Source organism: Bradyrhizobium sp. CSS354 (assembly GCF_029051725.1).
Lineage (GTDB): Bacteria > Pseudomonadota > Alphaproteobacteria > Rhizobiales > Xanthobacteraceae > Bradyrhizobium.
The window spans coordinates 112342-166830 of record NZ_JAACFU010000002.1 but is presented as its reverse complement, the minus strand read 5'-3'; the positions used below and the strand labels follow the sequence as shown (position 1 = coordinate 166830).

Sequence of the window (54489 nt, the reverse complement as noted above, 5' to 3'; positions counted from 1 at the left end):
GCCGATCGTGCCCCAATCGGAACGGGTTTTGCATCGAAAAGTACCGCAGCTGTGCAGCCGCCTGAGTCGCGGAACCGGTCTTTCGCCGCGATCTTGTATAACTATATGTGACAAAGGTTGTTGTTGCCTGACCGGGCGATGACGATCATGATGGTGGGGGCCATAGAGGACGCGAATGCCGACTTTTTCCCAAAGCCTTGAACAATCCCTGCATCGTGCACTGGCGATCGCAAACGAGCGTCATCACCAATACGCGACGCTCGAGCATCTTTTGCTCTCCCTGATCGACGACTCCGATGCAGCCGCCGTCATGCGCGCCTGTAGCGTCGACCTCGACAAGCTCCGTACGAGCCTCGTCAATTATCTTGAGACCGAATTCGAGAACCTGGTGACGGACGGCGCCGACGACGCCAAGCCGACCGCAGGTTTCCAGCGCGTGATCCAGCGCGCGGTGATCCACGTGCAGTCGTCCGGTCGCGAAGAGGTGACCGGCGCCAACGTGCTGATCGCGATCTTTGCCGAGCGCGAGAGCCATGCCGCGTATTTCCTGCAGGAGCAGGACATGACGCGCTACGACGCCGTCAACTATATCAGCCACGGTATCGCCAAGCGGCCGGGTGTCTCCGAGGCGCGGCCGGTCCGCGGTGTCGACGAGGAGACGGAGACCAAGGGCAGCGAGGACGCCAAGAAGAAGGGCGAGGCGCTCGAGACCTATTGCGTCAATCTCAACAAGAAGGCGCGCGACGGCAAGATCGATCCGGTGATCGGACGCAATTCCGAGATCAACCGTGCGATCCAGGTGCTGTGCCGCCGGCAGAAGAACAATCCGCTGTTCGTGGGCGAAGCGGGGGTCGGCAAGACCGCGATTGCGGAGGGCCTGGCCAAGCGCATCGTCGACAGTGAGGTGCCGGAGGTCCTGGCGGCTGCGACCGTGTTCTCGCTCGACATGGGCACGCTGCTCGCCGGCACGCGCTATCGCGGCGACTTCGAGGAACGTTTGAAGCAGGTGCTGAAGGAGCTCGAGGCGCATCCCAACGCCATCCTGTTCATCGATGAGATCCACACCGTGATCGGTGCGGGCGCGACGTCGGGCGGGGCGATGGATGCCTCGAACTTGCTCAAGCCCGCGCTCGCTTCCGGCACCATCCGCTGCATGGGCTCGACCACCTACAAGGAATACCGCCAGCACTTCGAGAAGGACCGCGCGCTGGTGCGGCGCTTCCAGAAGATCGACGTCAACGAGCCGACGGTCGAGGACGCGATCGCAATCCTCAAGGGCCTCAAGCCGTATTTCGAAGACTACCACCGGCTGAAATACACCAATGAGGCGATCGAGGCTGCAGTGCAGCTCTCTTCGCGCTACATCCACGACCGCAAGCTGCCGGATAAGGCGATCGACGTGATCGACGAATCCGGCGCAGCGCAGATGCTGGTCGCCGAGAACAAGCGCAAGAAGACCATCGGCATCAAGGAGATCGAGACCACGATCGCCTCGATGGCGCGGATCCCGCCGAAGAGCGTGTCGAAGGACGATGCCGAGGTGCTCAAGCATCTCGAGCAGACCCTGAAGCGTACCGTGTTCGGTCAGGACAAGGCGATCGAGTCGCTCGCCGCTTCGATCAAGCTGGCGCGAGCCGGCCTGCGCGAGCCGGAGAAGCCGATCGGCTGCTATCTGTTCTCGGGTCCGACCGGCGTTGGCAAGACCGAGGTCGCAAAGCAGCTTGCGGCGTCGCTCGGCGTCGAGCTGTTGCGCTTCGACATGTCCGAATACATGGAGCGGCACACCGTGTCGCGTCTGATCGGCGCGCCTCCCGGCTATGTCGGCTTCGATCAGGGCGGCCTGCTCACTGACGGCGTCGATCAGCATCCGCATTGCGTGGTGCTGCTCGACGAGATCGAGAAGGCGCATCCCGATCTCTACAACGTTCTGCTCCAGATCATGGATCACGGCCGGCTCACCGACCACAACGGCAAGCAGGTCAACTTCCGCAACGTGATCCTGATCATGACCACGAATGCGGGCGCGTCCGATCTCGCCAAGCAGGCGTTCGGCTTCACGCGTTCGAAGCGGGAAGGCGACGACCACGAGGCGATCAACCGGCAGTTCGCGCCGGAATTCCGCAACCGTCTCGATGCCGTCGTGTCGTTCGGCCATCTCAGCGTCGAGGTGATCGGTACGGTGGTCGAGAAGTTCGTGCTTCAGCTCGAAGCGCAACTCGGCGATCGCGACGTCACTATCGAGCTGTCGGAACCCGCCAAGACCTGGCTGGTGAAGCATGGTTACGACGAGCAGATGGGCGCACGTCCCATGGCTCGTGTGATCCAGGAGCACATCAAGAAGCCGCTGGCCGACGAGGTGCTGTTCGGCAAGCTCAAGGGTGGCGGCCATGTCCGCGTCGTTCTGGTCAAGGACGAGGCCGACGAGACCAAGGACAAGATCGGCTTCGAGTTCGTCGAGGGTCCGGTCACGCCGAAGCAGGAGAAGCTCCCGGGTGCCCGCAAGCGCCCGCCGGGCAAGTCTAAGCCCGGTGGCCCCGGCGGCTCGAAGGGGCCGACCAAGAGCCCGCTGGTCAAGGTTTGATCTGCACGCGAAGAATTGAGAAGGCCGGCTGAGAAGCCGGCCTTTCTTATGGGCAGTCAAATATAAGCAAGAAGATCCGGTATGACCAACACGCCTTCTGCAGACTCGTCGTCAGCTTCCTCGATCCCCGCCGACGATCCCGGCCGCGCCCTGACGGTCGCCGATCCCGACGGCGCTGACGTGCCGCATATCTCTGTGGCCGGCGGCACCTACACGGTCCTGGTGTCGGGCGCGCAGACCGCAGGACGCTATTGCCTGGTCGACATGCTGGTGCCCGCCGGCGGCGGGCCCCCGCCGCATCGCCACGACTTCGAGGAAATGTTCACGCTGCTCGAAGGCGAACTTGAATTCACCTTTCGCGGTAAGTCCCATACCGTAAGTGCGGGGGCGACGGTCAACGTTCCGGCCAACGCGCCGCACGCGTTCAAGAATGTGTCCGGCAAGACGGCCCGTATGCTCTGCATGTGCACGCCAGCGGGACAGGACGAATTCTTCCTGGCGGTTGGCTTTCCCGTCGAAAGCCGCACATCGCCACCGCCGAAGCCGACCCCGGAAGAAATGGCTGAGAAGGGTAGGCTGATCGCAGCACTGCTGCCGAAATATCGCACCGAGATGGTGAAGATGTGAGGCGCGGCGGACGCAGCCGAAATCGGCCTTCCCAAATGGTCACGCGCTATTCGCCGCGCAGGCGCTGGTCGTCTTGCACGCGAACATGCTCGGCGCCGCGCGCGCCCGCGGGCGACAGCCGCAACATGCTCAGCGCCGCGCCGCAGAGCGCGAAGCCGACGCCGGTCAGCAACGCGATCCTGGTTCCCTCGATCGGATAGCGGCCGAGGAACAGCGCGACCAGCGCTGCGCCGGTGGTCTGCCCAAGCAGCCGCGCCGTCCCGAGCATGCCGCTGGCACCGCCGGCACGCTCGCGCGGGGCGGCCGCGATCATGGTGCGGTTGTTCGGGGTCTGGAACAGGCCGAAGCCGGCGCCGGCCAGCGCCATCCGCCAGATCACGTCGAGCGGCGTCGGCGCCGCCGGCAGCAAGGCGAGCGCAGCGAGGCCGCAGGCGAACAGCGTGAGCCCGATGCCGCCGAGCAGGCCGGCCGGATAATGCTCGACCAGGCGACCGGCGAGGGGTGCTGCGAACGCCACCGCGATCGGCCACGGCGTGATCAAGAGACCCATATGCACCGCCGAATAGCCGAAGCGGCTCTGGAGGTAGAAGGGGATCGCAACGAAGGCCAGCATCTGCCCGCAGAACGAGGCGATCGAGGTCGCAATCGACAGGGCGAACACCGGAATGCGCAACAGGTCGATCGGCAGCAGCGGCGAGGCCATGTGGGTCTCGCGGTAGATCAGCAGCGCGCCGGCGACGAGCGCTACGGCGAACTGCACGAGGCAGGTGATCGCCGCTTCGCCATGACCGACGCTATCGACGGCCGCGATGCCGACGCCGAAAGTGATCGCGGACAGTCCCGCGCTCTGCCAGTCGAAGGAATGGCTCGCAGGCCTGGTGTGCGGCAGGCTGCGCAGGCCCAGTACCAATGTCACCGCGCCGAGCGGGACGTTGATGGCGAACAGCCAGGGCCAGCTGCCGAATGCCAGGATGCCGGCGGCGAGCGTCGGGCCGACCGCGGCCGAGAAGGCGACGACGAGAGCGTTGAGTCCGATGCCGCGGGCGAGCTGGCTGCGGGGGTAGGTGAAGCGCACCAGCGCTGCGTTGACGCTCATAATGCCGGCCGCGCCGAACCCCTGCACGATGCGGGCAATCGTGAGGAGCGGCAGCGTATGCGCCAGCGCGCAGAATGCGGAGGCAAGCGTGAACAGCACCAGGCCGACCAGATAGACGCGGCGATAGCCGACGATCTCGCCGAGCGAAGCCAGCGGCAGCAGCGAGATCGTGATCGCGAGCTGGTAGCCGTTGACGATCCAGATCGAGAACGCCGGGCTGGCGTTGAGGTCGGCCGCGATCGTCGGCAGCGCGACATTGGCGATGGCACTGTCGACCACTGCCATGATGATGCCGAGCGCAATGGTCAGGACCGCCTGGCTGCGCTGCGGCTGCGGCAGGCCGTCGGCGTGCTCCATTTGGGCTGGCGACATGATGGCGGCGTGCTTGATTCGAGCCGTGGTTCGTCTCCGGACTAGAAAATTGCGAGATGCATCGCAACCCGGCAGGATACGGGCGGTTCCTGCGCCGGGCGCGGGTCTCCCGGCACCGCGGGCATGGGTCGGCGCGGCCCTCGCGGCTCACCAGCGCGAGGTCGACTTCCCGAACACATAGAGCGCGACGAGCCCAACCGTCACCGCGGTCGAGACGATCAGGATGGTCCGATCCCGATCGATCCCGCTTCGCTCGGCGCGCTTGAGATTGAGAGCGGTGAACAGGGCCTTCATGGCAAATCGGCGCATCGGGCTGCCTCGCGGGTGCGCACGATGCCACCGTCGGCGCGGACCGGCTTGATGCAGCTCAAGCCGGCCCTGCGCCGCGCGCCCGGTCGCTAAACCGGCGGCGGATTGCGGTCACTAAAGGCCGTGCGCTGGTGCCAGTAAGGATAGGGCAGCGTCACCTTGCTCGCCGCATCGAGCTTTGCGATCTGGTCCTGGGTCAATGACCAGCCGACTGCGCCGAGATTTTCGCGCAGCTGCGTCTCGTTGCGCGCGCCGATGATCAGCGTCGAGACGGTCGGACGCTGCAGCAGCCAGTTCAGCGCGATCTGCGAGACGCTCTTGCCGGTTTCCTTGGCGACCTCGTCGATCGCATCGACGACGCGATAGACGTGCTCGTCCGGCACGGGCGGGCCGAACTCGGCCGTCTTGGGCAAGCGGCTTACGTCAGGCTTTGGCTGGCCGCGGCGGATCTTTCCGGTGAGGCGTCCCCATCCGAGCGGCGACCAGACCACTGCGCCGAGGCCCTGGTCGAGGCCGAGCGGCATCAGCTCCCATTCGTAGTCGCGTCCGATCAGTGAGTAATAGGTCTGGTTGGCGACGTAGCGCGGGAAGCCATGTTTGTCGGCAACGCCGAGCGATTTCATCAGGTGCCAGCCCGAAAAGTTCGACACGCCGACATAGCGGATCTTGCCGGCGCGCACGAGCACGTCGAGAGTCGCGAGCACCTCTTCAGGCGGGGTGAAGGCGTCGAAGCCGTGGAGCTGGAACAGGTCGATATAATCGGTACCGAGTCGGCTCAGCGAAGCATCGATGGCCGCGAGCAGATGCTGCCGCGACGACCCGATGTCGTTGGGGCCGTCGCCGAAGCGGAACGTCGCCTTGGTCGAGACCAAAACCTTGTCGCGGCGGCCCTTGATGGCCTCGCCGAGAACGCGCTCGGACTCGCCGAGCGAATAGACGTTCGCGGTGTCGAACATCGACACGCCGGCATCGAGGCAGATGTCCAGAAGGCGCCGCGCTTCGGTCGCGTCAGTGGTGCCCCATGCAGCGAGACGGCCAACGCCGCCGAAGGTACCGCTCCCAAGACTCAAGGCGGGCACCATGAGGCCCGAGCGGCCCAAGCGTCGGTATTCCATCGATATGTTCCTCGGCTGGCCGCTGATTGATCCCCGCGGTCTCTGTGCCGGATGGTAGAGCAAGCACGCGCCGTGTCCTATTGCGTGCTCACATAGCGGCTCTGCTGGGGCCGCACGCGTTACGCCACGATTGTCCCCTTCAAATTCGCAGCCGTGATCTTCGCGCGCAGCCAGGCTTCGAACGCGTCGACATGGCCGCGGCCTTTGGCCTCGGCGGACCGCACGAGATAATAAGACACGGTCTCGACCTCGAATTGGGGCTGACGGAACGGCGCGACTAGGGTGCCCTTTTCCAGCTCGTCGGCGGCGAGGATCTCGCTCTCCAGGACGACGCCGAGACCTTCGACAGCGGCGTCGATGGCCATGGTGGATCGATCGAACCACAATTCGTGGTGTGCCTTGATCGTCGTGCCGACGACCTTTCGCAGATAGTCGGTCCAGGTCAGCGCGTTCGACGAATGAATCAACGTGGCGCGGGCAAGATCGCCGGGCTCGTGAAGTCCGAGTTGCTCGATCAGAAGCGGGCTACAGAGCGGACGCAGACGCTCAGCCAGGAGCGGCTCGATCTGCCGGTCGTTGAGGACGGGCGGGCGTCCATAGGCGATGGCGAGATCGAAGCGAATGGTATCGAGGTCACGCAAGTCGGCGATAGTTGACAGCCTGATCCCGATCTCCGGATGCTCGCCGATGAAATTCCCGATCCGCGGTTGAAGCCATTTTGCGGCAAAGCTCGGGCCGCTCGCGATGAACAGATGATTGCGCTGCGACTGCGGCGCGACCAGCCGCGTCGCGCCCATGATCATTCCGAATGCGCGCTCGATCTCGGCGGCATAGACGCGGCCGGAATTGGTGAGCACCGCGCGGCCGGCGTGCCGCGAAAAAACACGGACGCCGAGGAAATCCTCCAACTTCTGGATGTGGTGGCTGATCGCGGAGGGCGTAACCCCGAGCTCCTCTGCGGCGCGGCTGAAGCTGCCGTGGCGCGAAGCGGCTTCGAATGCCGATAGCGCCTTGAGCGGCGGCATTCGAAGCCGCGGTGTTGACTCCGCCTCATCGGCTGCTGAGTTTTTTGAACTGGCGCCCATCATGTCTGCCCGGTACGAATTCATCCGTTGCTCAGGCAATTCTTGTACCGCAAACGCCCTGAAGCAACAGCTTCGTGCCCCAAAAGATTGACCCGACAACGGCGAGTGCATCGCCACACCGCACGGCTGTGCGGCGGATGCCGCTTGCCCGAGGAGAACCCATGACTTCAGCGCTGAAACAGGCCGCCGACGAATTCCTCGTCCGCTATGGCGGAGACGTGTTTCCGAACCTCTTCACCTCCGCGAAGGGGACGGTCGTGACCGACAGCGATGGGCGCGATTATCTCGATTTCACCTCGGGCCAGATGTGCGCCACCATCGGCCACAACCATCCGGCTATCGTCGCGGCGGTGGAGAGTGCAGGGAAGAAGGCCTTCCATCTCTTCAGCGGGATGATCCCCGAAGTGGTCGCCGAGCTCGCCCAAGTGCTGGCGAGGGATTGGCTGCCCGGGGATCTCAAACGCTCGATCTTCATCAATACCGGTTCGGAAGCAACGGAAGTCGCGCTCCGGATGGCCAAGATGTACACCGGCGGCTACGAGGTGCTCGTTCTCGGCGGCTCGTGGCACGGCATCACCGGCGGTGCCGCATCGGTCTCGATGGCAAGCGACCGCAAGGGATATGGCGTGCCGCCGCCCGGCGTGTTCGTCATCCCGGAGCCGAACGCCTTCCGGCCCTACATCGCAAAGGGCAGCGAGGACGAGTCTGCGCTCGCCAATCTCGAACTCGCCCTGAAGATGTTCGACATGCAGTCGAGCGGGAGGGGTGCTGCGATCATCGCGGAGCCCGTGATCAGCGCCGGCGGCGTGCTGGTGCCGCCGAAGGCGTTCATGGAGGCCCTGCGAAAGGCGGCTGATGAACGCGGCATGCTGCTGATCTTCGACGAGGCCCAGACTGCTTTCGGGCGTATCGGCAAGAAGACGGGATCCGAATATTTCGGGGTCGTTCCGGATATCATGACCATGTCGAAGACGCTCGGCGGTGGGCTTCCGCTTGCGGCGGTGTCGACCACCGAGGCGATCGAGAGCAAGCTCCACGAGGATCACTTTACTTATTACACCAGCCACGTCTCCGATCCCTTGCTTGCCGAGGTCGGGCTCGCGGTGCTGCGCGTGATCACTGAGGAGAAACTTGTCGCACGCGCCAACGAGATGGGTGCCTACCTGCGAGGCCGGTTCGAAGGGCTCCAGCAGAAATACGAGCAGATCGGCGACATCAGGGGCATGGGCCTTCTGCTTGGCGTCGAGCTGGTCAGTGATCGCAACAGCCGACGCCCAGCCCACCAGCTTGGCGGCCTCACCACGAAGAAGTGCTTCGAGTACGGACTGAGCATGAACATCCGCCGCCGCCCCGAGCGCGGATCGGTGTGGCGTATCGCGCCGCCGTTGACCGTCTCGACCGAGGAGATCGATCGCGCCGTTGAGATCCTTGATCGGGCTTTGAGAGAAAGTCTCGACGAGCTGTCGCGAAATCCCACTGCTTAGCAACTGGTTGGAGGCTGACATGATCCGCGTACACGCGCCGAAGCTCGCCATTGCCGTCGCATCACTCGCGCTGCTCGAAATGGGGGCCGCACAAGCGGCGAGTCCGACTTTGGAAAAGATCAGGGAGGTCGGCAAGATCAGCTTCGGCTACCGCGAGGCGTCGATTCCGTTCGCCTTTCTCGGAGCAGATCAGAAACCGACCGGGCTCTCGCTCGACCTCTGTGCCGCAGTGGCCGACAAGGTCAAGGTCATGTTGCAGCGGCTCGAGCTGGAGATCGAATACGTTCCGGTGAATGCGTCCAATCGCATCCCGCTGCTCCAGAACAGTACCATTGACGTCGAGTGCGGCAGCACGACCAATACGGCCGAACGGCAAAAGCAGGTGGCGTTCTCCGTTGCGACCTATGTGGCATCGCCGCGCTGGCTGGTGTCGGCCTCGTCGCAGCTGATGGAGCCGAAAGGACTTGACGGGCAGACGGTCGTCATCACGCAGGGCTCGCTGAATTTCGGGGTCGCCAAGAAGCTCCTCGATGACCAGAAGCTGAATGTGACGATCGTCCAGGCCAAGGACCACGCCGAGTCGCTCCTCATGCTGGGAACGGGTCGCGCCACGGCGTGGTTCGAGGACGATATCCTGGTTGCCGGTCTCGTCGCGAACGCCTCCGATCCCAGGGTTTTCCGGATGTTGGCGGCCACCTATGCGCCTTCTTACTATGGGCTAGTGACCCGCAGGGAAGATCCCGAGTTCAAGGCCGTCGTCGATGCCGCGATCAAGGAGAAGATGGTGTCCGGTGAATTCGGGAGGCTCTACGCGAAGTGGTTCGAGTCGCCGATTCCGCCGAAAGGGCAGAACCTCCAGCTTCCCATGAGCGAAGCGATGAAGGCCCGCGTCGCGTCCCCCAGCGATGCGCTTGTGCCGTAGGCGATGCTCTCGGCAAACCTTGCGTCAATGCCGCGACTCGCTCTGCCGGAAGTCGCGCGGTGACATCCCGAAATGCTCGCGGAAGACGCGGCCGAAATGCGAGACGTCGTTGAAGCCCCAGGCAAAGGCGATTTCGCTGATGTGGCGGTGGGCGAGTACGGGGGAGGCGAGGTCGCGCCGACATTGAGTGAGGCGCTCACCGAGGACGTAGCGCTGGAACGAGGTGTCGGCGTCGGCGAGGAGATCGTTGACATAGCGGGAGGATATGCCGAGCGCCGCGGCGGTCTCGGACAGCGAGAGGTCGGGATCGGCAAGATGCGCCCGGATATGCGCCTTCAGCCGGTAGAGCAGGGCGGAGCGATGGGTCGAGGACGGCAGCGGCGTCTTGCCCAGCCGCTCGCCCAGTGCCATCGCCAGGACATCGACGGCCTGTTCCGACAGAGCGGCGGCGTGGTGCGGATCGATCTGATCCGCGCTCTGGCAGAGCCGATAGATGAAATCGTAGGCGATCCTCTGCAGCGGCGAGTCCGGCCCGAAAGAGGTGGCGGTCAGGGTTTCGGTGGCGCCGAGCCGGCGCTGCAGCATCTCGCGCGGCACCTTGAAGATGGTCTGCGTGAAGGTGCCGTCGAACTTCAGCTCGTAGGGACGGGTGGTGTCATAGAGCGCAAACTCTCCCGGATGCACCACGGCCTCGCGGCCGTCCTGCACCACGCCGCCGGTGCCGCGATTGCCGAGCGCGATCAGGATGAAATCCTGATCTGAGCGCGCGATGCGCGAGGGCGTGCGCAACACGTGCTGACGGTCGGAGCAGACCTCGGAGCATTCCGCCTTGCCCAGTGGTGCCCGGGTGACCGAGCCACGAAAGGCGCTGCCAAGATCGGACTTGCAGTCGAGCCCGACGAAGACGTCGCAGACGATATCCTGCCAGAACGCAAGCCGGCGGTGGCCTGGGCTGTCGTCCGTGGTGAACTGGATTGGCATCTGCAGAGCCTCCCTTTCACATCCCGCAGTATCACGTGTATCGCACCTAACCGGAGGCAAATCCCGTACCGCCGTTCCAGTCGAGTTTTCGTGCCCGGGCGGTCGAGCCGGCCTTGTCCGGCTCTGGCTCAATAGACTGCATCGGACCTGGCTTCCGATCAACCGGCAAGGGAGGCGGCAATGGGCATCGAACATCCGAAATACAAGGTTGCCGTGGTGCAGGCGGCGCCCGCCTGGCTCGATCTCGACGCCTCGATCGAGAAGTCGATCGCCCTGATCAGGGACGCCGCCGAGAAGGGCGCCAAGCTGATCGCCTTTCCGGAAGCCTTCATCCCCGGTTACCCCTGGCACATCTGGATGGATTCGCCGGCCTGGGCCATCGGCCGCGGCTTCGTGCAGCGCTATTTCGACAATTCGCTGTCCTATGACAGTCCGCAGGCCGAGCGGCTGCGCGATGCCGTGCGTAAGGCCAAGCTCACTGCCGTGCTCGGCCTGTCCGAGCGCGACGGCGGCAGTCTTTATCTCGCGCAATGGCTGATCGGCCCGGATGGCGAGACCATCGCAAAGCGCCGCAAGCTGCGGCCGACCCATGCCGAGCGCACGGTCTATGGCGAGGGCGACGGCAGCGATCTCGCCGTGCACGCGCGGCCCGACATCGGCCGCATCGGCGCACTGTGCTGCTGGGAGCATCTCCAGCCGCTGTCGAAATACGCGATGTACGCCCAGAACGAGCAGGTGCATGTCGCGGCCTGGCCGAGCTTTTCGCTCTACGATCCCTTCGCACCGGCGCTCGGCGCCGAGGTGAATAACGCCGCCTCGCGGGTCTATGCGGTCGAGGGCTCCTGCTTCGTGCTCGCCCCTTGCGCAACGGTCTCGCAAGCCATGATCGACGAACTCTGTGATCGGCCGGACAAGCATGCGCTGCTGCATGCCGGCGGTGGCTTCGCTGCGATCTACGGCCCCGATGGCAGCCAGATCGGCGACAAGCTCGCGCCGGACCAGGAAGGCCTCTTGATCGCCGAGATCGATCTTGGCGCCATCGGTGTCGCCAAGAACGCCGCTGATCCGGCCGGGCACTATTCGCGCCCCGACGTGACCCGGCTCCTGCTCAATAAGAAGCGATACCAGCGCGTCGAGCAGTTTGCGCTGCCGGTCGACACCGTCGAGCCCGCGGACATTGCCGCGGCGGCGAGCTGATCGCCGCAATCGAGGGAGGCACGCTCATGGAATCCGCAATTCCTCTGCATCTCGAGATCCCGCGCACGCGCCACAAGCGCGTGCCGGACGATTACCAGCCGCCATACCCGTCCTTCGTGGCGCGCTATAAGCCTGCCGTGAACCGCGTCGTGATGGCCTATTTCGGCCTGCAGTCTCGCGGCACGGCGCCGGCGGCTGCGACGGACGCGCTCTCTGACATCGCGGTGCGGTTTGCCGCTGAAGGCGGTCCTTCACATTGGGATCGCGCGCAATATGTTGATCAGGCTGGCTATGAGAACGTCGTCTCGGTGGCCTATTGGGACGACATTGCGCGGTTCGACAAATGGTTTGCGCCGGCGCGCGAGGCCTGGACCGGAACGCGGCCCGAGGGCATCGGGACTTTCATCGAGGTGCTGCGCCCCACGGTGGCGCGGCACGAGACGCTGTTTTCCTCGCTCGAGCGGCCCGAGGGCGTCGCCGCAATCGCCGGCGGAATGAGCGGCGAGGTGCAGGAGCACGCCTATTGGGGCGGCATGCGCGACCGCATCCCGCTGTCGCAGACCGATCCGATGTCGCCCGGCGGCAATCCCGAATTGATCCGCGACGGGGCGCGGCTGCGCGTGCAGGCGCACGACAATCTCTGCCTGATCCGATCAGGCCAGGATTGGAGCGATACCGAGTCGTCGGAGCGAAAGCTCTATCTGGACGACGTCGAACCGGTGTTGCGCGAGGGCATGGACTTCCTGCGCGATGACGGCCTCGGCATCGGCTGCTACGCCAACCGTTACATGCGCGTGCTTGCAGCCGACGGGGACGTGAGTGAAAAGTCCTACGGCCAAAGCTGGTGGAAGAGCCTGGCGGCGCTGGAGCGGTGGGCGGAATCGCATCCGACCCACGTCAGGATATTCGGCGCCGCGATGAAGTACCTGTCGACGCTCGGCCCCTCGGCAAAACTGCGGCTCTACCACGAGGTCACCGTGGCTGCTGCCGACGAGCAGTTCTTCGAGTACCTCAACTGTCACGCCAAGACCGGCATGCTGGCGGCGGTGGAGACCGTCAGCGCTTGATCGACTAGAGCACGCAATGGCCGAGCAGCTCGGGATGCGCCGCGCAGATGTGATGCGCGCCGGCATCCCGCAGTTCGGCCTCGCTGCCGTAGCCATAGAGCACGCCGATCGCGGTCATGCCGTTGGTGCGGGCGCCGACCACGTCATGGCTGCGGTCGCCGATCATGATCGCGCTGGCGGGATCGACCTTGGTTTCGCCGAGCGCGTAGCGCAGCAGGTCGCGCTTGTCGACGCGCGTGCCGTCGAGCTCGGAGCCGAATACTCGCTCGAAATACGGTTTTAGGCCAAAATGCTCGACGATACGGGTGGCGTAGACCGCGGGCTTGCTGGTCGCCACGAACATGCGCGGTGTTGTCGCGGCAAGCGTTGTCAGCGTATCCATGATGCCGGTATAGGCCCCGTTCTCGAACAAGCCGACATCGCTGAAGCGTTCGCGATAGAGCAGCAGCGCCCGGTCGGCGAGTTCCGCGCTGCCCGTGAGCTTTTGCAGGCTGGCATGCAGCGGCGGCCCGATGCACCAGGTCAGTTCGTCCTCGCTCGGCACCGCGACGTCGAGCCGCTCCAGAGCGTACTGGATCGAGCGCGTGATCCCTGGCTTGGGGTCGGTCAGCGTGCCGTCGAGATCGAAATAGAGTGTCACCATATTGCCGCGCCTGTGTTGATACCGCCGCCTATTGCCAGGCCTAAACGAGGCCGCGGACCAAGGCAAACGCGCAACCATTGTCACGCCGAAATCCGGCCCTCCTGATATGGCCTATCCCTTAAAGCTCGCTATTCGCGGGAGGGAAGCGTAGAGTGGCGCCATCACCGCCTTCCATTGGCATCGACCGGTGACTGAGGGTCACCAGCGCTCCCGCCGACTGAGCAGGAGCGTGCATGACTCGAGTTCGTCTGGTCGACTGGATCCGCCGGAGAGCGCTTCTTCTCGCATTGATACTTGGCACATTGATACTTGGCACATTGTTGCAAGGCGCTGTCGCGGCAGGACCGGACTGCCGGGCGATCGAAAGCACGAGCGGACGTCTCGCCTGCTACGATGCTGCGTTTCCTCCGAAGGAAAAAAAGCCCGCTGCTGCGGAGGGCGATGGGTCCCGTGCTGCCTACAAGGACCCGTTCGTGGCGGAAGAGGCCAGAACGGCAGCGAAGCTGAAGAACATCTGCCGCGGCTGTTGAGGGTTGCTCGTTCGCCGCGTTCTCGTTCATCGGCGAGTCCGAACGAGAGATCGAGACGAATTTTTTCAGGAGAGGCCGGATGAGCGAGCGACTTGAAACTCTGAAGAAGGCCCGTGATCGCATGATCGAGGACAGGGACGCGCATGCGAAAGTGCTGGCCGCTCCCTTTGTGCGCGACACCGCCGAGCGCGCGCGCAACAAGTTTATCGAGATCCAGGCGCTGATCGATGCCCTCGACCGCGCCATCCGGGGCGAAATCTCGGTTCCGGTCAAAAACTAAGGCAGTAGGCAGCGACACCGGCGGAGCGTTCATTGCTGATGCCGCTAGCGCTCCCTCATTGCTGTCTCGCCCATTCGACGATGGCGGTCGCCTCCGCGCCTGCCCGGGTTTCCCAGGCGGCGATCGCGTCCTTTGCTGCCTTCCGCAGCTCCGTGACAAGGAACGCAGGCGCCGGCTCGGCGATATGGACGCCATTGTCGCGCATGCGCGCATAGTTCTCGATGGTGCGGTGGGTCAGTAGTGCGAGCTGGCTCTGTTCTGTCTCGGCCGCCGCGGCCAGCACCTCGCGCTGCATCGGCTCGGACAGTTCGGCAAAGGCATCGCTGCGGACGAAGGCGATCGAGATTGGCATCGCGTAGTTGATGGCCGTGAAATGCGGCAGGAAGTCCCACAATTTGCGCCCCGCGCCGCCGTCGCCGGAGGTGAGGAAGGCATTCAGCCGGTGCTCCTTCAGTCCGGCGAGCGCCGCGTCCATCGGCAGGAATTGCGCGTTTGCGCCGGCCGCGCGCATGACCTCGGTGGAATTGGCATCGTAGGTTCGCAAGTTCAGTTTCGGCAGGTCATCGGCATTTTCGAGCGACCGCTCCGACCACAGGCCCGTGGCGGGCCAGATCGTCACATAGAGCAGCTTGAGGCCGCGCGCCGCGAGCGCCTTCTCATAGAGCGGACGCGCCCGCAGATTGGTGGCGCGGGCGAGATCGACCGATTGCACCAGGAAGGGCAGGGTGGACAATCCGAGCACGGGGTCGAGGCCCGAGAGCGCGCCCGCGAAGGCATCGCCGCCCGCGATCCGGCCGTCCAGCGCCGCGCGCGGCATCTCGCCCGAGTTGATTTTGAGCTGGTTGTCGAAGGCGTTCGTCACGGTCACGAAACCGTGGGTACGGTCGGAGACGCGGCTGGCGAAGGTCGTGAGTCCAATCCCGGAGATGTTATTCTCGGGGTATTCCGTGGTCATCCGCCAGGTGACCTGGGATGTAACTTGAGACGCGACTTGAGACGTCACCTGCGCGGCGGCTGGCGCGACGCTCAGGATGAGCGCGGCGAGGGCAAGGATCGCGCGGATCCGTTTGGCGGGGTAACGCATTGGGAGAAGCAGGTCAGGCAGCATATATTGGCGACTCGTCGAACCATGGCACGATGCCACAACATTGTTGATCGCACTGTCGCATGCCGCGCCGAGGCGCGCCACCGCCATGCCTGCAAAGGATGGGTGCAGATTGCGATGTGCATCATCCCCGCGCTGCTTGTCTCGGCGACACAGGCTGCGGCGTGGGACAGTTCGCCCGCCAAGACCGATGTCGCCGTCCCCAGCGTCGAAGAGCTTGCGACGCCGCCGGCGAAGCCCGCCGATGCGCGCGAGAGCGACACGCGGGAGTCGATCTGCCTGATTATCGAGGCCGCGGCGCGCGATGCCAATCTGCCGCTGGAGTTCTTCGCCCGCGTGATCTGGCAGGAGAGCCGCTTTCAGAGCGATGCGGTTGGCCCGGTGACGCGCAGCGGCGAGCGGGCGCAGGGGATCGCGCAATTCATGCCGGGCACCGCGAGCGAGCGCGGGCTGCTCAATCCGTTCAATCCGGTGCAGGCGCTGCCGAGATCGGCCGAATTTTTGAACGAGCTGCGCAACCAGTTCGGTAATCTCGGCCTGGCGGCGGCTGCCTACAATGCCGGGCCGCGCCGGGTGCAGGAATGGCTCGCCGGCACCGGCGGCATGCCGGAGCAGACCCGCAATTACGTTTTTGCCATCACTGGTACGAGCGTTGATGCCTGGGCCAAGGCAGGCGCGACCGGCAAGGGGCCGCCCAGCGCGCCGCCGACGAGCTGCCGCGATCTGATGGCGCTTTTGAAGCGCGCGCCGAATGCCTTCGTCGCCGAGCTCGAGCAGCATGTGGAGCTCGCGGCCGCTAAGATCTGGGGCGTGCAGCTCGCCGCGGGCTTTGACCGCAACCGGGCGCTGGCGATGTATTCCCGCGCGGTCACGCGGCTGAGCGCCGTGATCGGCGAACGTGATCCGAGCCTGCTCAGCTCGGTGATGCGCAGCCGCGGCACGCGCGCCTTTTACCAGGTGCGCATCGGTGCCGATACTCGGAGCGAGGCGGATGAACTCTGCGGTCGCATACGCAAGGCTGGCGGGGCATGCTTCGTGCTGAAGAACCGCGGTGTGAGCGGGTAGGAGAGAGCTGGAGCTGCTCCGTGGTGAGGAGCGAGGTCAAGCATTGCTTGATCTTGCGCGTTGGATGCAACCGTGTGAAAGGACAATCGACGCGCGAACAGACCCGCGGAGAGTGGAGCTTCGGAACCTGATGCAGGTGATCGGCGACGCAACACCCGCAGATTCCGCCGGAACGGTCCAAAGAATTGCTCTGGCGTGCGCTTGTGTGGCGAGCCTAGTGCTCTGGCTTGCCTTGAATGCAGACTTCTCCAACGCTCTATTGTGGGCTGCGAAGCTGGAAGGGCATCCGATCAGCGGAACCGTCGGGGTGAGCAAGGTCGTCATCTGCCTCGGCTGGAACTCGTTGGCGTTCTGGCTCATCTGCCACCGGTACCAGATAAGAATGACCGCCGTTTTGGCGCTGTTGGCGGTCACTCTCGTTGCCTGGATCGGCTCCAGCGTTGTCGACATCAAGTTTTTTGATCTGCCCGTCGCCAAACTGATTGTCCAGTCGGTGCCGCTTACGCTGTTGTACACTTTCAAGCTGCCATTGATCGCCATCGCTCTCGCATATTTCATCGTGACCAGGCGGGCGTCCATTCATGCTTTTGAACGGCTATCCTTGGCAGGCTCATTGGGCCCGTGTGCGATCATGGTGTGGACCGGCTTGTTCGATGTGATCTCTCCGGGCATCGCCTGGCGCTAGGCAACGTTGACGGTGCATGCCAGCCCCGCCGCACGCTTTCTTGACGCGAACCGCTGTATTGCCCGTTATGGGGCACGATTCCTCCCGGCCAAGACTCCCGTGGCGCTTCCTCCGCTCGATTCACCTCAATGGCAAAGTCCGTGGCGCGCCTTTGCGTGGGGGCTGCGCTCGATCACGCAGACGATCCTCACACTGGTCCTGTTCGCGACCTATCTCGGCATTGGCGCGCTCGCGCACGATACCCATTTCAGCCTGCTATGGGCGCTCTGCTCGACGCTGTTCGTCTGGGCAGGTCCGGCGCAGATCATCCTGATCACCACGCTTGGCTCCGGTGCAACAATCGTCCAGTCCGCGATCGCGGTCACCGTCAGTGCGATCCGGCTGTTTCCGATGGTGGTTTCGGTGCTGCCGCTGATGCGCACGCCCACGACGAAACGGCGCGAGCTGTTTTTTGCGGCGCATCTCACCGCGGTGACACTGTGGGTCGAATGCCATCGCTTCCTGCCGCAGGTGCCGCGTGAACGCCGGATCGCCTTCGTCAACGGACTTGGCTTCGGTCTTGTCTCGGTGTGTCTCACCGCCAACACGGTCGGCTATTTCCTCGCCGCCAACCTGACCCAGACGCTTGGCGCGGCGATCCTTTTGCTGACGCCGTTGTCGTTCCTGTTCTCGACCGCACGCAACAGCCGTGAGGTCGCCGACGTCGTCGCGCTGACGCTCGGGATCCTGCTCTATCCACTGGCCGCGAAGATGAACTCCGGCCTCGACATTCTCGTCAGCGGCCTCGTGGCTGGCACGATCGCCTATGGCGTGCATTGGTGGCGGGAGGTGCGCGCATGAGCTTTGCGCAACTCATTGGCGACTGGCACGCGCTGGCGGTGCTGTTCGTCGCCGGCGTTGTTCCCAACCAGATATGGCGCATGCTGGGCCTGTGGTTCGGGGGCGGCATCGACGAGGGCTCCGAGCTTCTGGTCTGGGTGCGGGCGGTCGCCACCGCGATCCTGGCCGGCGTCATCGCCCAGATCGTGGTGGAGCCGCCCGGGGCGCTTGCGAGTGTGCCGGATGCCTTACGCTACGGTGCGGTCGGCGCCGGCCTCGTCGTCTTCCTATTGACCCGCCGCTCGATCTTCGCGGGCGTGGTCGCGGGTGAAGTCTTCATGCTGGCCGGCAAGTGGTGGTTGGGCTAAAACCGCCGGCGAACAGCAGGGAATTGGAAATATGGTTCGCGAAAACGAGCTCCGCGAGGGTGAAGTCTCTATCGAGCTGCCGCCGACGCAGGATGCCGGCCTCGTCTTCATCGGCCGCATCCGCACGCCCTGGAGCTCGCGGATGGAGACCCCGCGCCAGGGCCGGACAGACGGCCCGATATGCCGCCTCGAGATCTTCGAGCCGTTCGTGCCGGCGATCAAGGGTGTCGATTTCTACAGCAATCTCGAAGTGCTCTACTGGCTCGACAAGTCGCGCCGCGACATTGTCCTGCAAAGCCCGAAGAACAACGAGAAGACCCGCGGCACGTTTTCTCTGCGCTCGCCGGTGCGCCCCAATCCGATCGGCACCTCGATCGTGAAGCTGGTCGGCATTGAGGGCAACGCGATTCTGGTGCGCGGGCTCGATTGCCTCGACAACACGCCGCTGATCGACATCAAACCAGATCGTTGCGAGTTCACGCCGCTGGCTGCTCCGCAGCCGGGGGATTTCCAGACGGAGTAAGGGGCGCGCTCCGCCCCACCGTCATTGCGAGGAGCTCTTGCGACGAAGCAATCCAGACTGTAGCCGCGGAGGCAGTCTGGATTGCTTCGCTGCGCTCGCAATGACGGGTGGAGAGCGTCAGCCCGCCTTCAACGCTGCGATCAGCTTGGTCGCGTTCTCTTCCAGCACCTTGACGTCTTCCTTGCGGCTGGCGGGCGGAAGCATCGCCACGCCGTCGTGGCGCGGCATCACATGCATGTGGAGATGAAACACCACCTGTCCGCCGGCCGCCTCGTTGAACTGCTGCACGGTGATGCCGTCAGCCCTGAACGCCGTCATCGCTGCGGCAGCGATCTTATGCGCGCCGCGGGCGACATGGGCGTAGTCATCGGGCTTGATGTCGAGGATGTTGCGGGCAGGAGCTTTTGGAATCACCAGCGTGTGGCCCGGTACCCGCGGCATGATGTCGAGGAACGCGAGCACGTGCTCATCCTCGTAAACCTTGTGGCAGGAGAACTCGCCGCGCAGGATCTTCGCGAAGATGTTGTTGGGGTCGTAGGCTGTCATGGCGGCGGCTCCCTAGAATTTTGCGCTTACTGTCACCAGCCGCAACGAACCGTCAAGGCGCCTCGTCGGCGCCTTTGCGGAACGGGCCGAGCTCGGCCAGCTCCCGTCCGGCTTCCGCAACATAGGCGCGCTCGCGCTTGAGGTAATCGTCGATGGCGCGGCGCAAGCCCGGATCGGCGATGAAATGAGCGGAGTGGGTGGTCCGCGGCAGGTAGCCGCGTGCGATCTTGTGCTCGCCCTGCGCGCCCGCTTCGACATTCCCCAGGCCGCGTTGGATGGCGAAGTCGATCGCCTGATAATAGCAGACCTCGAAATGCAGGAAGGGATGATGCTCGACCGCACCCCAGTTGCGGCCGAACAGCGTGTCCGAACCGATGAAGTTGATCGCGCCCGCGATCCAGCGATCGTTGCGGCGTGCCATGACCAGCAGCACGTCCTGGCTCATGGTCTCGCCGATCAGCGAAAAGAATTCCCGCGTCAGATATGGCCGGCCCCATTTGCGCGAGCCGGTCTCCATGTAGAACATGAAAAACGCATCCCATGCGTCTTCGGTGATGTCCTTGCCCGTGAGGCAGTGGATGGTGATCCCGGCAGCCAGCGCATCGCGCCGCTCGCGCTTGATCGATTTGCGGTGGCGGGAGTTCAGCGTCGCCAGGAAATCGTCGAAACTCGCAAAGCCCTCGTTGTGCCAATGGAACTGCTGGTCGGTGCGCTGGAGGAAGCCGTGCTCGGCGAGCAGCTTCCACTCCGCCTCGCGCGCGAAAGTGACGTGCACCGAGGAAGCCTTGCTGACGCCGCACAGCGCCACCAGCCCACCCGCCAGGGCCTCCATGATGCGCGCGTGGTCAACGCCGTCGCGGACCAGCAGCCGCGGTCCCGTCGCCGGCGTGAAGGGAACTGAAACCTGCAGCTTCGGATAGTAACGCCCGCCGGCGCGCTCGTAGGCGTCCGCCCAGCCGCGGTCGAAGACATATTCGCCTTGCGAGTGCGATTTCAGATAGCAGGGCACGACGCCGGCGACGCGGCCGTCGATCTTGGCCACGAGGTGCCGCGGCCCCCAGCCGGTGCGGATCGTTGCCGAACCCGATTTCTCAACGGCGGATAAAAACGCGTGGGAGACGAAAGGGTTATAGGCAGGCTTTGAGAGGCCGAGGGAATCGCCTGGAAGCCCGGATGAGGTTCCCTTGCCATGCCCGTTACAGGACTTGCCGGGATTGGCGCAGGCGTCCCAGTCGTCCGGCGATACTTCGCCAATGGAAGGTACGGCCTCAAGGGTGATTTCGGATGGTGCCATCATGCCCAAGATCGTGCATTGCAGCAGCGACTTCAAGAGTGGGGAACATCAAGCCTACGGTACGAAGCCCTCGAAGATCATCTGATCCGCATATTGTGTGACCCGCGTCCGTTGCTCGGTCGTACGCACGGTCCAGCCGAGCAGAGCGCAGCCGAACACATTGCGGGCGATCCAGGGGGCGGGGGCGGGCAGGTCGTCGACCCTGAAGGCGACGAAATCCGGCTGGGTCTGGAAGCCGTGGCGCAGGTACAGCATGCTGTCGCGCTGCTGCTGGGTCAGGTAAGCCCAGTATTCGTCCTCATAGCTCCGCTGCGCGACGATGCCGCGGGGGCGGGAGGGCAACAGCTCGCGCAGCGCCAGCACCTGGTCCGGATCGAATGACATGCCGACGGCGGGGCCGTCATAGGATGCCAGCACCTCGGCCATCCGCTTCACCAGCTTGCGGTCGCCGTCAAAATGGCTCTTGACCTCGATCACCAGCGGCACGCGGCCGGCGACCAGGCCGCAGAGATCGCTGAGCGACATCATCCGCTCGGCCGTGTCCTTGAAGGTGAGCGCCTTCAGCTCAGCGGCGGTCTTGTCGACCAGCGGCCCGGTGGTTTCGGTGAGGCGGCCGAGCGCATGATCGTGATGCACCATGGCCTCGCCGTCGGCGGAGAGCTGGATGTCGACCTCGATCGAGAAATTGCCCGCAATCGCGGCCTGTACCGCGCCCGGCATGTTCTCGACGATGCCGCGGGCAATGTCGTGCAGGCCGCGATGGGCGACGGGGCGGGCTGTCAGCCAATCAGGAGCGCGCATTCGCCTCAGGCGACCTCGAACACGCCTTCGACCTCGACCGCCGCATCTGCGGGCAGGGAGGCGACGCCGACGGTGGTGCGGGCATGACGGCCCTTGTCACCGAAGGCAGCGACCATCAGGTCGGAGGCGCCGTTGAGGACCTTCGGCCCGTCCAGGAAGTCCGGCGCCGAGTTGATGAAGCCGCCGAGGCGCACCACGCGCACGACCTTGTCGAGGTCGCCGAGCGCCGCCTTGACCTGGGCCAGCAGGTTGACGGCGCAGCCGCGGGCGGCTGCGGCGCCCTCTTCGATGGTCACGCCGGCGCCGAGCTTGCCCTTGGCGATCAGCTTGCCGGCGGGATCGAAGCAAACCTGGCCCGAGACGAACAGCAGATTACCGGTGCGCACAAACGGCACGTAATTGGCTACCGGGGTGGGGGCCTCGTGTAGCTTGATGCCCTGTTCCGCCAGCTTCAGCTCGACCGTGCCCGCCATGTCCGACCCTCGTTGTCCAAAAATCCATCCGCCCGGGCGCATCTGTTGCAGCGCGGGCGAGCCCTGTTTCGCCCATCGTGCCGCCACATGCAAGCAACCCTCGGGGGTGGCAATTTGTTGAGGCGGGGCAGAAGGTTCAACCCAGGGGCCGCAACTTTACGTGAAACGGCCTCAGTTGCGACGCAATGGAACGGTCATTAAAATGTCGAATCTGCGCTTTCCCCAAGGGACCAGACATGCTGCACCTTTTCCGGACTTCGCTCGGTGTGACGGCGCTCGCGGCGGCCGCTCTCGGCCCCGGAGGCGGGGCGCTGGCCGCGAATGGTCCGTTCCTCGCGCATCAGGCGCTCTATGATTTGAGCCTGGTGAAATCGCGCTCCAATTCGATCAACAGCGCGCGCGGCCGCATCCTCTACAATTTCACGGGAAGTTCGTGCGAGGGCTACACCTCCGAATTCCGCCAGGTCTCCGAGCTGGACAGCGGCGAGGGCAAGGTCACGCTGAGCGACCTCCGCTCCAACTCCTGGGAGGACGCCGGCGGTAAAAGCTACCGCTTCAAGATCGAGACGCGGATGAACGAGGCGGATGCCGGCCGGGTCGACGGCTCGGCAGAGCGCGACGGCGACCACATTAACGTCAAGCTGAAGCTGCCGGCGCCGAAGAGCTTTACGCTCGACGGCAAAATCGTATTCCCGACCGAACAGATCCAGCGCATCATTGCCGCTGCCAAGGACGGCAAGTCGCTGCTCGAGCTCTCCGTCTATGACGGCTCCGACGATGGCCAGAAGGTCTACAACACGCTGACCGTGATCGGCCAGCCGATCCCCGCTGAGCGCGAAGGCTCGCCCGATCCCTCAACGTCCGACGAGCACATGAAGTCGCTCAAGCGCTGGCCAGTCACCGTGAGCTATTTCGACCGCGAGGCCCAGCGGAAGGAAGGCGAGCAGACGCCGGTCTACGCGATGGCGTTTGAGCTCTACGAGAACGGCGTCTCGCGCCAGCTTGTGCTCGATTACAACGATTTTGTGATTTCGGGCGCGATGGGCAAGTTCGACGCGAAGGACAGCAAGCCCTGCAATTGAGGGCTGGTCTGCAACGCGGTCTCTGGCTACGCTCCCTTCCAACCACAAACGTCCGGGAGGCCAGACATGCCCAAGCTCGATCATCTCCGCCCCAGCGGCCTGCATCACAATCCCGCCTATTCGCATGTCGTCACCGCCACCGGTGCGCGGACGATCTACATCTCCGGCCAGGTGTCAGTGGACGAGGAAGGGCGGATTGTCGGCGAGGGCGATCTGGCCGCGCAGACCACGCAGGTGATGCAGAATCTCGGGCATGCGCTGAAAGCAGCCGGCGCGAGCTACTCTAATATCGTGAAGATCACGACCTTCGTCGTGAACTACAAGCCGGAGCTGCGACCGATCATCGGCAAGGCCCGGTCGGCCTTCTTCGAAGGCATGGAGCCGCCGGCCAGCACGCTCGTCGGCGTCTCGGCGCTCGCCGCGCCGGAATGGATGATCGAGATCGAAGCGGTCGCGGTCGCGGATTGAGGTCTTTCCCGTAGCCCGGATGGAGCGCAGCGCAATCCGGGAAGCTGTGTCCGCAGATGCACTGTCCCGGATTGCGCTGCGCTCCATCCGGGCTACGAGTGCGTCGCCTTGGACATCTCTTGCAGGACAGCCATCGCGTCGTCCGCCCTGTCAGCCGGCACAAACAGATGATCGTGGTGGAACGCCGAAACGGCGTTCACGCTGATGCCGGCTGTGGCGAGGCGTGCCGTGATCGTCGCCAGAAAGCCCACCGCATCGAGTGCGGAGTGAACCGTCAGGGTGATCAGGCTCGATGCAAATGCGTAGCATAGCCCCGCCGCTTCGGCCTGTTCGCGAGGGATCACCAGCGTCGTTCCTTCCTGCTCGCGGAACGTCAGCAAGGGGCTGAGCGCCGCGGGAATCAACTGATCTGTCGGGATCGTGCAGAACACGAAAATGCCCGGCCGCCGATCCGGCTTCATGTCTCTCAGCAGTGCATTGAGGTCGCGTTCGCCTGTCATCACTCCTGGGCCTTTTCCGGCCCCTCATATGCGATGCCGCGGATCACTGCGGCGCTGCCGAATTTCTTGCGCAAGCTGTCCACCGCGCGCTCGGCGTGGGCGGCGCGGCGGTCGAGCATGTCGGTGTCATCGGCGACTGAACCCTCGCGAAGGGCGCTGACGCCGGCGCCCATCAGGCGGAAGGCGGTGCCGTCGATCTCTTTCGCCAGCATCTCGCGGCAGATCGAGAAGATCTTCGCGGCAAGCTGCGTCGGGGCCATAATCGACTGCGAGCGCGTGCGTTGGCGGAAATCGGCGGTCTTCAGCTTCAGCGTGACGGTCGAGCCGGCGAGCTCGCTGCTCTTGAGGCGAGACGACGTCTTCTCGCAGAGCCGCCACAAAATCTTCTCCAGCGTCGCGAAGTCGCGGATGTCGGTCTCGAACGTCGTCTCGCTCGAAATCGTCTTTGCGCCCCGATCAGGCTCGACACGGCGGTCGTCGATGCCGCGCGCCAGCCGCCACAGCCTGCGGCCGTCACTCGGAAACTGCCGCATCATCTCGATCTCGTCGGCCTTCTGCAGGTCGGCGATGATGCGGAAGCCGCGTTGCACCAGACGCTCCTGCGTCGCGGGGCCAACGCCGAAGATGAAACCGACCGGCTTGTCCGCCAGCATCGCGCGCGCTTCCTCCTGGTCGAGCGCGGCAAACCCGCGCGGCTTGTCGAGGTCGGAGGCGATCTTGGCCAGGAACTTGTTGCAGGAGAGGCCGACCGAAACGGTGATGCCGATGTCGCGCTCGATGTTGCGCGCGAACCGCGCCAGCACCTTGGCCGGGATCATGCCGTGCACCCGCTCGGTGCCGGAGAGGTCGAGGAAAGCCTCGTCGATCGAGAGGGGCTCGACCAGCGGCGTCAGCGCCTGCATGGCTTGGCGCACCTCGCGCCCGACCCGGACATATTTCGCCATGTCCGGCGGGATCACGGCCGCGTGCGGGCAGGCTTCCAGCGCCTTGTACATCGGCATGGCCGAGCGCACGCCGTAGGTGCGCGCGATATAGCAGGCGGCCGACACCACGCCGCGCTTGCCCCCGCCGATGATGACGGGCTTGTCGGCGATATCAGGATTGTCGCGCTTCTCGACGGTCGCGTAGAAGGCGTCGCAGTCGATATGGGCGATGGTCAGGCTTGCGAGCGCGCGGTGGCGGGCGAGGCGGGGGGAACCGCAGGCGGAACAGCGCCGCACGCCGATATCCAGATCGGCCGAACAATCCCGGCAGAAGCAGCGGGGCCCGGCCGTCTCCAGGGAGGTCACGGCACGTCGCGCTCCCAATTGGGGTCGCCGAGCGCGTCGCCGAGCACCTGCCGCGCTGCGGCAACGTTGGTCGGATGCAGTTCCGCGGACGAGGCAAAGGCCTTCACCGTGGCGTCATCGCGCATCACGAAATCGAGCACGCTGAGCAGGAAATTGGGGTCCGAGGCGGCATTGCGCAGCATCTCGGGGCCGACCCCTGTCTCGGCCAGGAACAGGCCCAGCCGCTCGGGTTCGGCCGCGACGAAAGACAGCGCCTGAAGCGCAACGATTTCAGCGACTTCGCGGGGGTTGTGAACAGGCTTTTTCACGTGGCCGGTTTGCCTTTCCGTTAACTTTCGGTGTCTACTTTGGGGCCACCATGCCCGAGTCTCGTTCCTGAGTCTTGCGACCCCCGACAAGCAACTGGAAACCGCATCGCGGAAAGTCGGCCCTCGGGTTTAACGAAACTCAAGCGAATTCGAGGCTAGTTTGAATCCAGTTTTCGAAGCGCCGGCGACCGGCGCCTGAGGCGTCACATGCATCGGTCTGCGGACCAATCAGGAGGGCGGGATGGCTAAGACCGTCCTGATCGTGGAAGACAACGAGCTCAACATGAAGCTCTTCCGCGACCTGTTGGAGGCGCACGGCTACCAGACCACCGGCACCAGCAACGGCTACGAGGCGCTCGACCTCGTTCGCAAGATGCGGCCCGACCTCGTGCTGATGGACATCCAATTGCCGCAGGTCTCGGGCCTGGAGGTGACGCGCTGGATCAAGGACGATCCGGAGCTGCGCAGTATTCCCGTCGTCGCCGTCACGGCGTTCGCGATGAAGGGCGACGAAGAGCGCATCCGCGAGGGCGGCTGCGAGGCCTATTTGTCCAAGCCGATCTCGGTCGGCAAATTCATTGAGACGGTCCGACGTTTCATCGGATAGGAAGTGAGTTCACAGTGTCCGCGCGTATCCTCGTCGTCGACGACGTCCCTGCCAACGTCAAGCTGCTCGAAGCCCGCCTGTCCGCCGAATATTTCGACGTGATGACCGCCGCGAACGGCACCGAGGCGCTGGCGATCTGCGCCCGCGCCGAATGCGATATCATCCTGCTTGACGTCATGATGCCGGACATGGACGGTTTCGAGGTCTGCCGCCGCCTCAAGACCGATCCGGCCACGCATCACATTCCCGTCGTGATGGTCACCGCGCTCGACAGCCCGTCCGACCGCAACCGCGGGCTGGAGGCCGGTGCCGACGATTTCCTGACAAAGCCCGTCTCCGACGTCGTGCTGATCGCGCGCGTGCGCTCGCTGACCCGGCTGAAGATGATGACCGACGAGCTGCGCATGCGCGCCATCACCTCGCTCGAGATCGGCATGCAGGCGCCCGAGCGCAGTGCAATCTCCGACACCGGCAAGGGCGGCCGCATCCTGCTGGTCGACGACCGCCAGTCCTCCTATGAGCGGCTGGCGACGATCCTCGCCGCCGAGCACACCATCGACGTCGAGCCGAACCCGACGGAGGCGCTGTTCCACGCCGCCGAAGGCAATTACGATCTGCTGATCGTCTCGCTCGACCTCAACAATTTCGACGGCTTGCGGCTGTGCAGCCAGGCGCGCTCGCTGGAGCGCACGCGGCATGTGCCGATCCTGGCGATCGCCGACCCCGAGAACGCGACGCGGCTGCTGCGTGGGCTCGAAATCGGGGTCAACGACTATCTGCTGCGTCCCATCGACAAGATCGAGCTGCTGGCGCGTGCCCGCACCCAGATCCGCCGCCGCCGCTACACCGACCATCTGCGCGACAACGTGCAGAACTCGATCGAGATGGCGATCACGGACGCGCTCACCGGGCTGCACAATCGCCGCTACATGGAGAGCCATCTCGCGACGCTGGCCGAGCAGGCCGCGACCCGCGGCAAGCCGCTGGCGCTGATGATCCTGGACATCGACTACTTCAAATCGATCAACGACAATTACGGCCACGACGCCGGCGACGACGTGCTGCGCGAATTCGCCGTGCGGGTGCGCAAGTCGATCCGCGGCATTGACCTTGCCTGCCGCTACGGCGGCGAGGAATTCGTCATCGTGATGCCCGAGACCGATCTCCACGTCGCCGGCATGGTCGCCGAGCGCCTGCGCCGCTCGATCGCCGGCGAGCCCTTTGCGATCCACAAGGGCACCAAGCGCATCGAGGTCACGATCTCGATCGGCCTGACCACGCTGGAGCAGAAGGGCGAGGCGGTTGGCGACGTGCTCAAGCGCGCCGACACCGCGCTCTATCGCGCCAAGCACGACGGCCGCAATCGCGTGGTGTCGCACGCGGCCTGAGGCTGCTCGCACAGGCCGGCGCAAAAAAACGCGAAAACAACCCCATGCACAGTAGCCGGCGCCAGCTAAATCAATAGCTTACGCGGGGGGCAAAACGGCTGAAGCAGGCGGCATGCCGTTTGACTCGTCGGGCAAAACAGGAGCATGCTGGTAGCATTCCGAACATCCCACAAACTTCGCCGTCATTCCCGCACAAGCGGGGAATCCAGCATGCCACGGCGGGACAAGCGGGCGTCCACCCTTCAAGTCAGGGAGGATACGGCTCCGACCATTCTGCCTTGGCCAGGGCCGCGCCGGTGCTGGACTTTGCGATGATTTCGTAAGTGTACAGGCCGGAATTGCAGGGGCCCCAGGTTCGTAAGCTCTCCGGCTTCACGATGTTATCTGAAGGAAATGGGATCTCCTGGCCCCCCATCTCGTAGTTCTTCTCTCTGCGAAACTTGACGACGATCGTGCGCGTGCCGGGCGGAACACTTTTCATCTTGATTTCGGGATTTGGAAAGACGGTGGTGCAGGGCCGCGGAGGTCCAAACGTGAATTGGATGTTCATCTCGTCAGCCCAGACCGGGGTGCAGATGATCAGAAATGAAAATGATAGCAATGACGACAGTTTGGTCATGGCACGCCCCAAAAGAAACCAGTGTATCGGCAGGGCCGCCTGATGCCAAGTTTACCCCATGTCTCCCCCTCGCAGCCCTTGGCCTTCCACTCCCTTCAGCACGTCACAGAAAGGCCCGCCGTAGCGGGCCCTGTGGAGATGGACAAAGTCCGGATTACTTCTGATCGACGTTGCTCGTCCCCGAACCTGGCGTACCGATCGGCAAGCCGTTCGCCGCATGACCGACGCCAACGCCCGGCGCACTGACGGCTCCAGGAGTTTGATCTTGCGGAAGCGTCTTGATGCCCGTCCTTGCTTGCTCGGCGGGGCTCATCTGGCCCCTGTTGTCGCTGTTGGCACCGTTGGTTGCCGTGATGCCGGACCTGTCGCTCCCGTTTTGCGTGCCCGTCTGTGTCGACCCGGACGCGGTGCCGCTCGTGCCTGAGCTGCCCGGTGCGGCCGGTGTGCTCGTGGTGTTGCCGTTCGGCGTCGGGGGCTGAACGTTCGGGTTGGTTGGAGAGTTGTTGGTGTGAGCGCCGGTTGAGGTTCCGTTTGTGCCCATGCCGGATGGCGCCGAGGGGCCTCCATTGGCGGCGCCAGACGTGCCAGTGCCCGCGCCTGAGCTCGCGGATGATCCGGACGCGCCGCCGCTCGCGGCCGCACCACCGCCGGCACCACCACCACCACCACCACCTCCGCCTTGTGCGAGGACGGGAGCGGCAACAGCGAAGGACAGCGCGGCTGTAAGAAGAAGCGTTTTTCGATTCATGACCTTCTCCGTGTAAAGAAGGTCAACTACGCCGAAATGGCGATGGTTCCTTTCAGTTCACTTCCTTCAACAGATCAAAGGTGTAGCACGGCAGCTGGATTGGACGTTGGGGGGCGTGCTCGCCTACCCGGACTTCTTGCGGCGGCCGATCGGGTTCTGATCTTGCAGCTGCTTCAGGGATGCTGGGCCGGCCGCTTGCCTGCCTTCACCGCAGCCTCATTGCCCACCTCCACCCCCGCATTCCGCAATAACACCGTCGCCACTTCCTTGGCGGCGCGGGCCATTGCGGGGTCGTCGCGGACGAGGTCCTGCGCGATCGAGCCGTCGACCAGCAGCACGAGCTGCGTTGCGAGCGCCTCCGCGTTCGCAACGCCGAGCTCGTTGAGGCGGTCACGAAACCAGATGCGGCGGCTTTCCTTGAAGGCGATTGCGATCTTCTTCACGGCGCGGTCGGCCGGGCCAAGCTCGGCGACCGCATTCACGAACGGGCAGCCGCGAAAATCTTTTGCGGCGAAGCGGCGCTCCAGCGAATCGAAGGTGGCGAGGATCTGTTCGGCCGGGGGTTTGTCGGAGGGGCGGGGCTGCACGAAACGGCGCTCCAGATAGGCCGCGATCAGTGCGTCCTTGGAGGGGAAGTGGTTGTAGAGCGTGCGCTTGGAGATGCCGATCTCGGCCGCGATGGTGTCGACGCCGATGGCACGAATGCCCTGCAGATAGAACAGCTTGTCGGCGGTCTCGAGGATCCGCTCTTTCATCGTCTGTGGGGCGGGCGGGGGAGCCATGCGGCGGTGAATGTCCTTGTTCGCTTGACAGCGCACGCTAACCATAGCCTAAGTACACAGGTCTGTGTAACCAAAATCAACTGATATTGCAGACGACGGCGCCCCCGCCGCGCCGATGAGGGAGACAAAAATGCCCCTGTTGCAGGTCCTGCGCCCGACCTTGCCCATCCTGATCGGCGCCTCGATCATGCTGACGCTGAGCATGGGGCTGCGGCAGAGTCTCGGCATCTTCATGCAGCCGCTGACCCACGACATTCATCTGTCGATCTCCGACTTCACGCTGGCGCTGGCCGTGCAAAATCTCGCCTGGGGCTTTCTCCAGCCGCTCGCGGGCGCGATGACCACGCGCTACGGCTTCCGTCCCATCATGATCGCAGGCTCGTTCATGTACATCGCGGGCCTGGTGCTGATGGCAACCGCGAACGGCCTCGTCGCCATCATGATCGGCGCCGGCGTGCTGATCGGGACGTCGCTGGCCTGCACCGCGGCCGCGATCGCGATGTCGGTGGCGGCGCGCGCGGTTCCCGCGACGGTGCGCTCCACCGTGCTTGGCATCGTCTCCGGCGCTGGCTCGCTCGGCGCGCTCCTGTCGGCGCCGATCGGGCAGATGCTCAACGAGGGCTTCGGCTGGCGCGTCGGGCTCGCCGGCTTCGTGGTGATGTCGGTGCTGATGATCCCGGCGGCCTGGTATGCCGGGCGCGTCGACGCGGTCCCGCTGCCGAAGCCCGCGACTGACGAGATCGTCGATGCCACGGCCATGATCGCGGCGAAGACCGCGTTCGGCAACGCGTCATTCGTGGTCATGACCTGCGCCTATCTCGTCTGCGGCATGCAACTCGTGTTCCTCACGACGCACCTGCCGTCCTATCTCGCGATCTGCGGCCTCGATCCGATGCTGAGCGCGCAGACGCTCGGCATGATCGGCGGCTTCAACGTGCTCGGCTCGCTGTTCTTCGGCTGGGCCGGCCAGCGCTGGAACAAGCTCGCGCTGCTCGGCGGCATCTACATCTTCCGCTCACTCGCGCTGGCCTGGTACTTCATGCTGCCGGCGACGCCTGCCTCGACCTTGCTGTTCGGGGCGATCATGGGCTTCCTGTGGATGGGTGTCGGCCCGCTGGTCGCGGGCGCGGTCGCCGAGATGTTCGGCCTGCGCTGGCAGGCGATGATCCAGGGCCTCGCCTTCATGAGCCACCAGATCGGCAGCTTCCTCGGCGCGTATGGGGGAGGGGTGCTCTACGACGCGCTCGGCTCATATACGATGGCCTGGCGCATCGGCGTCGCGCTGGGACTGGCCGGCGGCATCGTGCAGGTGGCGTTCGCGCTGATCCGGCCGTCGCAGCCGCCGACGCCGGTGTTGCGGACGGCGTAGGGAGGGTGCTCGTAAGCGCCCGCTAATTTACAGCGGACGGCGCGCTGCTTGGTCGTGATCGGCCGCTTCTGAGCCGGAGCGGACCTGGCGACCACCAAATTGTACCGCTATTGGTCGATGGTGACGTGAGCGGTTATCGATCAATACGAGCAGGACGTGCGGCCGCCCCGTCATCGCCGGTCTAGCTCGGAGGCTAGCTGTGAGTAAGGTCAAAACTCCACGGGAAAAGAAGCAACTGAGCTACACAAACGACCGACGAAACACCTACGGCGAAAATCAGAAGAGCAGTCGAAAGAACATTCCGCGCAGCAAGCAGCTCTCGCATCAGGATGAGCGGCGGGCGGTGAGACAAGCCCTCATCGCTGCGCAGGGGGCCGTTGCGGACGAAGTTGCCGATGAAGCCCAGTCGCAAGCATTGCGCAAAGGTCGAATGAAGAAGCTGAAGGCGTTTCGCAAATCACCGGATACGCCACTAGGCGAAGTGATCGAGCGACGGTTGCGCAGGCGACAAACGAAGACGAGTAATGAATAATTGCCTGCGTGCGTCATCGCGGATGGACCACGCGCTTAACTAGACATCTGTGTAAGCCAAAAGCCATTTCCGCTATTGGCCCATAGCCGACCTGCCGTGCCCATCCGCCCGAGGACCGCTTGTGACCCAAAGCGGTCAATGCCGAGTTTGTTCCGAGCTACTATCAGCCTAGCTGATCGACCATTGCTGACCACAAGGCCCATGGCTCGTCTCGATGTACCGGGTCCTCAATTGCAGTGTGCACCATGACAATCTTGGAGGTCGGGTCAACGCAAATATACTGGCCTTTGAATCCTAACAACGCGAACTGCCGCCTCTCACCGGGAAACAGCCACAAAAGATAACCGTAACCAAATCTTTTCGTCGCCACGCCCGGTAGCAGATAGCCATCCGAAGCTCGACCGGTTGTTGCATCGATCATCCATTGCGTCGGAACGATCTGCTTGCCATTCCATGCGCCATCATGCGCCAGCAAACGCCCGAGCCGGGCGTAATCGCGCAGAACGGCATTGAAACCGAAATGTCCCAGTTCAAATCCTTCTGCGTCTACCAACCAAGTGGCATCCGCTTCCGCGCCGATCGGCTCCCATACTTTCTCGCGCAGATAGTCAGACGCTGACTTATCAACAGCACTATGAAGCACCATGCCGAGCACGTCGGCTTCAATGCTGGCGTAGTAAAATCTCGTTCCCGCTGGGGCGATTCGCTGATTGAATTGCACGATGCTCTTAATCGTGCCCAATTTCGTGTCCGGGAACGCGATCCCCATACCGTTCCACAGGCGATTGAGGTCACGTCCTCCGTCTCTTGTTTCACCGAAATCCACGCCTGAGGACATGTGCAGCAGATCGCGAATGGGCGTCCTGCCGTACTCGCTGCCCATAAAGCCCGGCACATAACCTTCGGGGATATCATTGACTGACTTGATCGCGCCCTCCGAGATGGCGATCCCGATCAACAGTCCGGTTATCGACTTGACCATGGACTGGGATACGAACCGATCTTGATCAGTTCGCGCGGACTGATAGCGCTCGAAGATAATCTGGTCGTCCTTCGCGATCAGCAGGCCAGTGACCGGATTGCGCGACATGTAGTCGAGGGGCGAAAGCTTGCTTCCCTGAAAATTGTAGTAAACTTCTGCCTTCGAGCACTTGAACTTCCAAGGCTTCACAGCTCGCTTGATGAGCCGTGTTGGATAGATGTTATCGATATGGGTGAATGCGCCGACACGGTATTTTGGCTCCCAAGGGTCGCCTTGCCTCCGCGCCTCCATAATGTCGGGAAGAGGATAACCATCTTTGGCTCCGTACAGCTCGGCGTTTGGACCTGTAGTGGAGAAAATCGGTCCGGCGCAGTCTTGCGTCTCGCCCGCGGAAGCTGGTTCTGCGGCTGCGGAGATGGGGCCGGCCAATGCACAGGCGACTGTAGCAGCCAGCGATGAAACAGCCTCACGACGGGAATATTGCTGCTCCGACATATAAATCCCCGAGGGCTCCCATTAGTAGAGACAAAATTGAGTGGAAACTTCAAGGAGTATGTCTCTAGTTGGCCTGGAGGAGACACTCGCGAAGGAGTCCGGCCAGTCAGCTTTAGAGGTTAGACGAGACATGGCCGAGACGCGGCTGAACCGACGCGATCGACCCAAGACGGACACGATCCATCTCGTCAGGAGCAATTGACAGCAGTTTGCAACAAGATCATGATGACTTGAGGTAGATACGACCTGCCGCTTGCGCCCCAATTGGGGATGGTGAACGTATCATCGATCTTTCTAAACCCTTTGCCCGAACGAACGGGTCAGCAACGCAAGCGCCTGGCACCTCGGCTTCGTTCAAGCAAAGGATGAAAGATCATGCGCGACTATCGCGACGCAAAGACCATGGCGCATACGGCCCGGGTCTTCCTCGGCGATCACGGCCTGAAGATCACCAATAGCCAAAGCCTTGAATTGATTGCCCAAGCGTTTGGCGCTGCGGACTGGAACACGCTTGCTGCTACAATTCGAGGCGAGGTCAGCACGCCCCGGGCCGAAGCGACAACGCCATCACCCGCAACGATCGATGCAGGGATCAGACCCCGAGTGTCTCGTTTCTCCAGCGAACTGGAACGCACGTTGCAGCGCGCTCTTGCTCATGGTGACGCGCGAAAGCATCAGTACACGACGTGTGAGCATCTGCTGCTCGCGCTAACCGATGATCCAAACGCCTCAAAGGTTATGCAGGCTTGCCGTGTCGATCTTATGGCGATCAAGAAAAGCCTGACCGACTATATTGACAATGATTTGCGATCCATCGTTGTCGAAACTGGCATATCCATAGGTGGATCTCGCCCCACGGCCGCGTTTCAGCGCGTAATGCAGCGCGCGGAGGCCCACGCCGAACAGATGGGACAGCAGGAGGTCACCGGCAATAATGTGCTGGTCGTCATCTTTGCCGAGCGGCTAAGCCCGGCGGTGCGGAGGCTTTACGGTCAGGACATGTCGGCGGAGGATGCAGCAAACTTCGTCGAACGAGGTATCGCTAAACGAAATGGCACCGCCGGCCTGAAACAGTACCGCGACCACTCGCGGAACTAATCCGCAGATTGGCCCAACTGCGAAGTTGCGCCGGGTCTGTCGGAGGTCCGCTCATCGTGGTCGAGCGGACCAGATTTGCTCAACCTGAGTTCTTCGCATTTTGACCCTGAGCGGTCCTTTGCCCTCCGAGACCATCATGTCTTATGTTCGCAGAACCTAGCGGCATCGAACAAGCGGAGCTAAGAGCCAGAATGCCGAGACATGTGTCGCTCGCACTCTTCCTTGCGTTGATGGCGATTGTTCAACCACTCGCTTCCGCACAAGACAAGCAATGCGTTCCGGTTAGGTGCCGCGCAGAATACCAGTTTACAACATGCGATAAGCCCCGTCCCGAAGCGAAGGTCCTTTCAGGCCGCGTACTTGGCGTGTCGAGGGAGTGTTCGAACGACATTGTCGAAATGGAAATTGAGCAATGGGAGGCGAACAAGGTACCGCCAGTCGACGTTGTCGTTCGGCCCTGCGGGCGCTTCGTGGGGGAAGTTGGTGATCGTGCTCAGGTCGCAGTGATGGAGCCCGCACCTCACGTCCGGCGCTATGATCTAGCATGCAGGTATTTCTGAAGGGCAGATTTCCGTTTCTGGCCCATAGCCGACCGACCGTGTGCATCCGGCCGAATGCCGCTTGTGACCCATTGCGGACATCGCGCAACGCGGGCAAGGTCAATGGCGAGCAGCGCAAGATTAAGCCAGATGACCGTTGAGAAAATCGAAGTTGTCGATTTTATCGGGATAGATGATCCCACCGGCAGAGCCGTCCTGACAATTTCAGATCACCTCCCGTGGGAGGACGTCAAATCCCACCTTTTTATCCTGCAAGAAAAGCTCAATGCCTATCTCCGCTTTATTGAATGCGGTGAGATGACCGCGAAACGTCCGGAGCTTGCAGGACGCGCAATTATAATTTCAGTGTTTTTAAAGTTTCCAATTCCAAACGAAGCCGAGTGGTTCTTTGCCAAGACCTTGGCCGCCATTGAGGCGGCAGGATTTGGTTTTGAAGTGCGGTCGCTATAAGACTCTCTCGGCAGGCGGCTGCTTTCGCGAAAGTCGCCTGTTGGCCCATAGCCGACATTGGTGCGGCACGGCTCAACATCGTCTCATGCGCGCACAGCGGAGGCGACGCTTCCAGAAGCGCGCCTCGCTCGTGCTTTCCTTGCCGGACGCAGCGCAGCGCTTCTTCAGCGGTGCGCTGCAGAGCCGGGACCTACGTCTCTGCAGCGTGCTGTGTCGCTTTCTGGGTCCAGGCTCTGCGCAGCAGCGTTTCACGCTGCAGCGCGTCCGGGACGCGAGAGGGAACGTGCGGGGTACAGTCGCAGCCCCTGCGCCAGTGCCGGGCGGCGGGATGCCGGCTGCCTTTCCGGCAGCTTTCCGAAATACGAAAGGGTTTGCATCAGCGCGCCTCTGACGGCGGGCTCGACCTTCGCGCAAATGAACCAGCAGACCAGAACAAGCATGCCCAGCGCGACCCGTACGGCCGAGGTGGCGTCCCAGCCGGCATCGACCAGGGCACGAATGATCGCGGTGCCAATGACGTTGTGCGTGAGATAGAGCGGATAGGTGATCAGTCCGAGCGTTCTCAAATAGGCTGGTGCTTCAGGAGAAGCTCTGCCCGCAGAGCGCCGGTGCCGGTTCGCGACGAGGGCAATGAGGAGCACCGCAGCCGCCCACACCATGATCGGCACTAGGGCTGATTGATCCGCGATGGCGGGGATGGACGTCAAGAAAAACGAGGCAAAGAAGTAGATTTCCGCCGCGCCCGAAAGGCACGTGATGGCAATTGCGATCTGTTCGAGCACCGTCAATTGTCTGTTCGCGGAGATGAACAGCCAGATCCCCAGCGCAAAGAAGCAGCCATGCGTCAGCAGGAACGCCGCGCACGGCACCCGGAACATTAGAATGACCAGATAAGGCAAGTCGGACGGCGTCGTGCAAGACAGCACGAGCAGCGCGACGGCATTGAAGATTGCGCTGTAGATGGTGAGCCCCCAGGCCAGGTGCCGCAGGGTGATCCTCTTCGTGAGCATCGCGCAGAACACGAGACCATAAAATGCCGTCTCGGCGGCCAGCGTCCAGTAGACCTCGTCAAGCCATTGGCCTGTGACGCCCTTCGGGACCATCAGCATGGCGTGGATGTAGGGCAGAATGAATTCGGATGCGGGTCCGCTTCCGAAGAGGAGCAGAACGAGGAAGGTCGCGGTGGCGCAAACCCAGACCGCCGGATAAATCCTGAGCGCGCGGCCAAGGAGAAACTCGCCCGGCGAAGATGTGCTCGCGGAATTCGCGATGACGAAACCGGAAATGACAAAGAAGATTTCAACGCCGACCCAGCCGAACCATGTGTAGGGCGCGGCGGACGGGTAGAGAACATCGGCGGCGACGGTGCGCTCGAAACCCGGGACGCCGATCGAGGTCCAAGCCCAGGACCAGAACATCTGGTGAAACATGGCGACGCCGAGGGCGGCGGCGAAGCGCAGCGGATCCAGCAACGGCAAATGGCTCTTCACGGGAATGGACCAGGTTCATGCAACGATCCCGCTGGAGATATTGAAACCGGTCACGGCGCTCTGCGAGGTGGGTCACACTTGGTCTGTCCCGGGCCAAATGCATCAATTCCGCTCATTGATCGAACTCGGTCAATTTTGCTCGATCCCGCAATATGATTTGTCGCTGGGACTGCCCGATGAAGCTGAGAATGTCACGATCCCTGAGTTGTGACAGAGCACGTGACACCGTCTCCAGCGTCAGCCCCAAATAGTCGGCGATATCGCGACGGTTCATGGGGAGGCTCATAATTCCGGCCGCAGTCAAGCGGACGTCCATCTCGATCAAGAAAGCCGCGACCTTCTCGATTGCCGTTTTCCTTCCGAGTAACAGCATGTGAGTTTCGGCATGTTGAAGGCTGCCGGTGACGAGCCTGAGCACGTTGTTGGTCGTGGTCGCACTGCCACGCTCCTGCTCGGCGACATTTTGGCGATCGGTCAGGCGGACAATCGTTTCCACAATCGCTTCGGCGGTAAATCGGTGAACTGCACCGTTCTCGACGCCGAAGATATCACCGGGGAGATGAAAGGCCATAATCTGCCGCCGACCGTCGGCCAACAATTTATAGCTTCGAACCGCCCCGCTCTTGACCTGGTAAAGATATTGGATCGGCTCCGCCTCTCCGAAGATCTCGGTGCCGCGTCTATATTTGAATTCGCTGCAAAACACAGCGTGCCCGGCGAGCGCATTCAATTCGCTCGAGCTTGGCCGTTGAGGCACAATTTGTTGCTTTCTTACGAGCATCGTTCCTCCCCCGCTTGCGCGGAACCAAACTGAGGCTATGGGAAAGAACGGCAAGCAAGGTTGAGGGAGATCAAGTTCGATGCAATGAGCGCAGCGGTACTGCAGCAAGGCGAAAAGAAAAGCCGCCAGCTTTTGGGCAGGCTGGCGGCTCGTTGTTCGCTACGCCAGCGGTATGAACTAACGCGTGCGTCCTGACCGCTTGAGATCGGCGACCTTAAACCTGTTGCCGGCGGCCAGGCTGCTGCACAACCAGCGGGCCTTGTTGCGGCCTTCGCCCAAGAACGTCTTTGTTTCGACGCAACCCAGGTAAGATGTGTGGGTGATGGTGTCTCGGCAGGTTGGTGAGAAGGGTCCGTAGTCTAGTTGGCCGCCCGACTCGCTACATCCGATCCAAGGCTCCTTGCCTTTCGGAAAGCTCGATGCACAGCCACCGTTGCAGCTGCTGGCGACTTTCTCCAGGCTGGCAATTCTCCCCATCACAGAACCCGGCGCGTAAGAAGGCGTGCGCGCGGCTGACGTTTGAGCTGTTGGCGCAGTCCGACGCGGCGCAATTGTGTTTGCGCCCCGCACCAGCACGTGCGGCCTTGCCACCTGTTTCGGCGCGTCGACCGTGACAGGGGGAATCGTGGCGGCGGAGCCGGTTGGGATTTGCGACGCTGCCGGCGCGCACAGCAAGATTGTTGACAAGGCAGCGACGGCTGAAGGCACGACAAGGCTTGATGAGAATCTCATGACCATGTCCTTCCAAAGCCGGGACGGACATTCTGCCCGGCAAGTGCACGGTAACATACATTTAGCAGCGAGCAACCGGGGGTTGAGAGGATATTCCTGTCGACACGCGAGAGCCGGCATCGTGGCCAACAGATCGGCGAGGTTTTTGGGCTTGCCAATCTGAGGTCAGCTGGTCAGTCGCGCACCTTGGCGATATTCCGAGGCTGCTGACGCGCAACCTTGCCGGGCTTCTGTCCGGTCTTGTTTGCAAGATCAGGCACGTCCAGCAATTCGGTGTCGAGCTGGCGCTGGCTGTAGGACGCGTCGAAGATCACGAGCACAGTGGCGGCAATGACGAGACCGAATCCGCCGAACGCTGTTGCGTTCCGAACAACGCGAGCACTGCATTGTGGGGAATGATCACATCCAGCCCACCCGCGATCATCGTCAGCAGGAACAAAATGGCCGAGGCAAGACCGCTGAAGCAGGTCCTTTGATCCAGGTTCTTGCTTGATCCAAGTTAATGCGCGTTGGTGTTCTCAGGAACGGTGGCTGGCCGGGTGCTTTGACTGCGCGTGTTTTTTAGCTCGGAGGTCAATAATGCGCGCAGTCAACATCATCTCTTTGCTTCTGGTTATCGTCGGCGGTGTGAACTGGGGCCTGGTCGGACTTTTCGACTTTGATCTCGTGAGTGCCATCTTCGGCAACGGCGCGGCAGAGACCGCGACATCGTCGGCAGCATCCCGCGTGATCTATGTGGTCGTGGCGCTCTCGGCGATCTGGCAGATTGGAGCGCTCGCACGTACAGCGTCGGCGGACCGACAAGTCAGTTATCGGTGAACGCGGGCCGGTGGACCAGTTCGCAATTCTGGAAGGCAGCGCCCGGACAGGGCCGATCTACTTCCTGCCGTGGCGAACGGGGTTTGGGCTGGCGCAGAAGGTCGGATTAATTCCGAACTCCGCGTTCGCCGCCTGTTACCGCCTGCCAGACGATGTGGTCTGCCCAAATCCCCTGATCTGTGCGGCTCGCATCGGCGACATGGTCGACATTGCGGTTCGGCGTGCACGTTTGCATGACCTGCCGCGGGCCGTCGTGGGCTACAGCATGGGGACAGTTCCGGCGACGCTTGTCGCTGCAGCGCTCGGCGTACCGCTCTGGAGCTTCGCGTCGGCTGACAGGGGGGACCTCATGATATGGTCGAGCCCGGCTGCGCGTACGGTCCAGCGCGATGCGGTGCGCATGGGATTTTCGCGGAATGATTTCTCTATCGCGCTCAGGAATCTCAACCCGATCGATTCGATCCACAGTGTCCACCGGGATAGCCGGATTGTCGTTGGACGTTTTGACCGTCTCGTTCCGCGAGCCCGCAGCCAGGCGTTAGCGGAGAGGGCGCGTCGATACCTGCCTACGAAGAACGTCGTCGAACTGCCGCTTGGTCACCTCGGCGTGCTCGGGCTGAGCCCGTGGTTGCAGCGACGATGGATGGCCGGGTAACGGCCGCAGCGCGTCCGGCACCCGAGAGGCTGGGCGCAAAATGAAACGGGGCCCGAAAGGGCCCCGCGAAAGTCTTCTACGTTCCGCGATCTTGCTTACTTGATCTTGGCTTCGCGGAATTCGACGTGCTTGCGCGCGACGGGGTCGTACTTCTTCTTGACCAGCTTGTCGGTCATGGTGCGCGAATTCTTCTTGGCGACGTAGTAGAAGCCGGTGTCGGCCGAGGACACGAGCTTGACCTTGATGGTGACCGCTTTGGCCATGTTCAGAACCTCAGGAATGAAGGGAATCTGGAGCCGGCCAAATGGCCCGCGTTGGCCGGCAACCTAGCCAGAAACGGCTTGATGTCAAGATTTTAGGGGTCGGAAACCGCTCAAATCGGCCCGATTACGCCTCGAAGAACCGGTTTTTAGGCCGGGGCAGGCCCAGATTCTCTCTCAAAGTGGGCCCTTCGTACTCTTTCCGGAAAATCCCGCGGCGCTGCAGCTCCGGGACCACCTTGTCGACGAAATCGTCGAGGCCGGCGGGCAGGAACGGGAACATGATGTTGAAGCCGTCGGAGCCGCGCCCGACCAGCCATTCCTCCATCTGGTCGGCGATGGTTTTGGCGGTGCCGACGAAGGACAGCCCGCCATAGCCGCCGACGCGCTGGGCGAGCTGGCGCACGGTGAGCTTGTCGCGGGCGGCGAGGTCGACCATGCGCTGCCGGCCGCTCTTGCTGGCATTGGTCTCGGGGATTTCGGGAAGCGGTCCATCCGGATCGAAGCCGGAGGCATCGGTGCCGAGAACGACCGAAAGCGAGGCGATGGCGCTGTCGTAGTGCACGCGGCTGTCGAGCAGCGCGCGCTTCTCCCTGGCCTCGTCGACGCTGTCGCCGACCACGACGAAGGCGCCGGGCAGGATCTTGAGGTGCTCAGGGTCGCGGCCGATCTTCGCCATGCGGCCCTTGACGTCGGCATAAAGCTTTTGGCTGTCGGCAAGGCTGCCGCCGCCGGTGAAGACGGCTTCCGCGGTCTCGGCGGCGAGCTGCCGGCCGTCCTCGGAGGCGCCAGCCTGCACAATCACCGGCCAGCCCTGGACCGGCCGGGCGATGTTGAGGGGACCGCGCACTTTCAAATATTTGCCTTGGTGGTCGAGCACATGCATCTTGGCGGGATCGACGAACACGCCGCTTTCGACGTCGCGCACGAAGGCGTCGTCGGCGAAGGAATCCCACAGGCCGGTGACGACGTCGTAGAACTCGCGGGCGCGCTTGTAGCGCTCGGCGTGCTCCATGTGGTCGTCGAGACCGAAATTCAGCGCCGCATCCGGGTTCGATGTGGTGACGATGTTCCAGCCCGCACGGCCGCCGCTGAGATGGTCGAGCGAGGCGAAGCGCCGCGCGACGTGATAGGGCTCGTCGAATGTGGTCGAGCCCGTCGCGATCAGGCCGATCCGCTCGGTGACGGCGGAGAGCGCCGACAACAGCGTGAAAGGTTCGAACGAGGTGACCGTGTGGCTGCGCTTGAGCGCATTGACCGGCATGTTCAAGACGGCGAGGTGATCGGCCATGAAGAAGGCGTCGAACTTGCCGGCCTCGAGCTTCTGGATCAGCGTCTTGATGTGGCCGAAGTTGAAATTGGCGTCCGGCCAGGCCCCGGGATAGCGCCAGGCGCCGGTGTGGATGCTGATCGGGCGCATGAACGCGCCAAGCTTGAGTTGCCGTTGTGCCATCGCCCGGTGTCCGTTCTTGGTGTCGTTCCGGAAGACATAGGCATGCCCTGGAACTCCGCCATCGGGGGAGGCGGGAAGATTATTTTGTTTTTGAGTGGCCGCTCAGCACATTCGCGTCATTCCGAGCTCGCACCCCGGAAGGTGAGCATCCATCGGGCCAGGCGCTCAAGCTTCCACATCGTCATGGCCGGGCTTGTCCCGGCCATCCACGCCTCACCGCATGGCGCAAAGAACGTGGATGCCCGGGACAAGCCCGGGCATGACGACCACCTGTTTCGTGAGCTTCACGAGACGCGAACCGGTCTCCACTTCGCTTGGATACTCTTTAGCTCAAAATATCCTTCTGCATCTTGCCGCCGTAGAAATGGAAGAACGGCACCGGCGCATCATGGCGGAGCGGGCCGGTGGCAAGGCGCGCGTCGAGCTCGTTGAGCACGTTGCGCGTCATCGGATGCAGGTCGGCGAGTGGCTTTGAGCCGAGCTCGACCCAGACCAGTTCGACCAGCTCGGCATCGGCATGGATCACGCCGTCGACGCGATGGGCGATCGCGGAGGCGTCCGCCGTGAAGAAGCGCGTGTCGAACCGCTTGACGCGGCCGGGCGGAGTGATCGCGCGCGCGATCAGGAACAGGCTGGAGGGATCGGGCAACAGGCCCGCATCGGCGAACGGCTTCCAGGGGCCTTCCAGTTTTGCCTTGCCCTCGGCTTTGCGTCCCAGGCAGAGACCCGTTTCCTCGCAGGCCTCGCGGATCGCGGCAACCGCGAGCGACTTCGCGCGCGAGGCCGGCGTCTTCGGACTGCCCTTGGCGAGATTGGCTTCCAACTCGGCGGTGACCGGCGCCGCGCACGGCACGCGATAATCGTCCTTGTCGACACGGCCGCCGGGGAAGACGAACTTTCCGGGCATGAACACCACGTTGTCGTGGCGCTTGCCGACCAGGACTTTTGGAGTTGTGCCGCTGCGATCGACCAGGATCAGTGTCGCCGCATCCCGCGGGCGGAAATAGGGATGATGGTCGGCTTCCTTGCCCTCGTGGATCTTCGCCTTTTCCGCCTGCGCCGTACCCGTCATGTCCTCACCCAAACCACTTTTGCTTATTTTGCTTACACCGGCGGAATACCATCGGTCGGGTTCTCGTCAAAGCCATGCATGCGCAGAGCCCATTGCAATCCGACCACGGCTCCCTTCACCGGCTGCAGCAGGGCGAGCGAGGCGACGAAGGTGAACGGCAGATAGGCCGCGAAGCTGATCCAGACCGGCGTGGTGTAGTTGGTCTCGATCCACAGAATAGCCGGCACCACGATGTGCCCGACGATGACGATGACGAGATAGGCGGGCAAATCGTCGGCGCGATGCGGCGTGAAATCGAGGCCGCAGACCGAGCAATTGTCCGCGGTCTTCAGGAAGGCGCGGAACAGCTTTCCCTCGCCGCAGCGCGGGCAGCGGCCGCGAAAGCCGCGCCTCATCGCAGCAAAGACGTCACGCTTCTCGACGAGGCCGGTCTCGCGGGTCCAGATCTTCGGGGCTGCGCTCACCATGCCTTGCCCTTCTGGCCCTTGCCCTTGCTTTTTCCCTTGGCCTTTTTGCCCTTGCCGGGTTTCTTCGGCTTGTCCGGCTTGCGCTTCTTGTCGGGACTGCGCCCGGGGTGCGCCTTGAACGAGGGGCGGCGCTGCGGACCGGATGACCTGCGGCCCCGCGGCGCGGTCTCGCCGGACGATGACGACAGCAGCTCGAAGCGTAGCGCGCCTGCGATGGGGGCTGCTTCAATCAGGCGGACGTCAACGACGTCACCGAGCTGATGCATGGTGCCGCTGCGCGTGCCGACCAGGGCATGGCGGCCCTCGTCATAGTTGAAATATTCCGTGCCGAGGGAGCGGATCGGGATCAGGCCGTCGGCGCCGGTCTCGGCGAGCTTGACGAACAGGCCGGCGCGCGTGACGCCGGAGACGCGGCCCTGGAAGCTCGAACCGATGCGGTCGGCGAGATGGTGCGCGATCAGGCGGTCGACGGTCTCGCGCTCCGCTTTCATCGCGCGCCGCTCGGTGACCGAGATGTGGGCTGCGACCTCGCTCAACGTTTCCGGCGTCTCGGTGTCGGGCAGCGCGCCTTCGCCGAGGCCGAGCGCGCGAACCAGCGCACGGTGCACGACAAGGTCGGCATAGCGGCGAATCGGCGAGGTGAAATGCGCGTAGCGGCGCAAATTCAGGCCAAAATGACCGTAGTTCTCCGAGGAGTATTCGGCCTGCGCCTGGGCGCGCAGCACGACCTCGCTGACGAGCGGAAAGTGGTCGTGGCCTTCGAGCTGCGCCAGTACGCGGTTGAACAAAGCGGGGCGGAGCGCGCCGCCTTTCGCGAACGGAACGTCCAGCGTCTCCAGGAATTCCGCCAGCGCGTGGACCTTTTCCAGGGTCGGCTCGTCATGCACGCGGTAGATCAGCGGCAGCGACTTCTTCTCGAGCATCTCGGCCGCCGCGACATTGGCGAGGATCATGAACTCCTCGATCAATTTGTGCGCGTCGAGCCTGTCGGGGACGACGACGCGGTCGACGGTGCCGTCGCTCTTCAACAGGATCTTGCGCTCGGGCAGATCGAGGTTGAGCGGATCGCGCTCGTCGCGTGCGCGCTTGACGCAGGCATAGGCGGCATAGAGCGGCCGCAGGATCGGATCGAGCAGGGGGCCCGTGGTGTCGTCCGGCCGGCCGTCGATCGCGGCCTGCGCCTGGGCATAGTTCAACTTGGCTGCGGAGCGCATCAGGATGCGATGGAAGCTGTGCGAGCGTTTCCGCCCGTCGGGGCCGATGATCATCCGCACTGCGAGCGCGCCGCGCGGCTCGCCCGGCACCAGCGAGCACAGATTGTTGGAGATGCGCTCCGGCAGCATCGGCACGACGCGATCGGGGAAATAGACCGAGTTGCCGCGATCGAGCGCGTCGCGGTCGAGCGCGGTGCCCGGCCGCACGTAGAAGCTCACATCGGCGATGGCGACATCGACGATGAAGCCGCCCTTGTTGTTGGGATCAGGATCCGGCTGCGCGTGCACCGCGTCGTCGTGATCCTTGGCATCCGGCGGATCGATGGTGACGAGCGGCACGTCGCGCCAGTCCTCGCGCCCCTTCAAAGTGGCCGGCTCCGCCGCTTCGGCCTCGCGCTCCGCCGCGGGGCGGAATTGCAGCGGGATGTCGTGCGCGTAGATCGCGATCAGGCTGATCGCCTTCTCCGACTTGACCGAGCCGAGCTTCTCCTTGACGCGGCCCGATGCCAGCCCAAAGCCGCGCGAGCGGATGATGTCGACGCTGACGAGATCGCCGTCCTGCGCGCCGTGCGTCTCGGTCGGGGCGATGTTCAGCTCGCGGTCGGCGGACTTCTTGTCGACGGGGATGATCCGTCCGCCGCCTTCGGGCAGGCTGCGGAAGACGCCGAGGATGCGGCTCTTGGTCTTGTCGAAGACCTTGATGATGTGGCCGCGATAGGCCGGGCCTTCGGTCTCATCGGAGCGCTCGACCCGCAGCAGCGCGCGATCGCCGACGCCGGCCGCGGTGCCGGGCTTGGGCCGGCGCGGCATTGTGATGAGGATCTTTGGCGGTTCGCCGCTTTCGACCTCGTCCCATTCGGTCGGGGAGGCGACCAGCTCGCCGTCGGCGTCGCGCCCGGTGATGTCGGCGACCAGCGTCGGCGGCAGGCTGTCCGGCTCTGAAATCGTATGGCGCTTTTTCTTGACGAGCCCGTCGTCGGCGAGCTCGCGCAGCATGCGCTTGAGCTCGATGCGGTCGGCGTTCTTCAGGCCAAACTCGCGTGCAATTTCGCGGGTTCCGACCTTTCCAGGATTTGCCTTAATGAAGGCGACGATGGCTGCCCTGTCGGGAAAGCCACGGTCATTCTTGCGTTTCACTTAACCTCTATTTGGTGCCGGCACTTTTCTTGGCCGGAGCTTTGGCGCCAGCTGCCTTGGTCGGCGACGTTTTGGCCGTCGACGACACGGCGGCGCGCGCCTTGCTGGTGGATTCGGATTTGGGTTTGGCCGCCTTCTTCGCGGCCGGCTTTTTGGTTTTTGGCGCGGCGTCATCGCCGTCGGCGGCCTTCGCCGCAGCCTTCTTGGCCTTGGCCGGCTTCGCCGCCTTCTTCGGTTTCTTGCCGCCGCCCTTGGCCGCGCGCTCGTCGATCAGCGCGATCGCCTGCGGCAGCGTGATGGCATCTTTCTCGATGTCGCTCGGGATCGTCGCATTGACGCCGCCCGCCGTGACATAGGCGCCGTAGCGGCCGCCCTTCACCGTGACGGTGCCGAGGGTGGGATGATCGCCGATCGCCTTGCCGGGATCGGCGCCGAAGCGGCGGCTCGGGCCCTTGGCGATCTTCTCCGCGATCAGCGTCACGGCGCGGTTGATACCGATGTCGAACACTTCGTCGCCGGCCTCCAGGCTCGCGTAGGTCTTCTCGTGTTTTACGAACGGGCCGAAGCGGCCGAGACCTGCCGTGATCGGCTCGCCGGTTTCCGGATGCTTGCCGATCTCGCGCGGCAGCGACAGCAGCTTGAGCGCAAGCTCGAGTTCGACATCTCCAGGGGAAGTCCCCTTCGGAATGCCCGCTCGCTTCGGCTTCTCGCCCTCCGCATAATCCTTCTGTTCGCCGAGCTGGATGTAGGGCCCGAAACGGCCGGCCTTGACCCAGACATCGCGACCCGTATCCGGGTCCTGGCCGAGCGAACGATCGGCCGTGGCCTCGCCGTCGGCGGCGAGCTGACGGGTATAGCGGCATTCCGGATAGTTCGAGCAGCCGACGAAGGCGCCGAACTTGCCGGCCTTCAGATTGAGCCGTCCGTTGCCGCAGCTCGGACATTGCCTGATGTCGCCGCCATCGGTGCGGGGCGGATAGATGTGCTGGCCCAGCATGTCGTCGAGCACGTCGAGCACCTGCGCCACGCGCAGATCCTTGATCTCGTCGACCGCGCCGATGAAGCCGGTCCAGAAATCCTTCAGCACCTGCTGCCAGGAGATCTCGTTGTTGGAGATGCGGTCGAGCTGCTCTTCCAGATTGGCGGTGAAGTCGTATTCGACGTAGCGGGCAAAGAAGCTTTCGAGGAAAGCGACCACGACGCGGCCCTTGTCCTCGCCGTGCAGGCGCTTCTTCTCGAGCTTGACGTAGCCGCGGTCCTTGAGGACCTGGAGGATCGAGGCATAGGTCGAGGGCCGGCCGATCCCGAGCTCTTCCATGCGCTTGACCAGCGAGGCTTCGGAGAAGCGCGGCGGCGGCTCGGTGAAGTGCTGGGTGACGGCCAGCGACTGCCGCTTCAACGCATCGCTGGGGCTCATCGCGGGCAGGCGGCGGGAGTCCTCGTCCTCCTCGTCGTCGCGGCCTTCCTGATAAAGTGCGAGGAAGCCGTCGAACTTGACGACCTGGCCGGTGGCGCGCAGATCCAGCGTGCGGCCGCCAACTTTCGCCGTGATGTCGACCGTGGTGCGTTCCAGCTCGGCCGATTCCATCTGGCTCGCGATGGTGCGCTTCCAGATCAGTTCATAGAGTCTCGCCTGGTCGGACTCGAGCTTGCGGCTCATGCTGTCGGGGCGGCGCGACATGTCGGTCGGCCGGATCGCTTCGTGGGCTTCCTGGGCGTTCTTGGCCTTGGCCTGGTACTGGCGCGGCGCTTCCGGCACATAGGCGTTGCCGTAATCCTCGCCGATCACCTTGCGTGCCTGGGTGATCGCGGACGGATCGATCTGCACGCCGTCGGTCCGCATATAAGTAATGAGTCCGGTGGTCTCGCCGCCGATGTCGATGCCCTCATAGAGCCGCTGCGCGATGCGCATGGTGTGCGCCGGCGCGAAGCCGTATTTGCGGCTGGCTTCCTGTTGCAGCGTCGAGGTCGTGAAGGGCGCCTGCGGATTGCGCCGGGCCGGCTTGGCATCGACCGCGGTCACGGCGTAGCTGGCGGCTTCCAGCGCTTTCTTGAAGTCCTCGGCTTCCGCGCCGGTGCCGATGTCGAGGCGCTGGATCTTCTTGCCGTCGGCGCCGACGAGACGTGCCTCAAAGGCGTCGCCGCGCGGCGTCAGCAGGGTCGCGATCAGCGACCAGTATTCGCGCGCAACGAACTTTTCGATCTCGAGCTCGCGGTCGCAGACCAGCCGCAGCGCGACCGACTGCACGCGGCCCGCCGAGCGGGCGCCCGGCAGCTTGCGCCACAGCACGGGGGAGAGGGTGAAGCCGACCAGATAGTCCAGCGCGCGGCGCGCCATATAGGCGTCGACCAGCGCACCATCGATCTGGCGCGGATGCTTCATGGCGTCCGTGACCGCCTGCTTGGTGATGGCGTTGAACACCACGCGCTCGATCTTGTGGTCCTTGAGCGCACGCTTCTCTTTCAGGACCTCCAGCACGTGCCAGGAGATGGCCTCGCCCTCGCGATCAGGGTCGGTGGCCAGAATCAGGCGATCGGCGTTCTTGAGGGACTTGGCAATGTCGTTGAGCCGGCCGGCCGCCTTGGGGTCGACCTCCCAGATCATCTTGAAATTGGCGTCGGGATCGACGGAGCCGTTCTTCGCGGGCAAGTCGCGGACATGGCCAAACGAGGCCAGAACCTCGTAGGACGAGCCCAAATACTTGTTGATCGTCTTGGCTTTCGCCGGCGACTCCACAATGACGATATTCATGTAGTTCCAGTAACTTATGGGGAAATTTGGGGCCGAATTCGATGAGATTCGGGTCGGCCCTTTCGTCCCGAACATGGGTGGTGAGGCCCTCGCTGTCAAATCGAGGGGTGTTGAAAGCCATCCAGATGGGAAAAGTTTCATATCGAGAAAGTTGCAAAACACCACCTTTGAGTTGCGGCCGATGTCGGCGTAATGTTTCTGCGGGGCATGGATTCGGGTGGGGGCTGGTGACTAAGCCAGGAAAGAAACGGGCGGGCGCCGCATCGCGCGCGGCTGGAGGCTCGCGTCACGAGGAACCGGGGGAGGGCGGCGTCGAGGAGGCGGTCGCCTTCATCGCCGAGCAGGTCGGGGCACTGCGCAAGCTTGCCGAGCGGCACAAGCTCGACGTGCTGCATTATCTCCTGGGCATGACCAAGCTCGAGGCCGACGAGCATCTGCGGCTGCGGAGCAAGCGCAAGCTCTCGTGAAGAGGGCGATGTGCTGCTCCAACGACGGTGCGGTTAGCCGTTGCGGCTTGCCATTTTGGCCAATCGCTGGCCGAGATATTCGGCCGTGGTGAGGTCGCTCTGAGGCAAGGAGCTGTCGACCAGATGCGACGCAAGGCCAAGCTGGCTGCCTAAGCGATTGCGGCCGCTCGGGTCCTCCCCACCCGGAATATCCAGTCCGCACCAGAGCATGCCGTGCTGCGCGGCCAGAATGGAAAAGTAGGACAGTGTGTGGAGTTGATCGCCGCCTGCGCAGGCGCCCGTCGTGAACCCGGCTGCGATCTTGTTGGCCCATTGCTGCCGGCTCCATCGATCACTTGAAGCATCGGCAAACGCTTTGAATTGAGCGGCTGGTCCGCCCATATAGGTCGGGCTGCCAAACGCAACCGCGTCGGCGCGGTCGATCGTCTCCAGTAAGCTCTCATTCTGGAAGCGGCCTGATACGATGTCGCCGCCGGTGATACGACAGAGCGTGACCTGCGCCTTGCCATCCGCTCCGCGCGCAAGCGCATGCGCCAGCGTCTCGGTGGTGCCGGAGATGGAAAAGTAGATGATGGCGAGCAGAGGCATGGTGGTGCCACTTTGGTGGGACCTCGCCATCTTTGACGCTGTCGATGTCTTGTACAAGTCCCGCCACGCCGTCATTGCGAGCGAAGCGAAGCAATCCAGAGTCCCACCGCGGTCACATTCTGGATGCTTCGCTGCGCTCGCAATGACGGTTGGGGTGGCGGTGCATCCTTATCCCGCTAACCGCCGGCGCGGAGCGGGCCGCGGCTTCAGTGTGGTATCGGCTTGCGTCAGCAATCGCCCGTCCTCCGCGCGCAGCTCCAGCTTGCGCACCGGGCGGCCTTTCTCGCGATCGACCAGGATGGTCGCGATCTCCGACGGGCGATCGTCGAATTCCTCGCTCCATTGGCGCAGCGCTACCAACACCGGGAAGACGCCGCGGCCCTTCGGCGTCAGCACATATTCCTGATAGGCGCTGCCGTCGGACGCGGGGGCGGTTGCTAAAATGCCGTGGTCCACGAGTGAGCCCAGCCGTGCCGACAAGATGTTCTTGGCCATGCCGAGCTTGCTCTGAAACTCGCCGAAGCGGCGCAGGCCGAACAGCGCCTCGCGGATGATCAGCAGCGACCACCGGTCGCCGATCGCTTCCAGCGAGCGTGCGATCGGACAGGTATCGCCCTCGAAGCTCGTTCGTTTCACCATTGCTTCGTCCTTTCGCGATCGCCCGATCTCAGAGCCGATCACGCGCTTGTGTGGTTGCATCATAAAACCATACGCCCTAGATGGCAATCATAGTTTTATGATGCAACCACTGGAGGCGAACGTGAGACTGAAGAACAAGACGGCCCTGATCACCGGCGGCAATAGCGGCATTGGACTGGCGACGGCAAAGCTGTTCGTGGCCGAGGGCGCCAAGGTGGTGATCACCGGGCGCAACAAGGAGACGCTCGAGGCGGCCGCGAAGGAGCTCGGGCCGAACGGGCTCGCGCTGGCCGCCGACGCCACCGACATTGCCGCGACCGAAGCTGCGATCAAGAAGGGCGCGGAAAAATTCGGCAAGTTCGACATCGTGTTCGCCAATGCCGGTATCGCCGGCGGCACCCCGCTGGGGTCGGCCACGCTGGAGGTCTTCGAGAAGGTCATCAGCACCAATCTGACCAGCGTGTTCTTCACCGTTCAGTCCGCGTTGCCTTATCTCAACGACAACGCCTCGATCATCCTCAACGGCTCGGTGATCTCCGTGCTCGGCATTCCCGGCTATTCGGCGTATGGCGCCGCCAAGGCCGGCGTGCGGGCGATGGCGCGGATCATGGCATCAGAACTGTCGCCGCGCGGCATTCGCGTCAACGTGGTCGCGCCCGGTGCGATCCGCACGCCCATCTGGGGACCTGCGACCGCGACGCCCGAAGCCGAGAAGGCGTTTGAGAAGCGGATCGCGCTGACGACGCCTCTGGGGCGCATTGGCGAAACAGATCACGTCGCGAAGACGGTGCTGTTCCTCGCCTCCGACGATTCCGCGCATGTGCAGGGCCAGGAAATCTTCGTCGACGGCGGTGCGGTCGCCTCGCCGAGCGGTGCGCCGATCTATCGCGGCTGATCAATTGAAGTGAAAATTGAATCGGTCGGTGCACGCAAAGCGGTTGCGCCGGCCGATCCCCACTTCTCGCGAGCTGTATTTTCTGAACGTTGCGTGAGGCTTTGAACCTTCGCTTTGGCTGCCAAGACCCTTTTACGGGCAGGGGTCACGAGACTCATTTCAAGGGAGCCCGATATGCCAAAGGCAGCTCGTATTATTTCCCCGATTTCAGCACCGCGTATTTACACTGAAAATTACACCGTTCCCGCCAAGCGTTCCGACACCTCCGAGTTCATCGGGGTCGCTCTTTTTGCCGGCATCGGCCTGTTCGTTTCGCTCGTCGCCGTCATCCTCGGCATTCAGGGCGCCTGGTTTTAGCTTCGCCGATCGCGCACCGCTCGATCAGCCGCCGCGACCGAGTTGCGGCGGCTGATGATTGGCGCTTTCGCTCAGGCCGCGCGCAGGGCAGTTGCCGCCTCGAGCGCGCTTGCGAGCGACTTCTCGCGATGCTCCGGCCCGACCTGGATTCCGTCGGCGCTGATGAATTCGGGATGATGGATGCCCATGAAGCCGAACACGCCCCGCAGATAGCTTTCGAGGTGCTCCAGCGACGCGGCTGGCGAGCCGGCGCCGTAATAGCCCCCGCGCGAGATCGCGAAGATTACGCGCTTGCCGCCGGCAAGGCCCTGCGGGCCGTTGGCCCCGTAGCTGAATGTCTTCCCCGCCACCAGGACCCGGTCGATCCAGGCCTTGAGCTGGCTCGGAATCGTGAAATTGTACATGGGCGCGCCGATCACGACGATGTCCGCCGCAAGAAACTCGTCCAGCGCGGCCTTGCTGGCGGCGAGGTCGGGGCCGAGTTCCGCTGGCGCAGGCGCGCCTTGCGCGGCCGCCAGATGCGAGCCGGAGAGATGGGCGAGCGGGCTCTGCGTCAGGTCGCGATAGACGATGTCCAGCGATGGCGTCGCCTGCCTGAGACGGTCGACGATGGCGGCCGAGACCTGCCGGGAGACGGAGTGGGGGCCGAGCACGCTGGAGTCGATGTGGAGGAGTTTCATTCGGGATCACCCTGGTATAAGTTTGTAACCAGAGCTCCATGAGTGACTATCGAAATCCCCGCAAGAACGCACCTTTTTGAGCCATGGGCACATCTTTGAAACCTGCGCACGTCGATTTGCCTGCCACGCCGATGCCGGATCGCGACCACGCGGACTGCCGTGGCGTCGCCTCGATCCTCGCGCGCGTCGGCGACAAATGGAGCGTGTTCGTGATCATGATGCTGAGTGATGGACCCAAGCGCTTCAACGAGCTCAAGCGCATGATCAACGGCATCTCGCAGCGGATGCTGACCCTGACACTGCGCGGGCTCGAGCGCGACGGCCTGGTCACGCGCACGATCTTCCCGACCATTCCGCCGCGGGTGGATTACGAGCTGACCGATCTCGGCCGCGGATTGCAGCAGCCGGTGAAGGCACTCGGCGAATGGGCGATCACGCATCAGCAGCAGATCGCCTCGGCGCGCACGCGCTTCGACGAGCGGAACACTCCTTAAAGCAGCGAGACAAGGCCACCGCCGTGGCGTTCGAGCCGGCCGGCGAGCTCGAGCTCCAAAAGCACGGTGCGCACGATGGCAGGCGAGGCGCCGGACATCCGCACGAGATCGTCGATCGTGACAGGGGCAGGGCCGAGCAGACCGGTGATCTGATCGCGGTCGTGTCCTTGCGGATCGCTTTCGAACGGCTCGCTGTCGGGCTCGCGCGCGGTGCGCATCAGCGGCCGCTCCATGATCGGTGCGACTGCGTTGACGACGTCGGCGGCTTCGGTGACGAGCGTCGCGCCCTGCTTGATCAGATCATTGGTGCCGGCGGCGCGCGGATCGAGCGGCGAGCCCGGCACCGCGAACACTTCGCGGCCCTGTTCGGCCGCCATGCGCGCGGTGATCAGCGAGCCCGAGCGGTGCGCCGCCTCGACCACGACCACGCCGAGCGCGGCGCCCGAGATCAGCCGGTTGCGACGGGGGAAGTCGCGGGCGCGCGGTTCATGGCCGAGCGGCATCTCGGAGATCGCAGCACCCTTGCGGTCGAGGATCGCGGCGATGAGATCGCCATGCTCCGGCGGGTAGATGCAGTCATGTCCGCCGGCGAGCACGGCGATGGTGCCGCTCTCGATGCTGGCGCGGTGCGCGGCCTGATCGACGCCGCGGGCGAGGCCGGAGATGACGACAAAGCCGGCTTCACCAAGCTCGCGGGCGAGCTGACCGGCGAATTTCAAGCCTGCACCGGAGGCATTGCGCGAGCCGACGATCGCAATCATCGGCCGCACCAGCGTTGCATTGTCGCCGCGTACGGCGAGCAACGGGGGCGCATCGTCGAGCGTTGCCAGCCGCGCCGGATAGCCGTCCTCGCCGGGCGCGAGCCAGGCGATGCCGAATTTGCGGCTGGCGGCGAGCTCGGTTTTCGCCTCGTCGGCGCTACAGATGCGCGCCGATCGCTGCGCACCGCCACGGCGTGCGAGATCCGGCAGCCGCTCCAGCGCCGCGCGCGCCGTGCCGAAATGATCGACCAGCGACCGAAAAGTGCGCGGTCCGACATTGTCGGACCGGATCAGCCGCAGGCGGTCGATCCTGTCGGCTTCGGTCAGCTCTACACTTGGATTGATGGCGTTCACGGCGGCTCCTTGCAGGCACAGCATGGAACAACCTGAGGGCGTATGGAAGGGGGTGGACCCGGCCACAGCACCCGAATAAATGGATGGTCACCAAGCGGATTGGTTTCTGAGGCATTGGAATGCGTGTCGCACCGGTCGAGATTTTCGCTGATACCACGAACGCGGCGGTGATGCGTCACCCGGGACGGCATTTTCCCGGGATGCTGATTCAGGGCGACGCGCTCCACACGCTCTGCTGCATGGCAGATGACGCCTGTTCGGCCATCGACCAGTCGTCAGAAGCGTACAAGAATGCCAACGAGCTTAGAAACCGGCTTTGGTCGTACCTCAATCATTACAAGGCCACACTGGATGAGCACGGCCTACCTCTGCCGTTTAGCGACCGAGGCATCTTTACTTAGGAATACCCATGATCTCACTCGCCGACCTCCAGCGCCGTATCGAAGCGGGCGAGCTTTCGCCCGATGCCGCCATTGCCCAGTCGCATGCAGCCATCGAGGCCAGGGAGAAGGACGTCCATGCCTTCGTCCGTCACGACAGCTCCGCGAAGGCGCAAGCTTCTGGGCCGCTGCGCGGCATCGCGGTCGGGATCAAGGACATCATCGACACCGCGGATTTCCCGACCGAGATGGGATCGTCGATCTATCGCGGCTGGCAGCCGCGCGCGGATGCGCCTGTCGTGATGATGCTGAAGCGGGCAGGCGCCACCATCATCGGCAAGACCACGACCACGGCGTTCGCCTCGCGCGATCCGACCCCGACGCTCAATCCGCACAATCTCGGCCATACGCCGGGCGGCTCGTCCTCGGGCTCGGCCGCGGCGGTCGGTGCCGGCATGATCCCGCTGGCACTGGGGACCCAGACCGGCGGCTCGGTGATCCGGCCTGCGGCCTATTGCGGGACCGCCGCGATCAAGCCGTCGTTCCGGATGCTGCCGACGGTCGGCGTCAAATGCTATTCGTGGGCGCTCGACACGGTCGGCCTGTTCGGCGCGCGCGCGGAAGATCTCGCGCGGGGACTGCTGGCGATGTCCGGCCGCACCGAATTCACTGGCATTGTCCCGGCGACGGCGCCGCGCATCGGCGTTATCCGGCAGGAGTTTGCCGGCGACGTGGAGCCGGCCGCCGAGGAGGGGCTGCAGGCCGCGATCAAGGCCGCCGAGAAGGCCGGCGCCAGC

Annotated in this window: 59 protein-coding genes (1 of these 59 only partly in view); 29 read left to right on the top strand and 30 right to left on the bottom strand. The window is 63.6% G+C overall.

The genetic code is table 11. The annotated features are described in order from the left end of the window. Positions 1-175 precede the first annotated feature (175 nt). Entirely contained in the window at positions 176-2581 is a 2406-nt protein-coding gene (clpA, locus tag GWG67_RS04580; protein WP_275167959.1) for an ATP-dependent Clp protease ATP-binding subunit ClpA, read from the top strand. 81 nt (positions 2582-2662) lie between these two features. Continuing rightward, a complete protein-coding gene (locus GWG67_RS04575) occupies positions 2663-3208 on the top strand; it encodes a cupin domain-containing protein (RefSeq protein WP_275167958.1) in 546 nt (181 codons plus the stop codon). A 46-nt stretch (positions 3209-3254) separates the two neighbouring features. Here the strand turns inward: GWG67_RS04575 and GWG67_RS04570 are convergent, their stop codons facing one another. From GWG67_RS04570 to GWG67_RS04555, 4 genes are all read right to left on the bottom strand, one after another. After that, a complete protein-coding gene (locus GWG67_RS04570; protein WP_275167957.1) occupies positions 3255-4676 on the bottom strand; it encodes an MFS transporter in 1422 nt (473 codons plus the stop codon). Positions 4677-4823: 147 nt separating this feature from the next. Continuing rightward, positions 4824-4985, bottom strand: coding sequence for a hypothetical protein (locus tag GWG67_RS04565; RefSeq protein ID WP_275167956.1), 162 nt, complete (start codon positions 4983-4985; stop codon positions 4824-4826). 89 nt (positions 4986-5074) lie between these two features. Continuing rightward, entirely contained in the window at positions 5075-6100 is a 1026-nt protein-coding gene (locus GWG67_RS04560) for an aldo/keto reductase (protein ID WP_275167955.1), read from the bottom strand. 119 nt (positions 6101-6219) lie between these two features. Further along, on the bottom strand, positions 6220-7125 hold the full coding sequence (locus tag GWG67_RS04555; RefSeq protein ID WP_275167954.1) for a LysR substrate-binding domain-containing protein: 906 nt from the start codon (positions 7123-7125) through the stop codon (positions 6220-6222). A 221-nt stretch (positions 7126-7346) separates the two neighbouring features. On the opposite strand from GWG67_RS04555, the gene GWG67_RS04550 reads away from it, so the two are divergent. After that, positions 7347-8669, top strand: a complete 1323-nt coding sequence (locus tag GWG67_RS04550) for an aspartate aminotransferase family protein (RefSeq protein ID WP_275167953.1) — start codon at positions 7347-7349, stop codon at positions 8667-8669. 19 nt (positions 8670-8688) lie between these two features. Then, on the top strand, positions 8689-9591 hold the full coding sequence (locus tag GWG67_RS04545; protein WP_275167952.1) for an amino acid ABC transporter substrate-binding protein: 903 nt from the start codon (positions 8689-8691) through the stop codon (positions 9589-9591). 24 nt (positions 9592-9615) lie between these two features. On the opposite strand, the gene GWG67_RS04540 is transcribed toward GWG67_RS04545, so the two are convergent. After that, positions 9616-10572, bottom strand: a complete 957-nt coding sequence (locus GWG67_RS04540) for a helix-turn-helix domain-containing protein (RefSeq protein WP_275167951.1) — start codon at positions 10570-10572, stop codon at positions 9616-9618. A gap of 180 nt (positions 10573-10752) precedes the next feature. On the opposite strand from GWG67_RS04540, the gene GWG67_RS04535 reads away from it, so the two are divergent. Together GWG67_RS04535 and GWG67_RS04530 are read left to right on the top strand one after the other, a co-directional pair. Then, complete coding sequence (locus GWG67_RS04535) at positions 10753-11769, top strand: carbon-nitrogen hydrolase family protein (RefSeq protein ID WP_275167950.1); 1017 nt, start codon at positions 10753-10755, stop codon at positions 11767-11769. A 26-nt stretch (positions 11770-11795) separates the two neighbouring features. Then, on the top strand, positions 11796-12836 hold the full coding sequence (locus tag GWG67_RS04530) for a phenylacetaldoxime dehydratase family protein (RefSeq protein ID WP_275167949.1): 1041 nt from the start codon (positions 11796-11798) through the stop codon (positions 12834-12836). A gap of 4 nt (positions 12837-12840) precedes the next feature. On the opposite strand, the gene GWG67_RS04525 is transcribed toward GWG67_RS04530, so the two are convergent. Next, positions 12841-13479: an HAD family hydrolase gene (locus GWG67_RS04525; protein WP_275167948.1), complete on the bottom strand. Its 639-nt coding sequence runs from the start codon at positions 13477-13479 to the stop codon at positions 12841-12843. A gap of 609 nt (positions 13480-14088) precedes the next feature. On the opposite strand from GWG67_RS04525, the gene GWG67_RS04520 reads away from it, so the two are divergent. Further along, positions 14089-14289 carry a hypothetical protein gene (locus GWG67_RS04520; RefSeq protein ID WP_275167947.1) on the top strand — a complete coding sequence of 67 codons (201 nt, stop codon included), beginning with the start codon at positions 14089-14091 and terminating at the stop codon, positions 14287-14289. A gap of 55 nt (positions 14290-14344) precedes the next feature. On the opposite strand, the gene GWG67_RS04515 is transcribed toward GWG67_RS04520, so the two are convergent. After that, positions 14345-15397 (bottom strand): TRAP transporter substrate-binding protein, encoded by a 1053-nt coding sequence (locus tag GWG67_RS04515; protein WP_275167946.1) that lies wholly within the window; start codon positions 15395-15397, stop codon positions 14345-14347. 114 nt (positions 15398-15511) lie between these two features. Here GWG67_RS04515 and GWG67_RS04510 point away from each other — a divergent pair, with 114 nt between their 5' ends. The 5 genes from GWG67_RS04510 to tsaA all read left to right on the top strand — a co-directional run bounded on the left by GWG67_RS04510 (position 15512) and on the right by tsaA (position 18854). After that, positions 15512-16459 carry a lytic transglycosylase domain-containing protein gene (locus GWG67_RS04510; protein WP_275167945.1) on the top strand — a complete coding sequence of 316 codons (948 nt, stop codon included), beginning with the start codon at positions 15512-15514 and terminating at the stop codon, positions 16457-16459. A 130-nt stretch (positions 16460-16589) separates the two neighbouring features. Then, entirely contained in the window at positions 16590-17144 is a 555-nt protein-coding gene (locus GWG67_RS04505) for a hypothetical protein (RefSeq protein WP_275167944.1), read from the top strand. A gap of 99 nt (positions 17145-17243) precedes the next feature. Beyond that, entirely contained in the window at positions 17244-17984 is a 741-nt protein-coding gene (locus tag GWG67_RS04500; protein WP_275167943.1) for an AzlC family ABC transporter permease, read from the top strand. Beyond that, positions 17981-18331 carry an AzlD domain-containing protein gene (locus GWG67_RS04495; protein WP_007603256.1) on the top strand — a complete coding sequence of 117 codons (351 nt, stop codon included), beginning with the start codon at positions 17981-17983 and terminating at the stop codon, positions 18329-18331. The genes GWG67_RS04500 and GWG67_RS04495 overlap by 4 nt, the downstream gene beginning before the upstream one ends. 31 nt (positions 18332-18362) lie before the next feature. Further along, on the top strand, positions 18363-18854 hold the full coding sequence (gene tsaA / locus GWG67_RS04490; RefSeq protein ID WP_275167942.1) for a tRNA (N6-threonylcarbamoyladenosine(37)-N6)-methyltransferase TrmO: 492 nt from the start codon (positions 18363-18365) through the stop codon (positions 18852-18854). 117 nt (positions 18855-18971) lie between these two features. Here tsaA and GWG67_RS04485 read toward each other — a convergent pair whose 3' ends face one another. The 4 genes from GWG67_RS04485 to GWG67_RS04470 are packed head-to-tail and all read right to left on the bottom strand — an operon-like array spanning position 18972 to position 21968. Beyond that, a complete protein-coding gene (locus GWG67_RS04485) occupies positions 18972-19400 on the bottom strand; it encodes an HIT family protein (protein ID WP_275167941.1) in 429 nt (142 codons plus the stop codon). Between the two features lie 52 nt (positions 19401-19452). Continuing rightward, positions 19453-20694: a GNAT family N-acetyltransferase gene (locus GWG67_RS04480; protein WP_275168400.1), complete on the bottom strand. Its 1242-nt coding sequence runs from the start codon at positions 20692-20694 to the stop codon at positions 19453-19455. A gap of 54 nt (positions 20695-20748) precedes the next feature. Beyond that, positions 20749-21495, bottom strand: a complete 747-nt coding sequence (locus tag GWG67_RS04475) for a glycerophosphodiester phosphodiesterase (RefSeq protein WP_275167940.1) — start codon at positions 21493-21495, stop codon at positions 20749-20751. Between the two features lie 5 nt (positions 21496-21500). Beyond that, positions 21501-21968, bottom strand: a complete 468-nt coding sequence (locus GWG67_RS04470; protein WP_275167939.1) for a RidA family protein — start codon at positions 21966-21968, stop codon at positions 21501-21503. Between the two features lie 236 nt (positions 21969-22204). On the opposite strand from GWG67_RS04470, the gene GWG67_RS04465 reads away from it, so the two are divergent. Both GWG67_RS04465 and GWG67_RS04460 read left to right on the top strand, forming a co-directional pair. Further along, positions 22205-23050, top strand: coding sequence for a cell envelope integrity EipB family protein (locus GWG67_RS04465; protein ID WP_275167938.1), 846 nt, complete (start codon positions 22205-22207; stop codon positions 23048-23050). 66 nt (positions 23051-23116) lie between these two features. Further along, a complete protein-coding gene (locus tag GWG67_RS04460; protein ID WP_275167937.1) occupies positions 23117-23518 on the top strand; it encodes a RidA family protein in 402 nt (133 codons plus the stop codon). A gap of 92 nt (positions 23519-23610) precedes the next feature. On the opposite strand, the gene GWG67_RS04455 is transcribed toward GWG67_RS04460, so the two are convergent. Genes GWG67_RS04455 through GWG67_RS04445 form a run of 3 tightly spaced genes read right to left on the bottom strand, consistent with a single transcriptional unit; the run spans position 23611 to position 25615 of the window. Continuing rightward, entirely contained in the window at positions 23611-24018 is a 408-nt protein-coding gene (locus GWG67_RS04455) for an ACT domain-containing protein (RefSeq protein ID WP_275167936.1), read from the bottom strand. After that, a complete protein-coding gene (locus tag GWG67_RS04450) occupies positions 24018-25307 on the bottom strand; it encodes a DNA polymerase IV (RefSeq protein WP_275167935.1) in 1290 nt (429 codons plus the stop codon). Before GWG67_RS04450 ends, GWG67_RS04455 begins: the two co-directional genes overlap by 1 nt. After that, positions 25304-25615, bottom strand: coding sequence for a DUF3572 domain-containing protein (locus GWG67_RS04445; protein WP_275167934.1), 312 nt, complete (start codon positions 25613-25615; stop codon positions 25304-25306). Before GWG67_RS04445 ends, GWG67_RS04450 begins: the two co-directional genes overlap by 4 nt. Before the next feature lie 241 nt (positions 25616-25856). On the opposite strand from GWG67_RS04445, the gene GWG67_RS04440 reads away from it, so the two are divergent. Both GWG67_RS04440 and GWG67_RS04435 read left to right on the top strand, forming a co-directional pair. After that, positions 25857-26222: a response regulator gene (locus GWG67_RS04440; protein ID WP_007603272.1), complete on the top strand. Its 366-nt coding sequence runs from the start codon at positions 25857-25859 to the stop codon at positions 26220-26222. Positions 26223-26236: 14 nt separating this feature from the next. After that, positions 26237-27610, top strand: a complete 1374-nt coding sequence (locus GWG67_RS04435) for a PleD family two-component system response regulator (RefSeq protein ID WP_018455158.1) — start codon at positions 26237-26239, stop codon at positions 27608-27610. Positions 27611-27857: 247 nt separating this feature from the next. On the opposite strand, the gene GWG67_RS04430 is transcribed toward GWG67_RS04435, so the two are convergent. Continuing rightward, a complete protein-coding gene (locus tag GWG67_RS04430) occupies positions 27858-28229 on the bottom strand; it encodes a hypothetical protein (protein WP_275167933.1) in 372 nt (123 codons plus the stop codon). 281 nt (positions 28230-28510) lie between these two features. Between GWG67_RS04430 and GWG67_RS04425 the strand changes: the two genes are divergently transcribed. After that, positions 28511-28708 carry a hypothetical protein gene (locus GWG67_RS04425; RefSeq protein WP_275167932.1) on the top strand — a complete coding sequence of 66 codons (198 nt, stop codon included), beginning with the start codon at positions 28511-28513 and terminating at the stop codon, positions 28706-28708. Between the two features lie 442 nt (positions 28709-29150). On the opposite strand, the gene GWG67_RS04420 is transcribed toward GWG67_RS04425, so the two are convergent. Next, on the bottom strand, positions 29151-29759 hold the full coding sequence (locus GWG67_RS04420; RefSeq protein ID WP_275167931.1) for a TetR/AcrR family transcriptional regulator: 609 nt from the start codon (positions 29757-29759) through the stop codon (positions 29151-29153). A 130-nt stretch (positions 29760-29889) separates the two neighbouring features. Between GWG67_RS04420 and GWG67_RS04415 the strand changes: the two genes are divergently transcribed. Together GWG67_RS04415 and GWG67_RS04410 are read left to right on the top strand one after the other, a co-directional pair. After that, a complete protein-coding gene (locus GWG67_RS04415) occupies positions 29890-31128 on the top strand; it encodes an MFS transporter (RefSeq protein WP_275167930.1) in 1239 nt (412 codons plus the stop codon). 199 nt (positions 31129-31327) lie between these two features. Then, positions 31328-31660, top strand: coding sequence for a hypothetical protein (locus tag GWG67_RS04410; RefSeq protein ID WP_275167929.1), 333 nt, complete (start codon positions 31328-31330; stop codon positions 31658-31660). Positions 31661-31823: 163 nt separating this feature from the next. On the opposite strand, the gene GWG67_RS04405 is transcribed toward GWG67_RS04410, so the two are convergent. Further along, entirely contained in the window at positions 31824-33137 is a 1314-nt protein-coding gene (locus GWG67_RS04405; RefSeq protein WP_275167928.1) for a serine hydrolase, read from the bottom strand. 375 nt (positions 33138-33512) lie between these two features. Between GWG67_RS04405 and GWG67_RS04400 the strand changes: the two genes are divergently transcribed. Both GWG67_RS04400 and GWG67_RS04395 read left to right on the top strand, forming a co-directional pair. Further along, complete coding sequence (locus tag GWG67_RS04400) at positions 33513-34235, top strand: Clp protease N-terminal domain-containing protein (RefSeq protein ID WP_275167927.1); 723 nt, start codon at positions 33513-33515, stop codon at positions 34233-34235. 689 nt (positions 34236-34924) lie between these two features. Continuing rightward, the gene (locus GWG67_RS04395; RefSeq protein ID WP_275167926.1) at positions 34925-35245 is read left to right on the top strand and encodes a DUF6572 domain-containing protein; all 321 of its coding nucleotides are present in this window, start codon (positions 34925-34927) and stop codon (positions 35243-35245) included. A 248-nt stretch (positions 35246-35493) separates the two neighbouring features. Here the strand turns inward: GWG67_RS04395 and GWG67_RS04390 are convergent, their stop codons facing one another. From GWG67_RS04390 to GWG67_RS04380, 3 genes are all read right to left on the bottom strand, one after another. Further along, on the bottom strand, positions 35494-36735 hold the full coding sequence (locus GWG67_RS04390; protein WP_275167925.1) for an acyltransferase: 1242 nt from the start codon (positions 36733-36735) through the stop codon (positions 35494-35496). Positions 36736-36847: 112 nt separating this feature from the next. Beyond that, the gene (locus GWG67_RS04385) at positions 36848-37516 is read right to left on the bottom strand and encodes a helix-turn-helix domain-containing protein (RefSeq protein ID WP_275167924.1); all 669 of its coding nucleotides are present in this window, start codon (positions 37514-37516) and stop codon (positions 36848-36850) included. A gap of 905 nt (positions 37517-38421) precedes the next feature. Then, positions 38422-38562, bottom strand: a complete 141-nt coding sequence (locus GWG67_RS04380) for a hypothetical protein (protein WP_275167923.1) — start codon at positions 38560-38562, stop codon at positions 38422-38424. Between the two features lie 265 nt (positions 38563-38827). Between GWG67_RS04380 and GWG67_RS04375 the strand changes: the two genes are divergently transcribed. After that, a complete protein-coding gene (locus tag GWG67_RS04375; RefSeq protein ID WP_275167922.1) occupies positions 38828-39067 on the top strand; it encodes a DUF378 domain-containing protein in 240 nt (79 codons plus the stop codon). 10 nt (positions 39068-39077) lie between these two features. Then, the gene (locus GWG67_RS04370; protein ID WP_275167921.1) at positions 39078-39722 is read left to right on the top strand and encodes a hypothetical protein; all 645 of its coding nucleotides are present in this window, start codon (positions 39078-39080) and stop codon (positions 39720-39722) included. Between the two features lie 95 nt (positions 39723-39817). Here the strand turns inward: GWG67_RS04370 and rpmG are convergent, their stop codons facing one another. The 6 genes from rpmG to topA form a co-directional block, all read right to left on the bottom strand. Further along, positions 39818-39985, bottom strand: a complete 168-nt coding sequence (gene rpmG, locus GWG67_RS04365) for a 50S ribosomal protein L33 (protein ID WP_007603295.1) — start codon at positions 39983-39985, stop codon at positions 39818-39820. 124 nt (positions 39986-40109) lie between these two features. Next, positions 40110-41435, bottom strand: a complete 1326-nt coding sequence (locus tag GWG67_RS04360) for an LLM class flavin-dependent oxidoreductase (RefSeq protein ID WP_275167920.1) — start codon at positions 41433-41435, stop codon at positions 40110-40112. Positions 41436-41760: 325 nt separating this feature from the next. Beyond that, complete coding sequence (locus tag GWG67_RS04355; RefSeq protein WP_275167919.1) at positions 41761-42507, bottom strand: NUDIX hydrolase; 747 nt, start codon at positions 42505-42507, stop codon at positions 41761-41763. Positions 42508-42539: 32 nt separating this feature from the next. Then, positions 42540-42974: a DUF983 domain-containing protein gene (locus GWG67_RS04350; RefSeq protein WP_275167918.1), complete on the bottom strand. Its 435-nt coding sequence runs from the start codon at positions 42972-42974 to the stop codon at positions 42540-42542. Further along, entirely contained in the window at positions 42968-45325 is a 2358-nt protein-coding gene (gene rnr / locus GWG67_RS04345; RefSeq protein ID WP_275167917.1) for a ribonuclease R, read from the bottom strand. Before rnr ends, GWG67_RS04350 begins: the two co-directional genes overlap by 7 nt. Positions 45326-45332: 7 nt before the next feature. After that, positions 45333-48077, bottom strand: coding sequence for a type I DNA topoisomerase (topA, locus tag GWG67_RS04340; protein ID WP_275167916.1), 2745 nt, complete (start codon positions 48075-48077; stop codon positions 45333-45335). A gap of 227 nt (positions 48078-48304) precedes the next feature. Between topA and GWG67_RS04335 the strand changes: the two genes are divergently transcribed. Further along, positions 48305-48544 carry a hypothetical protein gene (locus tag GWG67_RS04335; protein ID WP_007603303.1) on the top strand — a complete coding sequence of 80 codons (240 nt, stop codon included), beginning with the start codon at positions 48305-48307 and terminating at the stop codon, positions 48542-48544. Positions 48545-48577: 33 nt separating this feature from the next. Here the strand turns inward: GWG67_RS04335 and GWG67_RS04330 are convergent, their stop codons facing one another. Next, the gene (locus GWG67_RS04330) at positions 48578-49132 is read right to left on the bottom strand and encodes a flavodoxin family protein (protein WP_275167915.1); all 555 of its coding nucleotides are present in this window, start codon (positions 49130-49132) and stop codon (positions 48578-48580) included. Positions 49133-49300: 168 nt separating this feature from the next. Further along, positions 49301-49771 (bottom strand): helix-turn-helix domain-containing protein, encoded by a 471-nt coding sequence (locus GWG67_RS04325; RefSeq protein WP_275167914.1) that lies wholly within the window; start codon positions 49769-49771, stop codon positions 49301-49303. A gap of 121 nt (positions 49772-49892) precedes the next feature. On the opposite strand from GWG67_RS04325, the gene GWG67_RS04320 reads away from it, so the two are divergent. Both GWG67_RS04320 and GWG67_RS04315 read left to right on the top strand, forming a co-directional pair. Then, positions 49893-50666 (top strand): SDR family oxidoreductase, encoded by a 774-nt coding sequence (locus tag GWG67_RS04320; RefSeq protein WP_275167913.1) that lies wholly within the window; start codon positions 49893-49895, stop codon positions 50664-50666. 174 nt (positions 50667-50840) lie between these two features. Continuing rightward, positions 50841-51023 (top strand): hypothetical protein, encoded by a 183-nt coding sequence (locus GWG67_RS04315; protein ID WP_275167912.1) that lies wholly within the window; start codon positions 50841-50843, stop codon positions 51021-51023. A gap of 71 nt (positions 51024-51094) precedes the next feature. Here GWG67_RS04315 and GWG67_RS04310 read toward each other — a convergent pair whose 3' ends face one another. Next, complete coding sequence (locus GWG67_RS04310; RefSeq protein ID WP_275167911.1) at positions 51095-51703, bottom strand: FMN-dependent NADH-azoreductase; 609 nt, start codon at positions 51701-51703, stop codon at positions 51095-51097. A gap of 83 nt (positions 51704-51786) precedes the next feature. Here GWG67_RS04310 and GWG67_RS04305 point away from each other — a divergent pair, with 83 nt between their 5' ends. Beyond that, positions 51787-52197, top strand: a complete 411-nt coding sequence (locus GWG67_RS04305) for a helix-turn-helix domain-containing protein (protein ID WP_275167910.1) — start codon at positions 51787-51789, stop codon at positions 52195-52197. Here GWG67_RS04305 and dprA read toward each other — a convergent pair. After that, a complete protein-coding gene (gene dprA / locus GWG67_RS04300; protein ID WP_275167909.1) occupies positions 52194-53336 on the bottom strand; it encodes a DNA-processing protein DprA in 1143 nt (380 codons plus the stop codon). The genes GWG67_RS04305 and dprA overlap by 4 nt on opposite strands. A 95-nt stretch (positions 53337-53431) precedes the next feature. Here dprA and GWG67_RS04295 point away from each other — a divergent pair, with 95 nt between their 5' ends. Together GWG67_RS04295 and GWG67_RS04290 are read left to right on the top strand one after the other, a co-directional pair. Continuing rightward, positions 53432-53713, top strand: a complete 282-nt coding sequence (locus GWG67_RS04295; RefSeq protein WP_275167908.1) for a hypothetical protein — start codon at positions 53432-53434, stop codon at positions 53711-53713. Between the two features lie 8 nt (positions 53714-53721). Beyond that, positions 53722-54489 carry the 5' portion of an amidase gene (locus GWG67_RS04290; RefSeq protein ID WP_275167907.1) on the top strand. The gene runs 477 nt beyond the window's last position, so the window shows 768 of its 1245 coding nt (coding positions 1-768); it begins with the start codon at positions 53722-53724; the stop codon falls past the right edge of the window.

Coding starts and splice junctions, on each gene's coding strand:
- clpA (WP_275167959.1), top strand. CDS start 176: ATGCCGACTTTTTCCCAAAGCCTTGAACAATCCCTGCATCGTGCACTG.
- GWG67_RS04575 (WP_275167958.1), top strand. CDS start 2,663: ATGACCAACACGCCTTCTGCAGACTCGTCGTCAGCTTCCTCGATCCCC.
- GWG67_RS04570 (WP_275167957.1), bottom strand. CDS start 4,676: ATGTCGCCAGCCCAAATGGAGCACGCCGACGGCCTGCCGCAGCCGCAG.
- GWG67_RS04565 (WP_275167956.1), bottom strand. CDS start 4,985: ATGCGCCGATTTGCCATGAAGGCCCTGTTCACCGCTCTCAATCTCAAG.
- GWG67_RS04560 (WP_275167955.1), bottom strand. CDS start 6,100: ATGGAATACCGACGCTTGGGCCGCTCGGGCCTCATGGTGCCCGCCTTG.
- GWG67_RS04555 (WP_275167954.1), bottom strand. CDS start 7,125: ATGCCGCCGCTCAAGGCGCTATCGGCATTCGAAGCCGCTTCGCGCCAC.
- GWG67_RS04550 (WP_275167953.1), top strand. CDS start 7,347: ATGACTTCAGCGCTGAAACAGGCCGCCGACGAATTCCTCGTCCGCTAT.
- GWG67_RS04545 (WP_275167952.1), top strand. CDS start 8,689: ATGATCCGCGTACACGCGCCGAAGCTCGCCATTGCCGTCGCATCACTC.
- GWG67_RS04540 (WP_275167951.1), bottom strand. CDS start 10,572: ATGCCAATCCAGTTCACCACGGACGACAGCCCAGGCCACCGCCGGCTT.
- GWG67_RS04535 (WP_275167950.1), top strand. CDS start 10,753: ATGGGCATCGAACATCCGAAATACAAGGTTGCCGTGGTGCAGGCGGCG.
- GWG67_RS04530 (WP_275167949.1), top strand. CDS start 11,796: ATGGAATCCGCAATTCCTCTGCATCTCGAGATCCCGCGCACGCGCCAC.
- GWG67_RS04525 (WP_275167948.1), bottom strand. CDS start 13,479: ATGGTGACACTCTATTTCGATCTCGACGGCACGCTGACCGACCCCAAG.
- GWG67_RS04520 (WP_275167947.1), top strand. CDS start 14,089: ATGAGCGAGCGACTTGAAACTCTGAAGAAGGCCCGTGATCGCATGATC.
- GWG67_RS04515 (WP_275167946.1), bottom strand. CDS start 15,397: ATGCTGCCTGACCTGCTTCTCCCAATGCGTTACCCCGCCAAACGGATC.
- GWG67_RS04510 (WP_275167945.1), top strand. CDS start 15,512: ATGTGCATCATCCCCGCGCTGCTTGTCTCGGCGACACAGGCTGCGGCG.
- GWG67_RS04505 (WP_275167944.1), top strand. CDS start 16,590: ATGCAGGTGATCGGCGACGCAACACCCGCAGATTCCGCCGGAACGGTC.
- GWG67_RS04495 (WP_007603256.1), top strand. CDS start 17,981: ATGAGCTTTGCGCAACTCATTGGCGACTGGCACGCGCTGGCGGTGCTG.
- tsaA (WP_275167942.1), top strand. CDS start 18,363: ATGGTTCGCGAAAACGAGCTCCGCGAGGGTGAAGTCTCTATCGAGCTG.
- GWG67_RS04485 (WP_275167941.1), bottom strand. CDS start 19,400: ATGACAGCCTACGACCCCAACAACATCTTCGCGAAGATCCTGCGCGGC.
- GWG67_RS04480 (WP_275168400.1), bottom strand. CDS start 20,694: ATGGCACCATCCGAAATCACCCTTGAGGCCGTACCTTCCATTGGCGAA.
- GWG67_RS04475 (WP_275167940.1), bottom strand. CDS start 21,495: ATGCGCGCTCCTGATTGGCTGACAGCCCGCCCCGTCGCCCATCGCGGC.
- GWG67_RS04470 (WP_275167939.1), bottom strand. CDS start 21,968: ATGGCGGGCACGGTCGAGCTGAAGCTGGCGGAACAGGGCATCAAGCTA.
- GWG67_RS04465 (WP_275167938.1), top strand. CDS start 22,205: ATGCTGCACCTTTTCCGGACTTCGCTCGGTGTGACGGCGCTCGCGGCG.
- GWG67_RS04460 (WP_275167937.1), top strand. CDS start 23,117: ATGCCCAAGCTCGATCATCTCCGCCCCAGCGGCCTGCATCACAATCCC.
- GWG67_RS04455 (WP_275167936.1), bottom strand. CDS start 24,018: ATGACAGGCGAACGCGACCTCAATGCACTGCTGAGAGACATGAAGCCG.
- GWG67_RS04440 (WP_007603272.1), top strand. CDS start 25,857: ATGGCTAAGACCGTCCTGATCGTGGAAGACAACGAGCTCAACATGAAG.
- GWG67_RS04430 (WP_275167933.1), bottom strand. CDS start 28,229: ATGACCAAACTGTCGTCATTGCTATCATTTTCATTTCTGATCATCTGC.
- GWG67_RS04425 (WP_275167932.1), top strand. CDS start 28,511: ATGCCCGTCCTTGCTTGCTCGGCGGGGCTCATCTGGCCCCTGTTGTCG.
- GWG67_RS04420 (WP_275167931.1), bottom strand. CDS start 29,759: ATGGCTCCCCCGCCCGCCCCACAGACGATGAAAGAGCGGATCCTCGAG.
- GWG67_RS04415 (WP_275167930.1), top strand. CDS start 29,890: ATGCCCCTGTTGCAGGTCCTGCGCCCGACCTTGCCCATCCTGATCGGC.
- GWG67_RS04405 (WP_275167928.1), bottom strand. CDS start 33,137: ATGTCGGAGCAGCAATATTCCCGTCGTGAGGCTGTTTCATCGCTGGCT.
- GWG67_RS04400 (WP_275167927.1), top strand. CDS start 33,513: ATGCGCGACTATCGCGACGCAAAGACCATGGCGCATACGGCCCGGGTC.
- GWG67_RS04395 (WP_275167926.1), top strand. CDS start 34,925: ATGACCGTTGAGAAAATCGAAGTTGTCGATTTTATCGGGATAGATGAT.
- GWG67_RS04385 (WP_275167924.1), bottom strand. CDS start 37,516: ATGCTCGTAAGAAAGCAACAAATTGTGCCTCAACGGCCAAGCTCGAGC.
- GWG67_RS04375 (WP_275167922.1), top strand. CDS start 38,828: ATGCGCGCAGTCAACATCATCTCTTTGCTTCTGGTTATCGTCGGCGGT.
- rpmG (WP_007603295.1), bottom strand. CDS start 39,985: ATGGCCAAAGCGGTCACCATCAAGGTCAAGCTCGTGTCCTCGGCCGAC.
- GWG67_RS04360 (WP_275167920.1), bottom strand. CDS start 41,435: ATGGCACAACGGCAACTCAAGCTTGGCGCGTTCATGCGCCCGATCAGC.
- GWG67_RS04355 (WP_275167919.1), bottom strand. CDS start 42,507: ATGACGGGTACGGCGCAGGCGGAAAAGGCGAAGATCCACGAGGGCAAG.
- GWG67_RS04350 (WP_275167918.1), bottom strand. CDS start 42,974: ATGGTGAGCGCAGCCCCGAAGATCTGGACCCGCGAGACCGGCCTCGTC.
- topA (WP_275167916.1), bottom strand. CDS start 48,077: ATGAATATCGTCATTGTGGAGTCGCCGGCGAAAGCCAAGACGATCAAC.
- GWG67_RS04330 (WP_275167915.1), bottom strand. CDS start 49,132: ATGCCTCTGCTCGCCATCATCTACTTTTCCATCTCCGGCACCACCGAG.
- GWG67_RS04325 (WP_275167914.1), bottom strand. CDS start 49,771: ATGGTGAAACGAACGAGCTTCGAGGGCGATACCTGTCCGATCGCACGC.
- GWG67_RS04315 (WP_275167912.1), top strand. CDS start 50,841: ATGCCAAAGGCAGCTCGTATTATTTCCCCGATTTCAGCACCGCGTATT.
- GWG67_RS04310 (WP_275167911.1), bottom strand. CDS start 51,703: ATGAAACTCCTCCACATCGACTCCAGCGTGCTCGGCCCCCACTCCGTC.
- GWG67_RS04305 (WP_275167910.1), top strand. CDS start 51,787: ATGGGCACATCTTTGAAACCTGCGCACGTCGATTTGCCTGCCACGCCG.
- dprA (WP_275167909.1), bottom strand. CDS start 53,336: ATGCTGTGCCTGCAAGGAGCCGCCGTGAACGCCATCAATCCAAGTGTA.
- GWG67_RS04295 (WP_275167908.1), top strand. CDS start 53,432: ATGCGTGTCGCACCGGTCGAGATTTTCGCTGATACCACGAACGCGGCG.